This window comes from Chryseobacterium lactis, from assembly GCF_003815875.1.
GTDB classification, from domain to species: domain Bacteria; phylum Bacteroidota; class Bacteroidia; order Flavobacteriales; family Weeksellaceae; genus Chryseobacterium; species Chryseobacterium lactis.
This window is the reverse complement of record NZ_CP033924.1, coordinates 1441556-1499226: the sequence shown is the minus strand read 5'-3', so window position 1 is coordinate 1499226 and position 57671 is coordinate 1441556. Positions and strand designations below refer to the sequence as shown.

At 36.9% G+C, this 57671-nt stretch carries 50 protein-coding genes (2 of these 50 running past the window's edge); 32 read left to right on the top strand and 18 right to left on the bottom strand.

All coding sequences use genetic code 11. The features are described from left to right. Window positions 1–1181: the 5' portion of a Na+/H+ antiporter gene (locus EG342_RS06425; RefSeq protein ID WP_103289327.1), read on the bottom strand. It extends 400 nt beyond the left edge of the window; 1181 of the gene's 1581 nt are visible here — the first part of the coding sequence; its start codon is at window positions 1179–1181; the stop codon falls past the left edge of the window. Between the two features lie 259 nt (window positions 1182–1440). On the opposite strand from EG342_RS06425, the gene EG342_RS06420 reads away from it, so the two are divergent. The 9 genes from EG342_RS06420 to EG342_RS06385 all read left to right on the top strand — a co-directional run bounded on the left by EG342_RS06420 (window position 1441) and on the right by EG342_RS06385 (window position 8069). Next, window positions 1441–1941 carry a M15 family metallopeptidase gene (locus EG342_RS06420; RefSeq protein ID WP_103288919.1) on the top strand — a complete coding sequence of 167 codons (501 nt, stop codon included), beginning with the start codon at window positions 1441–1443 and terminating at the stop codon, window positions 1939–1941. Between the two features lie 194 nt (window positions 1942–2135). Beyond that, window positions 2136–3173 carry a patatin-like phospholipase family protein gene (locus EG342_RS06415; protein WP_103288918.1) on the top strand — a complete coding sequence of 346 codons (1038 nt, stop codon included), beginning with the start codon at window positions 2136–2138 and terminating at the stop codon, window positions 3171–3173. 368 nt (window positions 3174–3541) lie between these two features. Next, window positions 3542–4117: a DUF2589 domain-containing protein gene (locus EG342_RS06410; RefSeq protein WP_103288917.1), complete on the top strand. Its 576-nt coding sequence runs from the start codon at window positions 3542–3544 to the stop codon at window positions 4115–4117. 71 nt (window positions 4118–4188) lie between these two features. Next, window positions 4189–4872 (top strand): hypothetical protein, encoded by a 684-nt coding sequence (locus EG342_RS06405; protein ID WP_103288916.1) that lies wholly within the window; start codon window positions 4189–4191, stop codon window positions 4870–4872. Between the two features lie 3 nt (window positions 4873–4875). After that, window positions 4876–5430, top strand: a complete 555-nt coding sequence (locus EG342_RS06400; protein ID WP_103288915.1) for a hypothetical protein — start codon at window positions 4876–4878, stop codon at window positions 5428–5430. A gap of 194 nt (window positions 5431–5624) precedes the next feature. Further along, the gene (locus EG342_RS25100) at window positions 5625–5795 is read left to right on the top strand and encodes a hypothetical protein (protein WP_164465155.1); all 171 of its coding nucleotides are present in this window, start codon (window positions 5625–5627) and stop codon (window positions 5793–5795) included. A 246-nt stretch (window positions 5796–6041) separates the two neighbouring features. Next, the gene (locus tag EG342_RS06395) at window positions 6042–6962 is read left to right on the top strand and encodes a helix-turn-helix transcriptional regulator (protein WP_103288914.1); all 921 of its coding nucleotides are present in this window, start codon (window positions 6042–6044) and stop codon (window positions 6960–6962) included. A gap of 54 nt (window positions 6963–7016) precedes the next feature. Further along, complete coding sequence (locus EG342_RS06390; RefSeq protein WP_246008744.1) at window positions 7017–7637, top strand: hypothetical protein; 621 nt, start codon at window positions 7017–7019, stop codon at window positions 7635–7637. Then, window positions 7638–8069, top strand: a complete 432-nt coding sequence (locus EG342_RS06385) for a nucleoside deaminase (protein ID WP_103288913.1) — start codon at window positions 7638–7640, stop codon at window positions 8067–8069. A 77-nt stretch (window positions 8070–8146) separates the two neighbouring features. Here the strand turns inward: EG342_RS06385 and EG342_RS06380 are convergent, their stop codons facing one another. From EG342_RS06380 to EG342_RS06365, 4 genes are all read right to left on the bottom strand, one after another. Further along, window positions 8147–8674, bottom strand: coding sequence for a GNAT family N-acetyltransferase (locus EG342_RS06380; RefSeq protein WP_103288912.1), 528 nt, complete (start codon window positions 8672–8674; stop codon window positions 8147–8149). Window positions 8675–8721: 47 nt separating this feature from the next. Next, window positions 8722–9480: a type III pantothenate kinase gene (locus tag EG342_RS06375; RefSeq protein ID WP_103288911.1), complete on the bottom strand. Its 759-nt coding sequence runs from the start codon at window positions 9478–9480 to the stop codon at window positions 8722–8724. 103 nt (window positions 9481–9583) lie between these two features. Then, window positions 9584–11422 carry a M1 family metallopeptidase gene (locus EG342_RS06370; RefSeq protein ID WP_103288910.1) on the bottom strand — a complete coding sequence of 613 codons (1839 nt, stop codon included), beginning with the start codon at window positions 11420–11422 and terminating at the stop codon, window positions 9584–9586. Between the two features lie 174 nt (window positions 11423–11596). Continuing rightward, on the bottom strand, window positions 11597–13288 hold the full coding sequence (locus tag EG342_RS06365; RefSeq protein WP_103288909.1) for a DUF6909 family protein: 1692 nt from the start codon (window positions 13286–13288) through the stop codon (window positions 11597–11599). A gap of 304 nt (window positions 13289–13592) precedes the next feature. Between EG342_RS06365 and EG342_RS06360 the strand changes: the two genes are divergently transcribed. Then, entirely contained in the window at window positions 13593–15788 is a 2196-nt protein-coding gene (locus EG342_RS06360) for a glutamine synthetase III family protein (protein WP_103288908.1), read from the top strand. A gap of 507 nt (window positions 15789–16295) precedes the next feature. Further along, entirely contained in the window at window positions 16296–17006 is a 711-nt protein-coding gene (locus tag EG342_RS06355) for a C40 family peptidase (RefSeq protein WP_103289321.1), read from the top strand. A gap of 196 nt (window positions 17007–17202) precedes the next feature. On the opposite strand, the gene EG342_RS06350 is transcribed toward EG342_RS06355, so the two are convergent. The 6 genes from EG342_RS06350 to EG342_RS06325 all read right to left on the bottom strand — a co-directional run bounded on the left by EG342_RS06350 (window position 17203) and on the right by EG342_RS06325 (window position 23550). Beyond that, complete coding sequence (locus tag EG342_RS06350) at window positions 17203–17784, bottom strand: pentapeptide repeat-containing protein (RefSeq protein ID WP_103288907.1); 582 nt, start codon at window positions 17782–17784, stop codon at window positions 17203–17205. A 90-nt stretch (window positions 17785–17874) separates the two neighbouring features. Next, window positions 17875–19104 carry a rod shape-determining protein RodA gene (gene rodA, locus EG342_RS06345; protein ID WP_103288906.1) on the bottom strand — a complete coding sequence of 410 codons (1230 nt, stop codon included), beginning with the start codon at window positions 19102–19104 and terminating at the stop codon, window positions 17875–17877. Further along, window positions 19101–21146: a peptidoglycan D,D-transpeptidase FtsI family protein gene (locus EG342_RS06340; RefSeq protein ID WP_103288905.1), complete on the bottom strand. Its 2046-nt coding sequence runs from the start codon at window positions 21144–21146 to the stop codon at window positions 19101–19103. The genes rodA and EG342_RS06340 overlap by 4 nt, the downstream gene beginning before the upstream one ends. Next, window positions 21143–21649 carry a hypothetical protein gene (locus tag EG342_RS06335; RefSeq protein ID WP_027371971.1) on the bottom strand — a complete coding sequence of 169 codons (507 nt, stop codon included), beginning with the start codon at window positions 21647–21649 and terminating at the stop codon, window positions 21143–21145. The genes EG342_RS06340 and EG342_RS06335 overlap by 4 nt, the downstream gene beginning before the upstream one ends. Then, window positions 21642–22496: a rod shape-determining protein MreC gene (gene mreC / locus EG342_RS06330; RefSeq protein WP_103288904.1), complete on the bottom strand. Its 855-nt coding sequence runs from the start codon at window positions 22494–22496 to the stop codon at window positions 21642–21644. The genes EG342_RS06335 and mreC overlap by 8 nt, the downstream gene beginning before the upstream one ends. A 28-nt stretch (window positions 22497–22524) precedes the next feature. Beyond that, window positions 22525–23550, bottom strand: a complete 1026-nt coding sequence (locus tag EG342_RS06325; protein ID WP_045491741.1) for a rod shape-determining protein — start codon at window positions 23548–23550, stop codon at window positions 22525–22527. A 408-nt stretch (window positions 23551–23958) separates the two neighbouring features. Here EG342_RS06325 and hemA point away from each other — a divergent pair, with 408 nt between their 5' ends. From hemA to hemE, 4 genes are read left to right on the top strand one after another with little or no spacing between them, the layout of a single operon-like run. Continuing rightward, window positions 23959–25233: a glutamyl-tRNA reductase gene (gene hemA, locus EG342_RS06320; RefSeq protein WP_103288903.1), complete on the top strand. Its 1275-nt coding sequence runs from the start codon at window positions 23959–23961 to the stop codon at window positions 25231–25233. Then, window positions 25220–26128 (top strand): hydroxymethylbilane synthase, encoded by a 909-nt coding sequence (gene hemC / locus EG342_RS06315; RefSeq protein ID WP_103288902.1) that lies wholly within the window; start codon window positions 25220–25222, stop codon window positions 26126–26128. The genes hemA and hemC overlap by 14 nt, the downstream gene beginning before the upstream one ends. Window positions 26129–26183: 55 nt before the next feature. Further along, window positions 26184–26867, top strand: a complete 684-nt coding sequence (locus EG342_RS06310) for a uroporphyrinogen-III synthase (protein ID WP_103288901.1) — start codon at window positions 26184–26186, stop codon at window positions 26865–26867. Between the two features lie 47 nt (window positions 26868–26914). Continuing rightward, on the top strand, window positions 26915–27946 hold the full coding sequence (gene hemE / locus EG342_RS06305; protein WP_103288900.1) for a uroporphyrinogen decarboxylase: 1032 nt from the start codon (window positions 26915–26917) through the stop codon (window positions 27944–27946). Window positions 27947–28236: 290 nt separating this feature from the next. On the opposite strand, the gene EG342_RS06300 is transcribed toward hemE, so the two are convergent. The 5 genes from EG342_RS06300 to EG342_RS06280 all read right to left on the bottom strand — a co-directional run bounded on the left by EG342_RS06300 (window position 28237) and on the right by EG342_RS06280 (window position 34212). Then, window positions 28237–29457 carry an aminotransferase class V-fold PLP-dependent enzyme gene (locus EG342_RS06300; RefSeq protein WP_103288899.1) on the bottom strand — a complete coding sequence of 407 codons (1221 nt, stop codon included), beginning with the start codon at window positions 29455–29457 and terminating at the stop codon, window positions 28237–28239. Window positions 29458–29667: 210 nt separating this feature from the next. After that, a complete protein-coding gene (locus EG342_RS06295; RefSeq protein WP_103288897.1) occupies window positions 29668–30318 on the bottom strand; it encodes a 50S ribosomal protein L25/general stress protein Ctc in 651 nt (216 codons plus the stop codon). 56 nt (window positions 30319–30374) lie between these two features. After that, a complete protein-coding gene (locus tag EG342_RS06290) occupies window positions 30375–31313 on the bottom strand; it encodes a ribose-phosphate pyrophosphokinase (RefSeq protein WP_103288896.1) in 939 nt (312 codons plus the stop codon). Between the two features lie 85 nt (window positions 31314–31398). Further along, the gene (locus EG342_RS06285) at window positions 31399–32961 is read right to left on the bottom strand and encodes an SGNH/GDSL hydrolase family protein (RefSeq protein ID WP_103288895.1); all 1563 of its coding nucleotides are present in this window, start codon (window positions 32959–32961) and stop codon (window positions 31399–31401) included. A gap of 12 nt (window positions 32962–32973) precedes the next feature. Further along, a complete protein-coding gene (locus EG342_RS06280; protein ID WP_103288894.1) occupies window positions 32974–34212 on the bottom strand; it encodes an OmpP1/FadL family transporter in 1239 nt (412 codons plus the stop codon). Between the two features lie 493 nt (window positions 34213–34705). Here EG342_RS06280 and EG342_RS06275 point away from each other — a divergent pair, with 493 nt between their 5' ends. The 6 genes from EG342_RS06275 to EG342_RS06250 all read left to right on the top strand — a co-directional run bounded on the left by EG342_RS06275 (window position 34706) and on the right by EG342_RS06250 (window position 42848). Beyond that, window positions 34706–36091, top strand: coding sequence for a PSP1 domain-containing protein (locus EG342_RS06275; RefSeq protein WP_103288893.1), 1386 nt, complete (start codon window positions 34706–34708; stop codon window positions 36089–36091). Then, window positions 36084–36548: a gliding motility lipoprotein GldH gene (locus EG342_RS06270; protein WP_103288892.1), complete on the top strand. Its 465-nt coding sequence runs from the start codon at window positions 36084–36086 to the stop codon at window positions 36546–36548. Before EG342_RS06275 ends, EG342_RS06270 begins: the two co-directional genes overlap by 8 nt. A 6-nt stretch (window positions 36549–36554) precedes the next feature. Next, complete coding sequence (locus EG342_RS06265; protein ID WP_103288891.1) at window positions 36555–38933, top strand: transglycosylase domain-containing protein; 2379 nt, start codon at window positions 36555–36557, stop codon at window positions 38931–38933. Window positions 38934–39008: 75 nt separating this feature from the next. Beyond that, on the top strand, window positions 39009–40550 hold the full coding sequence (locus tag EG342_RS06260) for a protein adenylyltransferase SelO (protein ID WP_103288890.1): 1542 nt from the start codon (window positions 39009–39011) through the stop codon (window positions 40548–40550). Between the two features lie 83 nt (window positions 40551–40633). Next, entirely contained in the window at window positions 40634–41494 is an 861-nt protein-coding gene (locus EG342_RS06255; protein WP_103288889.1) for a T9SS type A sorting domain-containing protein, read from the top strand. Window positions 41495–41570: 76 nt separating this feature from the next. Further along, on the top strand, window positions 41571–42848 hold the full coding sequence (locus EG342_RS06250; protein WP_246008743.1) for a DUF6080 domain-containing protein: 1278 nt from the start codon (window positions 41571–41573) through the stop codon (window positions 42846–42848). Window positions 42849–42901: 53 nt separating this feature from the next. Here the strand turns inward: EG342_RS06250 and EG342_RS06245 are convergent, their stop codons facing one another. After that, window positions 42902–43459 carry an SPOR domain-containing protein gene (locus EG342_RS06245; protein ID WP_103288888.1) on the bottom strand — a complete coding sequence of 186 codons (558 nt, stop codon included), beginning with the start codon at window positions 43457–43459 and terminating at the stop codon, window positions 42902–42904. Between the two features lie 184 nt (window positions 43460–43643). On the opposite strand from EG342_RS06245, the gene EG342_RS06240 reads away from it, so the two are divergent. Genes EG342_RS06240 through EG342_RS06215 form a run of 6 tightly spaced genes read left to right on the top strand, consistent with a single transcriptional unit; the run spans window position 43644 to window position 52047 of the window. Continuing rightward, entirely contained in the window at window positions 43644–45002 is a 1359-nt protein-coding gene (locus EG342_RS06240) for a c-type cytochrome (RefSeq protein WP_103288887.1), read from the top strand. A 23-nt stretch (window positions 45003–45025) separates the two neighbouring features. After that, the gene (locus EG342_RS06235) at window positions 45026–48088 is read left to right on the top strand and encodes a TAT-variant-translocated molybdopterin oxidoreductase (RefSeq protein ID WP_103288886.1); all 3063 of its coding nucleotides are present in this window, start codon (window positions 45026–45028) and stop codon (window positions 48086–48088) included. A gap of 25 nt (window positions 48089–48113) precedes the next feature. Then, window positions 48114–49511 (top strand): NrfD/PsrC family molybdoenzyme membrane anchor subunit, encoded by a 1398-nt coding sequence (gene nrfD, locus EG342_RS06230; RefSeq protein ID WP_089793739.1) that lies wholly within the window; start codon window positions 48114–48116, stop codon window positions 49509–49511. Next, complete coding sequence (locus EG342_RS06225; RefSeq protein ID WP_047484637.1) at window positions 49498–50019, top strand: DUF3341 domain-containing protein; 522 nt, start codon at window positions 49498–49500, stop codon at window positions 50017–50019. The genes nrfD and EG342_RS06225 overlap by 14 nt, the downstream gene beginning before the upstream one ends. Window position 50020: 1 nt before the next feature. Next, entirely contained in the window at window positions 50021–50707 is a 687-nt protein-coding gene (locus EG342_RS06220) for a c-type cytochrome (RefSeq protein ID WP_103288885.1), read from the top strand. 8 nt (window positions 50708–50715) lie between these two features. Beyond that, window positions 50716–52047 carry a quinol:cytochrome C oxidoreductase gene (locus EG342_RS06215; RefSeq protein WP_103288884.1) on the top strand — a complete coding sequence of 444 codons (1332 nt, stop codon included), beginning with the start codon at window positions 50716–50718 and terminating at the stop codon, window positions 52045–52047. A 226-nt stretch (window positions 52048–52273) separates the two neighbouring features. On the opposite strand, the gene EG342_RS06210 is transcribed toward EG342_RS06215, so the two are convergent. Further along, window positions 52274–53005, bottom strand: a complete 732-nt coding sequence (locus EG342_RS06210; RefSeq protein ID WP_103288883.1) for a ZIP family metal transporter — start codon at window positions 53003–53005, stop codon at window positions 52274–52276. A gap of 388 nt (window positions 53006–53393) precedes the next feature. Here EG342_RS06210 and EG342_RS06205 point away from each other — a divergent pair, with 388 nt between their 5' ends. The 5 genes from EG342_RS06205 to EG342_RS06185 form a co-directional block, all read left to right on the top strand. Next, a complete protein-coding gene (locus EG342_RS06205; protein ID WP_103288882.1) occupies window positions 53394–54599 on the top strand; it encodes a hypothetical protein in 1206 nt (401 codons plus the stop codon). Continuing rightward, complete coding sequence (locus EG342_RS06200) at window positions 54600–55136, top strand: adenine phosphoribosyltransferase (protein WP_103288881.1); 537 nt, start codon at window positions 54600–54602, stop codon at window positions 55134–55136. It abuts the gene before it with no gap. A 207-nt stretch (window positions 55137–55343) separates the two neighbouring features. Continuing rightward, entirely contained in the window at window positions 55344–56051 is a 708-nt protein-coding gene (locus EG342_RS06195; RefSeq protein ID WP_103288880.1) for a YfgM family protein, read from the top strand. A gap of 3 nt (window positions 56052–56054) precedes the next feature. Then, the gene (gene ribH / locus EG342_RS06190; protein WP_103288879.1) at window positions 56055–56573 is read left to right on the top strand and encodes a 6,7-dimethyl-8-ribityllumazine synthase; all 519 of its coding nucleotides are present in this window, start codon (window positions 56055–56057) and stop codon (window positions 56571–56573) included. A gap of 215 nt (window positions 56574–56788) precedes the next feature. Continuing rightward, on the top strand, window positions 56789–57671 hold the beginning of the coding sequence (locus tag EG342_RS06185; protein ID WP_103288878.1) for an LTA synthase family protein. Its footprint extends 1196 nt past the window's final position; the window shows 883 of its 2079 coding nt (coding positions 1–883); it begins with the start codon at window positions 56789–56791; its stop codon lies off the right edge, out of view.

The window sequence follows — 57671 nt, the reverse complement described above, 5'->3', positions numbered from 1 at the left end:
ATCACAACAAAAGTGATGAACAAAATTAGATTTCTGTTCGGAAAAGGAGCACCATGAAGACTGATAGGAATGGCAAGAGCAGCAGCCAGCGATACTACACCTCGCATTCCGGTCCAGCCCAGTATAATAGGCATCATCAGACGTCTCCTGTTCGAAGAAGCCCGGGGAGCCACCCCCGGTCGGAAAATAATAGTGGCGAGCATTGCAGCGTACGAGCTTATAATTCTGGCAGCAATCAGAATACCTGTCACCAAAACTCCATAATTGATGGCGGTGGGCAAAGGAATACCTTCTGAGCGCAATCCGCCAACGATTTCCGGAAGTTCAAGTCCGATAATTAAAAAAACGATTCCATTCAGGATAAATACAAAGCTTTCCCAAACACTATACCCTCGAATCCGGCTCGTACTGCTTAAAAATATCATTCGTTTACTTGACATATACAAGCCTCCGCAAACTACCGCCAGTACTCCAGAACTATGAAACTGTTCTGCCAGCCAGTACATCAGGTAGGGCTCAATCAAAGTTAATGCAATATCTGATGAGGCATCTGTCGGCAGACGTTTGTGCACCTGTACAAAAATCCAGGCCAGTAATAATCCAAGTCCTGCACCACCTATAATCATCCACAAAAAATTCAGTGAAGCTTCCTGCCATACAAATTGCCCTGTTCCCACAGCAATAAGAGCAAAACGGAAAATAATTAAAGAAGAAGCATCGTTGAGTAAGCTTTCGCCTTCAAGAATTGCAGAAGTTGTTTTCGGAATTTTCACAAATTTCATAATAGCACCACTACTTACGGCATCGGGCGGAGAAACAATTCCTCCAAGCAAAAACCCTAAAGCAATGGTAAATCCCGGAATAAAATAATTAGAAACAACTGCTACCGACAAAGCAGTAAAAAATACAACAAGAAATGCAAAGCTGCCGATAATCCGCCACCATTTTTTCATTTCTTTAAAAGAAATAGACCACGAGGCCTCAAATAATAATGGGGGTAAAAAGATAAAAAAGATCAGATCAGGATTTATTTTTACGGCAGGTAAACCGGGTACAAAACTGACCAATAATCCAAAAACAACCAATAAAATCGGATAAGCAATTTTCAGCTTGGTTGCCCACATATTTAACAGGACAATAGCAGCTATCATAGCCAGGAAAAAGGGTAAAATCGTATGCATTATGTTGTGTTTTTTAATTTTCATCCACTACTCTGTTCTGATTATTTTTGAACCATTAAGAGTAATTTATTCTACAAATATACAGGCAATTCCTATTTCTCGTATCGTTTTTATGACCTTATCTGAACTTAATTAATAAAAAATTAAAAATGAAACAACATACTTTCTATTAAAACTTTTTATTGTTAAAAAAATTATTAAAACACGTCAAGTTTAGTCGTTATCATTCTATATTTTTGATTTATAATAGTATAAAATCATGGACAAAGTAACAACAGAAAGAATTCAGAAACTTCATCCGCTGGTAAGGGATGAAGTAAAGCAAATTATCCAAGAATGTGATGAAGCCCTTACCGGCAGAGCCAAAATAAGAATCACACAAGGGTTACGATCTTTTGAAGAACAGGAAAAGCTATATGCTATCGGAAGAATTACTTCAGGGAAAAAAGTAACCAATGCAAAGGCCGGGCAAAGCATCCATAATTATGGCCTTGCTGTGGATATTTGCCTGATGATCGATGGAAAAACAGCAAGCTGGGACACGGCAAAAGATTGGGATAATGACAAGGTCGCCGACTGGTATGAATGTGTGAAAATTTTCGCCAGGCATGGTTGGGACTGGGGCGGCAACTGGAAGACGTTTAAAGACCTTCCTCACTTTGAAAAAAAGGTAATTCCGTCCCGAAAAGGGCTTATAAAAACCAGCTGGAGAATACTCTCGAAACTGCCTAGAGATAAGGAAAATTATGTTATTTTTTAATTCTCTTTTATTTGAAATTAAATAAAATACGACAAGTTCTGTCGCTTCCCCGTCCTATCTTTGCTTTACAAGAAAACAACTAAAAAAGCAATGAAATCTAAAAACAAAACCGCTCTTTTTTAACTTATGAAAATTTCGGTTTTTACAGATTTAAGATTGCATGTGTCCTTTTAAAAAAACAATTAAAATATCACATGAAAAAGACAACCATTCTTTCTTTGGACGGGGGTGGAATAAGAGGAATTATCACCTGCATTATTCTACGCTACATAGAAGAACAGCTCCAGTATTATGATAAACCAAGTGCCAAACTTGGAGATTATTTTGATCTGGTAGCGGGCAGCAGTACCGGCGGTCTGATTGCTTCAATTATTCTATGCCCCGATGAAACCCGAAAAGCAAAATATTCAATCCAGAAAGGATTAGAATTATATGCTGAAAAGGGCGGCGACATCTTCCAGGTTTCTTTTTGGGAAAAACTGGTCAATCCGTTTGGACTGTTGAATGAAAGAATTTCTCAGGATGCTCTTCAGAAAAACCTGAACGACTTTTTTGGAAATTTAGAATTGAAAGAATTAATAAAACCATGTTTAATAACAAGTTATGACATCGAAAACAGAAGAGCAAAGCTTTTCAACTCATGGGAAGCCAACCTCAGCACAGATAATTTCTATGTAAGAGATATCTGCAGAGCCACTTCAGCAGCCCCTACTTATTTTTGTCCTGTGCAGATCAAATCAATGTACGGGCAGATTTTTAGCCTCATTGATGGCGGAATGTTTGCCAATAATCCTGCTCTTTGTGCATACGCAGAAGCCAGAAAAATTCCTTTTGCCGAAGTTTTGAAAAATCACCAGAAGGCCAATCATCCCGGAGTCAATGATATGATCATTATTTCTATCGGAACAGGAATTGAAGCCAGATCTTATTCATTTAAAAAATTAGAAAAAGCAGGAAAAATAGGTTGGGTAAATCCGATTATCGATATTTTAATGTCAGCAAATGCTGAAACAGTAGATTATCAACTTGGTCAGATGTTTCAAACATTAGGTTTAAGAAATCAGAAAAATTATTACCGCCTGAATCCGTCGTTGAAAAATGCATCACCGGCAATGGATAATGTAAGACGCTCTAATATTGAAAACCTGATACAAGCCGGACTGAGCTATATTGATGACAACAGAGAAGTACTGAACCAAATTGTTCAAAAACTCATTAAAAACAAAATATAAGCCCCTGAACTTATAATGACTCAAAATAAGCTATTTAGCTTATAATTTAAAAATCCAAAAGCTTTATACACGTCAAATTCTGTAGTTGTCCGACAATACCTTGATTATTAAAAAAACAGAATAAAATTCAAAAATATATTTAACACGACGAGTTTTGACGCTTCACCCAACTATCTTTGAATTAACAAAATAACCAGGAAAACTATAGCTAAATAAGCTTATTCTTCCCCCAATATTTATTACCGGTTCATTATTAATCTTCAGTTGACCAGATACTGAACAGGATACTTATTCCCTCATATGAATATTAGTTTGCTAGCAACTACTATATATTATTAACCAATTAATAACCTTAAAATTTTACAATTATGGCAAATTTAGTCCAAGAATTAAACAGTTTAGATTTCAGTGTTTACATCGGAGGCCCAATGCAGGCAGCGATAAAAGCTCAACATGAAGCTTCTATGTCACAGGTCAATTTCATTAAAGAAGTTGGTTTTGAAGGAACAGGGCCAGCTACAAAGCTCAGATATGTGGATTTTGTGTACAAAAAAACAGTACCTAACCCTGTTCAGGGCAATGAAACTCCGGTACAGTCACAAGTTACGTTGAGTGTTCCATTGCTTTCTATGTTGACGATTCCGGCTTTAAGAATTGATGAAATGACCATTGACTTTAATGCAAAACTGAATTCCGTAGAAACTCAGAATATTTCCACTGAGTTCCAGGGAAGTGCTTCTTTAAGTGCCAAGTTCTGGAAAGTAAAGTTCAATGCTTCAGCTTCTTACAAGAAAACCAATTCAAGCACATCTACGACAGAAAAAACATATACTTTGGGAGTACATGTAAAAGCTGTAAATGATGAATTGCCTGCCGGTCTGGCGAGAATTATGGATATGCTGGAAGATGCTATTGTAGCTAATTCGGCGCCTGTAACTCCTTAACATCTTTTTTGGATGGTTGCTCCGGCAGCCATCCATTTTAAACAATTTTTATTCACTAAAAAAAAACTATTATGCCAAAATTAAGAGAATATTTGGGAGGCATCGTCTCTGAGATTGCTTCAGCCAGAAAAATGACCGATCTGCAAACTGTACAAATGGCTAAAGAATATGCCCAGGATGATCTGTTGAAACATTTTTCAATTCCCAGAATGAAAGTTGGTACTGTGGATCTTACGATTCCTTTTGCTACAGCGGGAAATTCACCGAAAATGATTTTCAGGGACTTTACTTATGATGAAATTACAAAAGTTGCCAAAACAGATTATGATCCTTCCAATATAAAAGAAGATCAGAGCCTGAAAGCCTTTCTCATCAACCAGGAAGCTATTCATACTGATATTCTCAAAAAGATTAAAGAACAGAATACACCGACATTGACTAATGATCAGATTGAATATTTGGTTCCTCTTTCTAAAAATATTGTAGAATTCTGTAAATCTCTTTCTAACCTAAGCTGGAAGACGACCAATCCCGATGTATTATTTCAGAGTCTTTCCGACAGAATAACTCTGGAAACGAGAAAGATTATTGAAAAAACAGAAGATTATGAGATTATTATCGAGGCCGGCAAATTGATGGAGCTTGATGTAAAATGTTTGGTATTTGCTAAAATGAGTGTCAGTGAAGCAGGAATGGAATGGTCAAGATACGAGGATATCAATGGAAATATCGTAGAAACTTTAATCCCGGAATAGAACATGAAAAAGTCACAATTTATCCTGGTTTCCCAGTTAAAAGAACAGCTTCAGGGCCTTCCTGCAATCGTATCGTCTTTAGAGAAAAAGGATCCTCTTTTTGTTGAAAAAACAATAGTATGGTTAAAAGCTGTAGAAGATATACTGTCTACAAATACCATCAGTGAAGTTTCAGAAATTGCAGGATTCAGAAGTAAAATTCTGGCAGGAAGAATAAGTGATGAAAGAGGTTTTAATGCTAAAAAAAATCAGCTTAAAATCACGGCCGGCCTTCTTTACGATGCTCAGAATTGTGTATTAAATGTGCTCTTACCACATGAAGGAAAAATGAATGAATGCAGAGATATCACTAAACAATTACTGGCTTTAGCAGCACAAACAAATACATTGGTTTATCATCCGGAAGTAAAGTTTGAGGATTTTATTCAACAGATCTGGTGGTTTATTCTTTCTGATCCTAATTTAAATCCCGGAGGAATAAAACTCAAATCAATGTTATCTGAAATGGATATTATAATGCTCATCGCCGATGAGATTGACATCAAAGATTTTTCCTGAAAAAAAATATAAAATTCATTCTAAATTATTTTTTATGCGTCAAGTTTTGTCGCTTTCCAATACTACTTTTGAAAAAGAAACATCATCAAAAAAACTAATAACCAAAACTTAAATAGCCTTTGAATTCATCTTTTACAAATATCGACCAACAAAAAATATATTCAAAAAACACCTTTTCTCTTACCACAAAAAGTATGGAAGCAACCAATCATAAAACAAATGTCATCATTGATGAAATCCCCTACACCATAGAATGGGGAGATATTGAACACGTAGAGATGGATTATGATAATTATCTCAACGACGTTGAAAACTTTTTCAGAGAAGATTGTAAAGAAGATATTCTTGAAGAAGAGACTTTGTAATTACCTTTAAAAACACCGGGTTCCGGAGCTGTCCAAAATATTCACAATCAGCTAATAACCAATTCACCATCTTCATATCCCTTTGAATCACCATTCACAAAATGTTGGACAGCGGAACCTGTTTTGAAAACCATTTCTTTGAAGTGGTTTTTATTTTATAAACAAGAGTAAGATTAATCTTTAAAAAATAAAACACGACACGTTTTGTCGCATTAAGCCCATATATTTGTCTTATAAAATTAAATCATGAAAAAAGATTTTTATCTGACACGATATGCCTTAATTATAAAAAGACTGGAAAGCTCTCCGGCCACCTATTCGCAGCTGGAAGATTATCTTTTAAACTCTTTTGAATTTCAGGATGCAGAGATCAAGAGTTACTCTATCCGCACGTTGCAAAGGGATATCCGTGAGATTTCCAATCTCTTTAATCTTTCTATTCACAATAAAAAAAAGGGCGATAACCGATATTATATTGAAAGTCGTCCGATTATGGAAGTGGATGAATACAATCAGAAATTATTAGAATCTTTCCAGGTAAGTAATGCCCTCAATCTTCACCCTGATTTTTCAGATTTTATTTTTTTTGAAAGCCGCAAACCGACCGGTGTAGAGCATTTTTATGATCTTTTCTTTGCCATTCGTAATAAAAGAGTCGTTTCTTTTGAACATTACAATTACAAGAACAAACTGATGACTTCCCGAAAAGTGCATCCTTTGGCCCTGAAAGAATCCAAAGACAGATGGTACCTTATCGCAATTGATACAAAGGATAAAGCTTTGAAATCATTTGGACTGGACAGAATCAATTATCTGGATGTAAGTAATAATAAGTTCAGAGAAAAATATAATTACAACTTCAGAGAGCATTTTAAAAATGCTTTCGGAGTGATGAATCTTACCGAACAAAAACCGCAAAATATTGTCTTGAAATGCAGCCGCCATCAGGGCGAATATATCAGAAGTTTTCCGCTTCATCAATCACAGAAAGAGACTAAAGAAACGCCGGAAGAGATCTATTTTGAATTCTTTTTACACCCTACTTACGACTTTATGCAGGAAATTCTCTCCTACGGAAAAGAAGTAACCGTATTAGAACCGAAAGGTTTAGTTGATGACATCCGCACCCACCTTCAGGAGTCATTGAACCGTTATCTTGAGAGTTGATTGAGAATGGCCGGATCTCACATTTTTTGAGTATATTTACATAAATATACCCTATTGAAAGCTTTATTTATTTGTCTCTGCTGTATCATTTCTTCATTCTGTTTATCACAGCAGAAAGAAGAATTCAGGCTTGTAAAAACATATTACAACCAGCACAGAAGCATGTTGAATAAAGAATTCAAGAAAAAATTTGATGCGGAATCCAATACCTTCAAAAAAGCTTCCATAAAAGGAGACTTCCTTTTTTTCATGAAAAAAATGGACAGTATTGAAAACAGTGCACTCATCGGAGCGCTATTGAAAGTAAGGAACCTGGAGGATCTTCAGTCTATAAAATTAAATGCATCAAAAAGTACATTTGAATCCCCCTATTTTGTAGAGAGCGCTCCCAATTACCCAGGAGGCATCAATACTTTAAGACAGGAGGTTGCTGATCTTTTGTATGTTGGCGGCGTTAATTCTGAAGCAAAAATGGTAAAGACCAGTGTTGCTTTTGTTGTGGAAAAAGATGGAAGCGTAAGCAATGTACATGCTCAGGGAGATAACTTCACTTTTAACAGACAGGCTGAAATTGCTTTGTATTCTATTTCTGAAAAATTTGTTCCTGCCTTAGCTAAAGGAGATGCCGCAAGATTCCAATTCAAACTTCCTTTAACTTTAACAATGACGGAATAAATGTTTACTGACGAATATTATATGAAAATGGCTCTGCAGGAAGCAGAAGCTGCCCTGGAAAAAGATGAGGTTCCCATTGGATGTGTTGTCGTTTCAAATAACCGGATTATTGCAAGAGCTCACAATCTCACTGAAACCTTAAATGACGTCACTGCTCATGCAGAAATGCAGGCGATCACTTCTGCCGCCAATTTTCTTGGAGGAAAGTATTTGAAGGATTGTACACTTTATGTTACCATGGAACCTTGTGTAATGTGCTCCGGTGCCCTTTCATGGTCCCAGATTTCAAAAGTGGTAATCGGTGCCCGTGATGAACAAAGGGGCTTCATCAACAAACATCTTTCCCTACATCCAAAAACGGAAGTGATCACCGGAATTATGGAAGCTGAATGTTCTTCTATCGTGAAAGATTTTTTTAAAAGCAAAAGATAATCAGAATTAAATAAAAAAACATCCGGAAATATTGATTGTTTCCGGATGTTTAGTTTTATTTCGTTAAACAATTAAAATCAGCTATTAAAAATAGAATACATCACAAGATCAAAGTATTCTCCGTCTTTTTTCACTTCCTGTTTTAAAACAGCTTCTTTTTCCATTCCAATCTTTTCCATGATTTTCCCGGATGCAGGGTTGTGTGGAAGATGAGTTGCAAAAATTTTATTAAAATGTAATTTTTTAAAACCAAACTCAACAATAGCTCTGGCTGCTTCGGTGACATACCCTTTATTCCAGAAAGGAATTCCTATCCAGTATCCCAATTCTGCCTTATCGTCTTCTCTGTCGTGGAGTCCGATAGCTCCGATAATTTGCCCTTCCTTATTTCGGATCCCAAAAGTATATCCGGAGTTTTCTTCGAAGGCCTCCTTAGACATCGTCACCCATGATTTTGCATCATTCTCCGTATAAGGATAAGGAATATTAGATGTAAGATCGGAATAGATCCTATGTTGAAGATACTCCACAATTAAAGGAATATCTTTTTCTTCCAGCTGAGATAAAATAAGTCTTTCTGTTTCTAATATTGGAAATTGTTTCATGATTATGCAAGATTAAGTACGGCTCAAAATAAACTTTAGCCTAAAATTTATAAATCCTTTCCAAGGAAATAAAGTCCTTTCAGGGTATGAAGTCTGTCCATCACATGAATCTTATCCGTCAAAGGTTTATACACATGAGAAACTCCACCGGTAGCGACTACAAAGCAATCATCATTGACCTCATCATTAATGCGGTTCACAAACCCTTCTACCATTCCTAAAAAGCCATATACCATACCACTTTGCATACAGGTTACTGTATCCAGTCCAAGTACTGTTTTCGGTTTTTTAAGTTCAATATCCGGGAGCTGGGCGGTTTGATTAATCAAAGAATTTAGAGAAGTAACAATTCCCGGAGCAATAATAACCCCTAATGTTTCGCCTGTTTCGGCAACACAGCTTGCGGTAAGTGCAGTCCCAAAATCAATAACAATTTTTTTCCGGTTAGGATACAGGTTATGGGCAGCTACAAGATTGGCGTAGATATCTGTTCCCATCTGTTTGGATTTTGCCTGTACAGCTGACGGAGTTGACCTATCAACAATGACAGGAGTAACACCATGAATCTTTTTGATCCCCGAACTCATCACTTTGGTAAGCTGGGGAACCACTGATCCTATGATGACTTTGTCAATTTCCTTAGGTTCTATCTTATAAGTCTGATACAACATCAGCATCTGTACATACAGTTCATCTGCGGTTCTGTAAGGCTTGGTATTGATTACCCACGAAATATCACAATTATCTCCATTAAAAAGACCAAATCTGATATTACTGTTCCCTACGTTTATTACAATTGAATTCATTTATATTTTAACAGGCTATGGTTGAAAAATTTTCCTCCCAAATTTATAAAAAAATAAAAGGAGTACTTTCAAATACTCCTTTTATCTCTATGTTGATCTCTTTTTATTTTACTTCTACAAAGTTATCAGCCATATTTACATCTGCGATTCTCTGGCTGAAATCAATTCCCAGAACTGACAATTGAGATTTTGTATAAGGAACCGTTATGGTATATTCTTTCTGTGTCCACGGCCAGTATAGCATTGTTTTAAAATCACCATACATATCCTTTTGCTTCCATGTATGAGTCATATTCAGAGGGATCTGGTAAGTCACTACTTTTTTATCTGTGGTCATTACACTGAAATCAATCGGCATAGGAACCTGTCCGTTATTGACCAAAGTAATCGTAGTGGATTTTGCATCATATTTCACGTCTTTAATTCCGTAGTCAATGGTTTTGGTAGTATTGATCCAGTAATTGTGGAACCACTTCAAATCCATTCCGGAAACTTTCTGAGCAATATGAAGGAAATCTCTGTCTGAAGGATGTTTCATACTCCACTGATCATAATATTGCTTTAATGTTTCAGCAAGATTCTGCTCACCCATAATATATCCAAGTTGTACCAGATACAACTCTCCTTTCACATAGGAAGCATACGTATATGCAGTTCCGTTATCATGATGATCTCCTAACCAAACGGCAGGTTCTTCAATTCCTTTTTTAACAAAGTTTCTGTAACCTTCCAGTGTTTTAGCAAATGGGTTTGGAAGATCTTCTGGGAATAACTGATACATGGTAAATCCTTCAGCATAGCTTGTAAAACCTTCATCCATCCACGGACGAACGGATTCGTTTGTTGCCAGCATCTGCTGATACCATGAATGAGATCCTTCATGAGCCATTAAGCCCATTAATCCTTTAATATCCTTAGCTTCTCCAAGAATCATGGTACACATTCCGTATTCCATTCCACCATCTCCACCTTGAATAAATGCATACGTCGGGTAAACATATTTACCGAAATGAGAGTTCATAATCTGGAAATATTTCGTGATATAAGATTGTGCTTCACCCCAAGCTTTTGTCTTGTCGTTTTTCTGATAGACAAGGTATACTTTTGGTCCTTCCGGAACATTAAAGCTTTCAACAGAATAATCTCTGTCTGCACTCCATGCAAAATCCAGAATGTTCTTTGCCGTCCATTTCCAGGTTACTTTTTTATCTTTTTCTGCTTTGATCTTCGCTGCAGTGTCATATCCTTTTACTTCGGTTGGATTTTCAAGAATTCCCCCAGCTCCTACTACATAATCTTTGTTGATTTTAATAGTAACATCAAAATCTGAAAACGGTGCGTGAAATTCTCTTCCCAGATAATCAAAGGTTGCCCAGCCATCATAATCATATTCTGCGATTTTCGGGTACCACTGAGTCATCGTCATATCCACTCCTTCCCTGTTGTTTCTTCCACTTCTTCTGATCTGTTCAGGAATAACAGCATCCCAGTCCATAGTAAAAGTCGTCGTTGAATTGGGCTTGATAGGTTCAGCCAGATATACTTTCATAATGGTTTCCTGAACTTCAAATTTCAGGTCTTTGCCATTCTGCTTAATCCAGTGAATATTTTGAGCTCCTTCCTGATCTTTCGGAATAGAAGCTAATCTTGAGATTCCATCTTTTTGCAACCTTCCGTCACCATTTTTGCCCTGAGAAGCCACTCTCTGGTCCATCATGGAATTGGGTTTAAAAGCATTCCAATATAAATGGAAATACACTACATTCAACTCATCGGGTGAGTTATTCGTGTATTCTAAAGTTTGCTTTCCCTGGTAGGTAAATTTTTCAGCATTGACATCAATATCCATCTTGTACTTTGCAGCCTGCTGATAATAAGCTCCTTGCTGAGCCTGAAATTGTGAAATGATAAACGCAAAAATGATTGCAGCCGATTTTCTCATTTAAAATTTTATTTTTTTCTAAAGGTAGGTAATTTAAACAACACCCTAAAATGTGGAGTTATTTAAGGGTTTCTTTCTACTAAAAGCCTTGTCAAGGTTATAAACCTTGACAAGGCTCAAAAAAAACCTCAAGTGCAAAACACCTGAGGCTGATCGTATACTATTACAGTACAATTATTTTTTAGCAGAAGCTTCTTTCTTGCTGCTTCTCAGGATCTTTTCAAGGATTCTTAATGTAATCAGATAAGTAGGTTTTACTCCTGTAAGACCCAGACCTCCTGAAGACAATGTACTTCCGGTTTCCAAAGGATTATCTGAAGCATAATAAGCATACATAACAAACAAGTCCGGTGAAATATGGTGTCTGATTTTAGAAGCAACCTGAATTGCTTTCTGATAATGAGCTCCTTCCATTTCAAGACCGATGGCCTTCCATGAAGTATTCATAAAATAAGACAAAATATCTCTGTTCTGTAATGAAGTTCCCAGAACTGTAATCATTGGTCCTTCAAAAGCTTTTAGTTCATCATCTACGAAATCGTCTAGCTTCAATGCATTTTCAAACGGATAGTTATCTGCAGTTCCTTCAAAGATATGAGAAGTAGGGATCATAATATCTCCTTTTTCTCCTGTAAGGATTCCTGCTTTACCCATAATGGAAACAGATTTCACTTTCATCATATATATTTCTCCCTTATGCTCGAACGGTCTTAATAACTCGTCCATCACCTCAAAGGCTTGTTCACCAAAAGCATAATCAAATACCAGCACCACATCATCTCCGGAGAATTTGCAGTCTGCAAACGGTGTATTTTTCAAATCTGTTTTGCTAAGATCGATGATCTGAACATCAATATTACTTCCGCTTTTGTCAGCAATATGGATCATTCCTTCATCCATGGCATACTTTAATACCTTGTCACGAAGTTCTTTTTTGTTAGAAATTTCTTCATACAATTTATAGTCGACCTCGTTCTGTTGTTTCTTTTTAAGAGCATTATTGGCATACAGCATATTTTTCACGGAATGCATATTGGCAGAAATAACATGTAAAGGACGCATATGAAGATTATTATCAAATAAAACTTCTTTTACTTTATTCGCCCATTTTTCTCCAAAATAATGATGTCCTACTCTTTCCTTTAATATAGCACTGAAATGAATTTCTCTCTCTCTTGCTCCTTTTGCATCTTCAAGACTTACTTTTCCTAAGTTGTAGATGATTTTAAATAAACGGTCAGGATTGTGATCATCTCCAAAAGTATTGTAAGCTCTCAACGTTTCATCAAAAGATCTTCCTATTAAAGACGAAAGATGGATAAGAGCCACCTCTTTTTCTTTTCTGCTGAATTTCTTCTCTCCTTTCACGACCTCTTCAATAATTTTAAAGGCGCGCGTCGGCTTCCAGTTTTCATCCTGAATGAAAGCCAGGTTACGGATTTTATCAGCCTCTATAAATAGGAATGTTAAGTGGGTAAGAATGTCATAAATCTCGGAACGGCCCAAAAGAACCTCAATATTCATCTGGTGTTCGTCTATTCTATAACAGTTTCTTCTTCTTTTCTTAGGAACAATAGGTTCGAAACTTCCTTTATCAAAACCCTCATCTGATGTAAGATGAATAAAAGCACACTCCTCAATCCCTTCCGGAAGTCTGTCTAAAACATACATCAAGCCGTCAAGCTCCAATTTGTTTGGAATATTCATGGTGCCATAAATTTCCGGATTGATGGTTTTTAACAAACTTCTGATACTTTCTCCTGAAACACCCCCTGGCTTGAAAAATCCTCTATAAAATAAATGTCTCATAGAGATATATAGTCTTTCAATAGCCTCTGTGGTTTCTCTTGCTCTAGAATTTGTCATAAAATAAATTTCACACAAATATACGAAATCTTTGCCCATTTTATTTTAACTATCTTTTAATAAGTGGCTTAATCGCATAGGATGGTATGATGTATAATCTAAAATGTATTTACGAGCTCTTACCCCTACAAAACAGGCATCGAACATTCAATAATTAAATATAAATCACAAAACACCCTGTTAAAAAAACACCAAACAATTGTTTAAATAATATAAATTTTCAAAACACCCCTAAAAAAAATGGGGTCAAAATGATTTCGATTCATTTTTTTTGTAAATTTGCCCTATCAAAATTAACCCAATTATGTCAACCTTAAGATTCAAAGCATTAGAAACCCTACCATTTAAGGATTTTAGAAGAGACAACTCTGTTGAAGTCCCTGCAAAATTATCAGAACTATTCTGTACAAATGTTTTCTCAGAGGAAACGATGAGAGAATATTTAACAAAGGAAGCATTCGGTTCTATCATGGATGCCATTAAAAAAGGAACTAAAATCCAAAGACACATTGCAGACCAGGTAGCTGTAGCTATGAAAGACTGGGCAATGAGCAAAGGAGTAACTCACTACACTCACTGGTTCCAGCCTTTAACAGGAACGACTGCAGAAAAGCACGATTCTTTCTTTACACCAATTGAAGGAGGTAGAGCAATTGAAAGATTCAGTGGAAACATGCTGATCCAGCAGGAGCCTGATGCATCTTCTTTCCCGAACGGAGGAATCCGAAATACTTTTGAAGCAAGAGGATATACGGCTTGGGATCCTACATCCCCGGCTTTCATTATGGGAACTACATTATGTATTCCTTCGATCTTCATTTCTTACACAGGAGAAACGTTAGATTACAAAGCACCTCTTTTAAGAGCTTTGAACGCGGTAGACGAAGCTGCAACAAGTGTAATGCAGTATTTTGATAAGAACGTAACAAAGGTAACTCCTACTTTAGGTTGGGAGCAAGAATACTTCCTGGTTGATTCAGCATTGTTTCAATCACGTCCGGATCTAGTATTAACGGGTAAAACGTTATTGGGACACTCTCCGGCAAAAGGACAACAGCTGGATGACCACTATTTTGGTTCTATTCCTACAAGAGTCATGAACTTCATGAAAGAGTTGGAAATTGAATGTATGAAATTGGGAATTCCTGCAACTACAAGACATAATGAAGTAGCTCCAAATCAATTCGAGCTGGCACCGATGTTTGAAGAAGTAAACGTGGCAGTGGATCACAACTCTTTATTGATGGATATCATGGCAAGAGTTGCGCACAAACACCATTTCCATATTTTATTCCATGAAAAACCATTTGCAGGAGTAAACGGAAGTGGAAAGCACAACAACTGGTCTTTAGCTACTGATACAGGGGAAAACTTATTAAGCCCTGGAAAAAATCCAAAGAAAAACTTACAGTTCTTAACATTCTTTGTTAATACCATTAAAGCTGTTCACGAATACGCAGACCTTTTAAGAGCAAGTATTGCTTCTGCAAGCAACGACCACAGACTTGGAGCTAACGAAGCACCACCGGCAATCATTTCTGTATTTATCGGAAGTCAGTTGTTTAGTGTTTTAGAAGAGCTTGAAAAGGTAACCAACGGAAAACTTTCTCCAGAAGAAAAAACAGAATTAAAACTAAATGTAGTTGGAAAAATTCCTGAAATTTTATTAGACAATACTGATAGAAACAGAACTTCTCCATTTGCGTTTACAGGAAATAAATTTGAAATCAGAGCGGTTGGTTCTTCTGCAAACTGTGCAGAGTCTATGACGGTAATGAACACGATTGCTGCCAAGCAGTTGAATGACTTCAAAAAAGAAGTAGACACCCTTATTGAAGGTGGATTGAAGAAAGACGAAGCTATCTTCAACATACTTAGAGAGTACATCAAGCAATCCAAGAGCATTATGTTTGAAGGTGACGGATATTCTGATGACTGGGCTAAAGAAGCTAAAAAAAGAGGATTAAACAATCTTAAAACAACTCCGGAAGCTCTTAAACAGGAAATGGATAAAAAGTTCCTTGATCTATACGAAGAGATGGGAATCTTTAACCACAGAGAAGTTGAAGCAAGAAACGAGATCAAACTTGAAAAATATTCTACGGTTATTGATATTGAAGCAAGAGTTTTAAGTGACATCGCAAGAAACCACATTATCCCTTCTGCTTTAAATTATCAAAACAGATTAATTGAAAACGTAAAAGGCCTTAAAGAAATCTTTGGAGATAAAGAATTCAAACCGTTGGCAAAAGAACAGATGAGTTTGATTACCAATATTTCTGAGAATGTTTCTAAAATTAAATTAGGCGTTGAAGATCTTATCAAAGCAAGAGAATCAGCCAAAAACATATCAAACAGCCAAAAGCAGGCAGAAGAATACTGCAACAAAGTAAAACCATTATTTGATCCTATCAGAGATGCTTCTGATGCATTGGAAATGATGGTAGACGATGAGCTTTGGCCGATGACCAAATACAGAGAAATGTTGTTTACAAAATAACAGCTGTATAGTTCCATATTAGTTTAAATTCCCTGGTTGTTCGGGGAATTTTTTATTTTTAAAACCTAAACATACTGAATTCCTATTGTTAAGATTTTTAAATTCTATCAATCGGAAGATTTTATCACATCCTGTTTTATCCGGAAAAGAGACATATTATTTGAGACACTTGTTAAAACACGCCTGAAAAGCCCATTAATACAGGATTTTTCAGATATATTTTTTGTCTTTTTAACAACCTTGAAAATTAGAGTTTTAAATTACAAAACCTGATTTATAGAAGAAAATCGATATATTTTGTTAAAGAATCTTAATAAAAAAAACCGCACACTTGCCAAAAATAGGCGGTTGCGGTTTATTTTTCTTTAACATACGTAAATAATATGTTAAATAGTGTTAAAATAAGATCCTGACAATAATCATATCAGGGGTCTTTTATTCGGAATCTCTACTTTTGTAATGCTTTTGAAAATAAATATTCCTTTTAACACGGATAATCAAATATATATGAAGAAAAGAGTTTTGTTTTATTTAGTTGCTTTAGTTACTACAGTATCTTTGCAATCGTGTGCTACTAATTATGTAGTTTCAAAACCAGCAACTTACACAAAAGAATACAAAACAGATGCCAAACTAGCCTCTATAGATAACAAAAAAATGGAGATGGATAAGCAAAAACTTATCGACTCTTTCCTTGCTGAAAAAGCAGCATCTATAGCAAATGCTAAGAAAGCGATTAAGAATTCTGAGATTGCAAAAGCAATCAAACATAATAAAACGATTGACGGTATCCTTACAGAAGCTGAAACATACCTGGGAACTCCTTACAGATACGGAGGGACTACAAGAAACGGTATAGATTGTTCAGCTTTCGTTCTTTCTGTATTCGGAGCTGCTGCGGGACTTAGCTTACCAAGAGTAGCTGCTTCTCAGGCTCAGGAAGGTGAAAGAATTGAAAAGGGAAACCTACAGAAAGGAGATTTGATTTTCTTTTCTCATGGAAGAAGAATTTCTCACGTAGGTATTGTAGAAAGTGTTACTGAAGAAGGTGAGGTAAAATTTATTCACGCAGCAACATCAAAAGGAGTAATGATCTCTTCATTAAATGATTCTTATTGGGGACCTAAGTACAGATTCGCAAAAAGAGTAATCAATGAAGAAGGAGACAATTACAATAACTTAGCAGCAGTTACTCCAGCTACACCAGCAAATTTTTAATTTTATAAATAATTGATTTAAATAATGAAGCCATCAGTTTTGATGGCTTTTTTATTTGGCATCCTTTTCCCGATTCAGCTACAGTAGGTTTCAGCTAAAGCCAAAGGAGAATACCTTTATATAAAAAGAGCGAACCAAAGTCCACTCCTATTGAATTTTATATTTCTTATTAGACAAATCTAATGTCTTTTTTCCTTTACGAATCTTTCTCTATATCAATATCCAATTTATACAAGAGGCCATAGACTTCGGAAAGGGAAAACCTGGCCTTTTTAAGCCTATTTAAAGCCGGATCTATGGAATAGTTAACCGAGGTTCTGAAATCCACCTTTTCAAGGCCTGTATTATCAAAGACAGCTCCCGACAAATCACAACCACTCAAGACTGAACCTGATAAATCACAATCTGTAAAATCGACTTCAATAAGTTTAGAGTTTTTAAAAACTGTTTTCTTGATTGTAGTTTGGTAAAAGACAGAATTATTCAGAGAGCAGTCCTCAAATCTGAAAGACATTCCAAACGGATTACCGTCATTAAATTGTAGACCCAGCATTTTACATTCTTTGAAAACCACATTTCGAAAAGCCGTTTTAACAAGTTTTGCCATGCTGAGGTTACAACCGATAAACTCACAATCCACAAAGCTGAATCCTGAGAGACTATAATATTCAAAATTACAGTTTCGAAATGTGCAGTTTTCGTACTCTCCCACCTCTAAAGGGAATTGTACAAAATCGGTGTTTTCAAAATTCTGATCTAAAATATAAGCTTCTTTCATGGAATGATGATTTAGGTAAACAGGATATCTTCTGCAGGATTTGCAGACTAAAAAAGGTAAAACGTTTTTGTGATATTATCTTTGAGACTCTTATACCAGACTATTCTTATCCGAATAATTAAGTTTAAAGAAAATAAAAGTCATCATAGAAAAGGCCAGCAAAGAACTTCCTCCATAACTGAAATAAGGAAGAGGAATCCCTACCGTCGGGAAAAGCCCCATAACCATTCCTAAATTGATGGAAAAGTGCATCAGCAGGATCGAAGCAAAGCAATAACCAAATACGCGATTAAAGGTGGATTTTTGCTTCTCTGCCAGATAGTAAATCCTTCCAATAAAAACCATATAGGCTAAAACCAGAAGCGCACTTCCAACAAAACCCCACTCTTCACCAACCGCACAGAAAATATAGTCAGTCTGCTGCTCCGGTACGAATTTCCCTTGAGTAACTGAACCTTCACGGTATCCTTTACCAAAAATACCACCGGAACCAATGGCTGTTTTAGAATATAATAAATTGTACCCGGAAGTATCTCTAAATGCTTTTTCTCCTTTATAAAGAACCTCAATTCTTTCTCTCTGGTGTTTCGGAAGTTTTTCTAAGATAAAAGGAGATCCGAATGCCAACCCACATAATAAAAGAATAGATCCGGCAATTGATGAGATGGAAATAACATCCCACGACATTCTATGATAATTCATAGCGATCAGAACACCGGCAATCAACACCACTGCTCCTGCAACATAAATCGGAGGCACCGCTAATGCCACAAGAAAGACTGCTGCAAAAATGAAACCCACACCAAATAAGAAACCGCTTAAACCTTCTCTATATAAGGCAATAAAAAAGGCGATAAATACAAGCATTGAACCTACATCGGGAATTGCAAGAACTACCACTGCAGGAATGCCAATGATGGCAAGAGCCGTTAAAAGCGATTTTCTATTTTTCAGATTAAAATCAGGCCCCGAGACATAGTTGGCAAGCATCAGCGCTGTACCTATTTTTGCAAATTCTACAGGCTGCATTGTAAAGCTTCCAAACTTATACCAGTTCTTCTGCCCCAGAATTTCCTTTCCAAATGGGAAAAGCCCTATCAAAAGCAGAACACCACCTATATAAATGATTCCTGCCATATTCTCGAAGAACTTACTTCTTCCTAAAAAGATCACCAATCCAACTACCACAGAGATACAGAAGAACATGAATTGTTTCTCTCCCAACTTCTGGTCAACACTGTAGATATTTGCAATCGCAAAAATGCAAAGCATGAAATACAGTCCAAGGCCCAGCTTATCTATTCCTTCAGTCCATTTCATTGCTTAACAGTTTTTTTAGGAGTGTTATTCTTTTTAGTTTCCTCTTCTATCTTCTTTTGGAGTTTGGCTTTTTGCTGCTTAACAAGCTCCAGACTATCTTTTATTCTTTTTTGCTTAATTGAATCCGGCTTAGGATCTTTATAAAGTCCTTTACGTTTCAAATCTGCGATCCATTGCCTTTTATATTCCGGCATGAAACTGGAGGTGATCATTTTTTTATAAAGATTTTCTCTTTTCAAGTCACCTGTAATATATTTTTCAGCAATTACCGTACAAGCCGGACCTGCCCATGTAGCACCAAATCCTGCGTGCTCCATTACGGCAACCACAACAATTTTCGGCTTATCAGCAGGGGCAATCAATACAAAGATCGAATTATCCTTTCCTTGCGGAACCTGTGCTGTACCTGTTTTTGCTAATTGTGTAAAGTCATTAGATTTCAACCCTCTTGCCGTTCCTCTCAAAACCACAGCTTCCATCCCTTTTAAAACGGGTTCAAAATGTTTCGGATCAACTAAAGTCTGATGTTTAACCTTAAATCTTGGATCAGGATTTGGCTTTCCATCAATTCCTTTTACGATATGAGGGGTATAATACCAGCCTTTATTAGCGATAGCCGCCACATAATTTGCAAGCTGAATAGGGGTTACCAAAACATCTCCCTGTCCCATCCCGTTATAGATAGCTCCGGTTGACATTTCATCCCAATTTTGAAAATCCGTTCTCTTGGAACCACTTGCTTTCATGATCGCTTTAAACCTTTTCTCATAAAAGTCTCCGGAAGGAATTCTCCCTCTTGCTCCTACTGCGAAATCATTATTTAAAAATTCTCCAACTCCGAAGCTGCTCATGATCTTTTTCCACTCATCAACACCTTTTGAGGGATTACCAGGATATTTTTTAATGATAGCAATAAATGCATAGGTAAAGAAACAGTTGCTGGAAACCTGAATAGAAGGAATTAACGGCTCAGCACCACCATGACCTTTAATTCTTTTACCCTTATAGAAAAATCCGCCTCCACAAGGAAAAACAGTCTTTTCATCCATTACTCCCATTTGCATGGCAGCTAAAGCAGTCAACAACTTGAACGTTGATCCCGGAGGATACCCTGCCTGTAAAGAACGATCAAAAGTAGGTTTATTTTCGTAAAGCGTATCTTTTGACAATGCATATAAATTTTTGGATTTATAGGGTCCGGTGAAAAGATTAGGATCAATATCCGGGCCCGTTGCTGCAACCAGCACTTCGCCATTATTAGGATCTATAGCTACAATTGCACCATGTTTATTGACAAGCATTTCCTCAGCCGTTCTCTGAAGATCATAATCAATGGTTAATGTAATATCCTTCCCTGTAACCACATCCTTATCTAAAGATCCGTTTTTATAAGAGCCGATATTTCGGAGCTTGATATCCTTTTGGATATATTTCATTCCCTTTATTCCTCGAAGCTCTTTTTCATAAGATTTTTCAACTCCAGTCTTGCCGATAAAATCTCCCGGCAAATAGTAGATGGAATCTTTTTTAATTTCTTTTTCATTTACTTCACTGGTATACCCTAAAAGGTTTCCGGAAGTAGATACTTCATACTGACGCTGAGGTCTCTGTACAATGTTAAATGCGGGATACTTAAAAATAATCTCCTGTACTCTTGCAATATCTTCCCTGCTCAGATCTTTCAGGAAAGTCATCGGAGTCAGTTTTGAATAATATTTTTCTTTTTTAATAACCTCGATCCTCTTAATAAAATCTGCTTTGTTGATTTTCATCAAGCCACAGAATCCAAGCGTATCAAAATCCGGCCTCATTAAAGCCTGGGTAAAAGAAATCTCGTAAGCAGGCTGGTTTCCTACCATAATCTTTCCATTCCGGTCAAAAATAACACCACGTTGTGGAATTACATATTCAATTTTAATGGAAGTATTCGCCGCATTAAGGGCATAACGATCTGTAAATAATTGCAAATAAGCTAACCTCGCCACAAAAATAAGGGCGATGACAACAAGCACGGAAAAGATTTTTAAATAACGTGTGTTCAAACTTTTTGTTTGATTTTAAATATTAATGCGTAAATAACAATAAATATAAATGAAATTACACTAGTCACCAACACATTAAATAATATTTCAAAAAATCTACTCAACTTAAAGAACTCTATATATTGCACTAAAAGCTGATGCAGGAAAATACTTGAAAATAAAAACAGCAAAAACTGCGCCCATTGAAGGGACTGAAAAGAGAAAAAGTCTGTAGACGTATCTGTAGACGTCCTGAATATCAATGTTCTGAAATAGGCGATCAAGGTAGTTGCAAATGCATTGATTCCCCATGAATAGAGAAATCCATCAATTGATAGTCCTATTAAAAAACTTAAAGCCAGAAACTGGAATTTATTTCTGAAAAAAGGATAAAACATGACAAACACGGGATATAATACCGGAGTATACTTCCCGAAAAGCGTAATCCTGTTCAATACAAATATTTGTAATGCAACAAGAAATATCATGATCAATATATCGGTAAATAAAGTCCTGCTAATCATTTTCCTTTTTTATTACAGTCTGCAATGTATCCTGAATCTTTTGCACTTCTGCTTTTTTAAGATTCTTCACTACAAATACTTTATTCAACGCTCCCATTTTTTCGCTCAGCTCCACTGAGATATCCCAGAAACCTGTTTTATTATCCACGGAATATCCAGCGATAGTCCCAATCATAACCCCTTTAGGGAAGATCGCAGACTTTCCGTCTGTGACTACACTGTCCCCGATTTTTAAAGCAACATACTTCGGAATATCAGCAAGGTGCATGACACGCGAATTATCTCCATTCCAGGTTAATGTTCCAAAATATCCTGAATTTTTCAGTGCCGCATTAATTCTGATTTTGTTGACACTCAACACGGATTGAACTAATGCATAGCTGTCTGTAGAATTGATTACAATCCCCGCAATACCTCTTGGTGCCATAACTCCCATTTGTGGAAATACACCATCTCTACGGCCACGGTTGATTGTAAAATAGTTGTTTCGTCTGTTGATACTGTTAAAAACAATTTCGCCATCAACAAAAGTATAGATCTGACCGCCTCCTATGGTATCATGAACTTTTTTGAAAACAGGGTTTTTAGCGCCTTCTTTTCCGTAAAGTTCTGTCATAAGAGCTTTATTCTGAGCAACAAGATCTTCATTGGTTTGTTTAAGCTTCAGATAAGAAACTCCTTCATCAATATATCCGGAAACCCATGAATTCAAAGCAGCAGTTTGACCTGCAACCCAGGATCTCTGCATGGCGTTTCTGGAGAATATCAGAACCAAAGCAATAATTTGCAGGAATATAAAGAAGACGAAAAGAGTGTTCTTCGAAAATAATCTCAGCAAAAATCCCATTCAGATATATAGTCGTAAAAAGTTAAAATTATTTAATTAAGAAATTGAATTTATCCATATTCTTAAGGGCAATACCGGTTCCGCGAACAACAGCTCTCAACGGATCTTCTGCAACAAATACAGGAAGACCGGTCTTTTTGTGAATTCTGTCTGCAAGACCTCTTAATAGTGCTCCACCACCAGCAAGATAAATACCTGTTTTGTAAATATCAGCTGCCAATTCCGGTGGCGTAAGAGAAAGAGTTTCCATCACGGCATCTTCAATTCTGATAATAGATTTGTCTAATGCACGTGCAATCTCTTTGTATCCAACCATAATTTCTTTAGGCTTACCTGTGATCAGGTCTCTACCTTGTACCGGGATATCCTCGATGTCTACATCAAGATCTTCCACTGCAGAACCTACTTCAATTTTAATTCTTTCAGCGGTTCTTTCCCCAATATAAAGATTATGGTGAGTTCTTAAGTAATAAGCAATATCATTTGTAAATACATCTCCTGCAATTTTTACAGATTTATCACATACAATACCTCCTAAAGCTACCACAGCAATTTCTGTAGTACCTCCGCCTATATCGATGATCATATTTCCTTCAGGCTTCTGTACATCAATACCAACTCCTATTGCAGCTGCCATTGGTTCGTAGATTAGCCTTACTTCTTTTGCGTTTACTTTCTGAGCAGAATCTCTTACCGCTCTTTTTTCAACTTCAGTGATACCAGAAGGAATACAGATTACAATTCGTAATGCAGGTTGAATGAATTTACCTTTGATCCCGGGAATCTTTTTAATAAATTCCTTGATCATGTGTTCAGAAGCGTGGAAATCTGCAATAACACCATCCTTCAAAGGACGGATAGTTTTGATATCCTCGTGAGTTTTACCTTGCATATGCTTAGCCTGCTCCCCTACAGCAATGGGTTTACCCGTAGAACGTTCAATTGCAACAATTGACGGTTGATCTATAACAATTTTATTATTATGGATGATAAGGGTATTAGCCGTTCCCAGGTCTATCGCAATTTCTTGCGTAAACATATCAAATAAACTCATATTTTTCTTCTGATTTTAAGTTTACAAAGATATAAATTTAACACTACTAAAGAAATTTCCCACCAAGATAATTTGGTTAAAATTTTATTAAAATTTATAATTCTTTATTAACTTTTAGTTTAGACAATTAGAGAGTTTGAGTTCAACCAAAATTAATGGGGAACGAAAAGGATAAAAATACCATGAAAATTACCCTGTTTTTTGACTCTAAAAAAAATGTGCAGAAAGTAATAATTGGCAGTAAAGTGTACACAAACCCGTCTTCACCGACATAACATTTTATTTTTAAGTTATTTTAGGATTCATAGACAACCTCTTTCCCGACAACTTCTATAGTTTTTTACGATAATTATCATATACACTATCAGAGGATGGTTAATTAAAAAAAGCGTAAATTTGCGACTGCTTATGTTACAGTACTCCAACATCCATCAAACCTCGAATTTTGCTGTGCTTTCCATCAGCTACGAAAAAGCTGATGTCGAAACGAGAGGAAAATTTGCATTTTTTGACGAAAACATCAAAAATTTTGTTTCCCGGGTCCACCAAGAAGATTTGGGGGATGCCTTTGTAGTTTCCACCTGTAACAGGACAGAAATTTATACCACGACTCCCAATTATCTTTTGATTGCAGAAGAATATTGCAAAACCATCGGAGTACACCTGACAGACTTTCTTCAGTTTGCCAATATACTTACCAAAGAAGAAGCTTTAATTCATCTTTTCAGAGTGGCAGCAGGTCTGGAAAGTCAGATTATCGGGGATTTTGAAATCATCGGGCAGATAAAAAAAGCATATAACCGTTTCAAAAAGGAAAGACAAAATTCTAATCCTTACCTGGAAAGAGCCATTAACGCGGCTATTCAGATTTCGAAAAGAATAAAAAATGAAACAGGGATTTCCAATGGTGCTGCTTCTGTTTCATATGCTGCCGTTCATTATATTCTCAATAGCCAAAAGAAAATTACTGAAAAAAACATCCTTCTTTTAGGGGTTGGTGAAATCGGGCAAAACACTGTTGAAAATCTGGTAAAGCATGTTTACCAGCCGAAAATTAAAATCGCTAACAGAACCCAGGAGAAAGCTGAAAAAATTTCTCAGAAATATAATATTCCTCACGTTGATTATTCTGATTTTGACCAGGAATTAAAAAATACAGATATTCTTATTGTGGCAACGGGAGCCAAGCATCCTATTGTCAACCAGTCACATTTCCCTAATGGAAAAGAAACATTGGTTATTGACCTTTCAATTCCGCATAACGTTGAAAAAAATGTTACCGAAAATGAAAATGTTACCTTAATTGATGTGGATGAGCTTTCAAAACAAATTCAGGAAACCATTCAACAAAGGGAAAAAGAGATCCCAAAAGCTGAAAAGATCATTAAGGAGCTTATGAAAGACTTCATTGAATGGGAAAAAAAGAGAAAGCTGGCACCAAATATTCATCATTTCAAAGCAGTTTTAAAGAACATGGAACGCAACGAAATGCATAATTTTTACAAAAAGAACAAATATATAAACATCACGGACATGGAGCTTTCTGACAAAATGATCCAGAAGATCACCAACCGTTTTGCAAAATATATCATCGACAACCCTTTAAAAGCCGAAGAAATTAGTAAATTAATGCACGAAATATTAGTTGAACAACCAAACAACGAATTCAATGAAAAGCATTAGAATCGGAACAAGAAATTCCGCACTTGCACTTTGGCAGGCTAGAGAGGTTGCGAGGCACCTTCAGAACAACAATTATTTAACAGAGATTGTTCCTATCGTTTCTTCAGGTGATAAAAATCTCAACCAACCTTTATACTCTTTGGGAATCACCGGAGTTTTCACAAGGGATCTTGATATTGCATTATTAAATGACGAGATCGATATCGCTGTGCACTCATTAAAGGATGTTCCTACTCAGTTACCTCAGAATATTGAGATCATTGCATATCTGGAGAGAGATTATCCGCAAGACATTCTGATCAGAAAAGAATCTGCAAGAAACAAAGAGTTCCATGAACTGAAATTAGCTACCAGCAGCTTAAGAAGAAGAGCATTTTGGCTAAGAAATTATCCTGGTGCTGAATTTTCGGATATTCGTGGAAACATCCAAACCCGTCTTCAAAAGCTGGAAGATGGAAATTTTGATGCAACCATCTTATCTTTGGCAGGGATCAAAAGAATGAAAATGGAAATCGACTACGAAATGCTTCCATTAATGATTTGCGCTCCATCACAAGGAGTAATTGCTGTTGCGGGACATTCTGATAAACCTGAGATTAATGAAATTCTACATCAGATCAACCATCAGAAAACTCAAATCTGTGTGGAGATTGAAAGAAATTTCCTAAGTACTTTGGAAGGAGGCTGTACGGCACCTATCGGAGCATTTGCAGAAATCATAGAAAATCAAATCCGTTTCAAAGCAGCACTTTGCTCATTGGACGGTAAAAACTGCATTGCTGTTGATGAAAACTTTGAGTACAACACGACAGAAAATTTCGGGGAAAAATTTGCGAAAATTGTCCTTGAAAACGGGGGGAAAGAATTGATGACGGAAATCAAAAGCCAAATTTAAAAGATTTAGATTGTAAAGTTCTCTACTTTATTTTTCACTTTCATACCGAGCAGACATGAAAATCTTATTTACCAAAAATATAGACCCATCGATTATATCCAAAGAATTAGGAGAGGATATTGTGGTTGATTGTGTTGAGGTAATTAAGACCATACCTATTACCATTAATCCATTTGAGCTTAAAAATTTTTCATTGATTTTTACAAGCGTTAATGGAGTGGCTTCATTTTTTAAAAACCGTTTTAAACCCAACGAAGATTTTACGGCAAAGAATTACAATAAGATCTATTGTGTAGGTGAGAAAACAAAACGAGCCTTAAGGAAACATGGTTTCGGTACGTTTAAGGTATTAAAAAACGCTGAAATGTTGTCCCGGTTTATTATCGGACACTGCCAGCATGAGCAATTTCTTCATTTCTGCGGCAATCTGGCAATCAATGTCCTTGATAAGGATTTGCCTTTACAGAATATCAAATATCAAAAAGTCACCTTATATAATACGGAGGAAATCAATCCTTTAATAGCTGAAAAATATCATGCTGCAGTATTTTTTAGTCCGAGCGGAGTTCGTAGTTTTGCAAAGCGAAATTCTCTGGAGGATATGAAGTTGTTTTCTATTGGTGAAACAACCTCCGGTGAATTGAGAAATTTTACTCAGAAACAAATTTTCACTTCTGAAGAAAATACATTGACTTCTATCTTTGAGCTGATCAGGAGAGAAATGGAGAACAGATTTTAGAATAGATATAATCGGAATTGTGCCGATACTATTAGTTTAAATAGATTATGATAAAAAACGACCTATATTTAAAAGCACTTCGCGGAGAAACCGTTGAAAGACCTCCTGTCTGGATGATGAGGCAGGCTGGAAGATATCTGCCGGAATTCATTGCTTTAAGAGACCAATATGATTTCTTTACAAGATGTCAGACTCCGGAACTTGCCGCTGAAATCACTTTACAGCCGATCCGTAGATTTCCTCTGGATGCTGCGATTTTGTTTTCTGATATTCTTGTAGTTCCTCAGGCAATGGGAATTGATTTCAAGATGAAAGAATCCGTAGGTCCTTGGTTGGATACTCCGATCAGAACAATGGAGCAGGTTCAGAATATTGAAACTCCCGATGTGAATGATACTTTAGGATACGTTTTTGATGCTATTGAACTTACCCTACAGAAACTAGACAATGAAATTCCGTTGATCGGTTTTGCGGGTTCACCATGGACAATTCTTTGCTACTGTGTGGAAGGAAAAGGAAGTAAGGCTTTCGATATTGCAAAGTCATTCTGCTTCCAACAACCTGAAGCTGCTCATTTATTGCTTCAGAAGATTACAGATACTACCATTGCTTATTTAAAAAGAAAAGTAGAAAAAGGCGTTTCTGCAGTACAGATATTTGATTCCTGGGGCGGAATGCTTTCCCCAACTGATTATCAGGAGTTCTCATGGCAGTATATCAATCAGATTGTTGAAGCTTTGAGCCCACTTACTCATGTTGTCGTATTCGGAAAAGGGTGTTGGTTTGCATTGGAAGATATGACGATGTCTAAAGCTTCGGCTCTAGGTGTTGACTGGACGATTAAGCCTGAATTTGCCAGAACATTGACGAATCATACGATGACATTGCAAGGAAACTTTGATCCTGCACGACTTCATTCAACTCCGGAAACGATCAAAAAAATGGTCACTGAGATGATTAACCGTTTTGGAAAAGACAGATACATTGCCAATCTGGGACATGGTATTTTACCTAATGTTCCTGTTGAAAATGCTGAAGCATTTATCAGAGCAGTTGTTGATTGGAAACCAAACCTGTAAAAAACTACAATTAGTAATATTAAAACGTCCCTACCAGAAATTGGCAGGGACGTTTTAATTTGTTGGGTTGGGGTAATTTCTTTTTTTTAATACGGAGCTTTTCGGAGCCTTGTCAAGGTTTAAAACCTTGACAAGGCTGGTTGTCCAGTAAAATGCAGGAGGAGAAATTTGCCTGGAATGTGCAATCGGATATCATCAGGTAATTGTTAACGGAAGATGATGCGTATTGAAGACTAAAAAAGCAGCTAAATTTAGCTGCTTTTAATTTATATAAAGAGTTATATATTTTATTAACTCAACATTCTTTGTGCTTTCTTAACTCCTTCCACCAAAAGATCGATTTCTTCAAAAGTGTTATAAACCGCAAAGCTGGCTCTTACTGTTCCGGCAATATTAAAGAACTCCATAATAGGTTGTGTACAATGATGTCCGGTTCTTACAGCTATTCCCATTTTATCAAGAATCATTCCTACGTCAGAAGAAATCCCTACTCCTTCGAGGTTGAAAGAAACAACACCTGTTCTATGAGCTTTTTCACCATAAACTTTAAGGCCTTCTATCTCTAAAAGTTGTCTTTGAGCATATTCCAACAAAGCATTTTCATGATGTTGAATATTCTGATGGCCTACCCTGTTCATAAAATCAACAGCTGCTCCTAAGGCAATGTTTCCGCCTACGTTAGGTGTTCCCGCTTCGTATTTAAACGGAAGTCCTGCGTAAGTCGTTCTATCAAAAGAACATGTCGCAATCATTTCTCCTCCGCCATGAAATGGTGGTAAGGCTTCTAATACTTCACGTTTTCCATATAAAATACCTGTTCCCATTGGTGCATACATCTTATGGCCGGAGAAAACAAAGAAATCACAATCCATTTTCTGTACATCAATATTGAAATGAGGTGCGGACTGAGCGCCATCAATAACGATATAAGCGTCAGAATTTTTTCTTGTTCTGGCTATAATCTCTTCAATAGGATTTACAATTCCCAATGCATTGGAAACCTGATTAACTGAAACAACTTTTGTTTTTTCGCTTAAAAACTGATCAAGATAATCCAGCTGTAGAATTCCGTTTTCATCGATAGGAATCACGCGGAGTTTAGCTCCCGTTCTTTCACAAAGCAATTGCCATGGAACAATATTAGAATGATGCTCGAGGTATGAAATAATAATTTCATCATCCTTTTGCAACTTTTGCGTTAAGATATAAGCAATAAGGTTAAGCCCTTCCGTTGTTCCTTTTGTAAAGATTACTTCAAAGTCATGTTCAGCATTGATAAATTTCTGAATCTTTCTTCTTGAAAGCTCCATTTCCTCTGTCGCCAACTGACTCAAAGTATGAATTCCTCTGTGAACATTCGCATTAAGTTCGGTATAATATGCGTGACAGACTTCCAAAACCGAATTTGGCTTTTGAGATGTAGCTGCATTATCCAGATAAACCAGGGGTTTACCATTCACTTCTCTGTCCAATATAGAAAACTGGCTTCTTATTTCCTGAATGTCAAACATTTATTTATTTTTTAAATTAAAACGTCCTTATTTAGAACTCTTCAAATTTACGGCTTTTTTTCCGAAAGGACCTACTGGGTTGAGGGGTGATAGTTGTCAGTTGATAGAAATATTCAATGACATAGAACAAGGAAAGCTGATAAAGCAGAACATAACAAAAAAAACCTGCCAATTAATTGACAGGTCTTATATTGTTTAAATAAGCAATTCTTATTCTGCAGATTTCTCTTCTGTTGTTGGTACATCAGGAGATTGAGTAGCCACTTCTGCAGCTTCCTCTTCATCTTCATCATCTTGTGCTGCTGCACCTTTAATTGCATTTCTAGACATTTTAACAGCAACTACTACTGCATTGTCCGGGTGCATGAAAGAATATCCTTCAGTCTTGATTCCTCCTACATAAAGTTTGTTACCAATTTTTAATGGAGTAACATCAACAACTACTTCGTCTGGCAAGTTAGCAGGGATAGCTTTTACTTTCAATTTTCTGAAAGACTGACGTAAAACACCACCAGCTACAACACCTTTTGAACGTCCGATAATTCTTACAGGAACTTCCATAACAACTGGCTTATCGTCAGCTAATTGATAAAAGTCAATGTGAAGAATTTTGTCTGTGATTGGGTGAAACTGAATATCCTGAAGAACAGCTGGAATTGTTTGTCCGTCAACTTCAATAGATACCGTGTGTGCTTCAGGAGTGTACACTAACCCTTTGAAAGCTTTCTCTTCAGCAGAGAAGTTTAAAGGTGCTTCACCTCCATAAACAACACAAGGAACTAATTCAGCATCACGTAAAGCTTTTGTAGACTTTTTGCCCACGCTTTCTCTTTTTGTACCTTGAATTGTAATAGATTTCATTTATAAAAAATTTAAAAAATTGTTCTAATTTAAATTTGCAAACTTCTTAAAATCAATTAAATAACAAATTTGCTACTGATTGATTTGTGCTCATGAACCATGGTCATAACGTCAGCAAATAACGGGGCGCAAGATAGCACTTTTATTTTAGATGACAAATTATTTTTAACAGGAATTGAGTCAGTTACAATAACTTCCAGAATTTTTGAATTCTCAATATTGTCATAAGCCTTTCCTGAAAGCACACCATGAGTAGCCATCGCTCTTACTGTTTTTGCCCCTTTTTCAATTAAGATGTCAGCAGCTTTGCAAAGCGTACCTGCAGTATCGATCATGTCATCGATAAGGATTACATTTTTACCTGTCACATCTCCGATAAGGAACATTTCTTCAACAACGTTTGCCTTTTTTCTTTCCTTGTAAGCAATTACTACTTCTGCCCCTAAGTGACCGGCGTAGTTCTTCGCTCTTTTTGCACCTCCCATATCCGGAGAAGCAATCGTAAGATCTTCAAGCTTTAAAGATCTTATGTAATCAACGAAAATAGAAGAAGCATACAAATGATCTACCGGAATTTCGAAGAATCCCTGAATCTGATCTGCATGAAGATCCATCGTCATTATCCTTGTTGCTCCTGCTGCTGTAAGAAGGTTGGCAACTAGCTTCGCTCCGATAGGAGCTCTTGGCTTGTCTTTTCTGTCTTGTCTTGCAAGTCCAAAATAAGGAATTACCACTGTAATGCTTTTTGCAGAAGCTCTTTTCGCTGCATCAATCATTAAAAGAAGTTCTAAAAGATTGTCTGCAGGAGGGAACGTAGATCCGATTAAGAAAACTCTTCCTCCTCTTACAGATTCGTCTAAAACAGGCTCAAATTCCCCGTCGCTAAACTCCTGAAAGTTGATTTTTCCTAATTCTTTCCCATAATGCTGGGCAATTTTTTCCGCCAAGTCCCTGCTGGTTCTTGTACAAAATAGATAACTTAACTGATCGGCCATTTTTACTTTTTAAAAGATTTTGCAAATTTAAAAAAAAACCACAAGAATTACTCCTGTGGTTTCTAAGTTTTTATTTTATCAATTATTATGGGAACTTAACCCCTGAATATTTGTTCGGATCTACCTGTGGTAGTGTAGATCTGTATTTCATATTAATAGACTTAATAAATTCATTGGCTACAATACCGTATCCACGTCCTGTAAGGTGAACTCCATCCAGAGAGAAAGAACCACCTGTAACAAATTTAGCAGTATATTTCACCCCATCAAATGAGATTCCTGACTGCCCGTTCAGTTCTAACATTTTTTTATTGGCATCCACAAATGCTAATCCATATGAATCAGCAAGTGATTTTATGGAAGCATTGTATGCATCTGTTGCCGTTTTTACATAACCAGCTTCTGTTTTTGTTAGTACATGCTGGTTTTGTAATGGGTAAGAAATACCGTAAATATTTACCGGAGCAGGTGCACCTGGAGCTACAGAATTAATTACAGAACTTGTTGTAAGAAGAATATAGTCTTCAGATGTTGCCTGTCTGGCCTGTCCGAAGATTTGTCCAAATGCTGCTGCCATTTGCGCACCCAAAGATGGAGTCAAGGCAGCTGTAAGCTGAGCTGACAGATCCTGAAGAGCAACATCTTTAATTAAAACAGGATTAGATGCTGTTGCGGAAAGTAAATTAATTCTATCCCCAGCTCCAAAAGCTGTTAATGCTTGCTTTAAAGGACCATACAAACTTGCATTAAGAGTTGCTAAATTAGCTCCTAAAGCTTGAGGGGTCAAAGGGTTATATGGAACTGTTGTAAAGAAAGGAACAGAGGTTACATAAGGAATGTTTGCAATAACTCCTTTTGCCGTTCCTACACTTTTAAGTCCATCCAAAACACCTTTAATAGAACCTGCTACCACCGCAGGATCTGAAATATCGTTTGATTTATACGTAGTCGGATTTGTATTCCCTGTTTGAACAGTAGCTGTAGAATAAGTTGTCACCGTTCCTACTGTTTGAGAGTTTGTACCTCCGTTAGTCGCGTATGACAATACATCATTATTTCCTATCCAAAGTGAGAAAAATGTTGCTTTTTGAGCCATCGCATCTTTCAATACACTGGTTCCAGGTGAAGAGGCAAACCTTACAAAATAAGGATTTGCAGTTCCTGTTAACAGTCCAGCCTGGCTACCATATCCATCTGCAACAAGATGGAATGATTTTGCTCCCGGCACTCCCATATTCTGGTAAGAACCTCCATTTGGTAAGATATCCAATGCCGCTGCCGCACCACTTGGTACTGGAGTCAGTGATCCATTAACTACCTGAAGATTTAATTTTCCGGGAAAACCGGGAAGATTATTAAAACCTCCAACATCATTAGGCATTAAAGGCTGAGTAAAGGCTCCACCACCGGCAAGTCTCATCTGTCCCGCAATCATGCTTGGATAAGATTCATTTTGTCCGCTGCTGTAAAGAGCTCCGTCTCTATATCCTGAAGTCAATGAGTTTCCTAATGAAATATATTTTGTGAAATCCGCGTCACCTTTGGTTACCGGAATATCTTTTACATCCGTATCGAAATCTGTATTACAGCTTGTTACCGTAAAAAGAAGTGCAGAAACAGCAATTGTCGATATTATAATTTTTTTCATAGTCTTTCTGAATTAAAATGGATTATAAGATAAACCTAGACCGAAGTAGAATGCCTGTGCTTTTGCCTGTCCGTAGAACCCAAGAGCAGAATTATTCACGTTTCTGGATTGAGGCAATGCATATCCTCCTGCGATATCAATTCCAAATTGTTTCAACTTAAATCCTACCCCACCTGTAATTACATACGTATCAAATGATGGTGTTTCAGGGATAAAGTTTTCATTAGAATAAGGAGATTCATCGTAATAAGCTCCTAAACGTCCATAAATCATGTTGGTAAACGCATATTGAGTACCCAATCTAAAGGTTTTGGAGTTTTTGAAGTTCTTAGGACTTATAAGAACTGTCGGATCTGACGGACTGTTTCCAATAGGAGCATTCTCGAAATCCAATACAAGCTTGCTGTATCTTTCCCATCCATGATAGTTAAAGTCAGCAGAAACCAGCCATTTCGGAGTAACTTTATAGGTTAAACCAATAGTATATTCTTCAACCAACGGAAGTGTTGCAGAGAACCCATCCTGTCCTGCCCCATTTAATTTCAGCTGTGAATAAATAGACTGTGACGGGAACTGGAAAGTAGCCACCCCGTTTTTAGCCTTCATATCCACTGGTGAACGGTAAGCAATACTTACATCTAATTTCGGATCTGGTCTGAAATAGAAACCGAATCCATATCCGTGACCGCTTGCTTTTTTATCTTTAATATTAACCTGTCCTCCGAATTGTGTTACTGCTTTATCCCAATCCACAATCCCTCTTGCATAGATATAGCTAGCACCGAAAGACACCCAATCTGCAAGTTTCACAGAAACCATCGGCTGGAAATAGAAACTTTTCAGTTCCAGTTTTTGTACCATTTCTTTCCCTTCCCAATTCTCCGGCCACTGGATTGTACTTCCAAAAGGAGTTGTAACACTAAGACCTACAGATAACTTTTCTATTGGTTTATAAGTAATCGCTGCATAGAACGGAGTCCCTAACGGGTTATCTGTTGCTGTACTTTGTAAAGTATTCAAGTTCTGAAAAGTAACTTTATTACTTGCACCAAACCCTCCCGCTACTACACTCAGCTTGGAAGGGATAAATGACATACCCGCCGGGTTAAAGAATGCCACACTCGCATCTTCGGCATGAGCACTAGTATGCGCCATTGCCAATTGTTTTACCCCCTGCAATGAAACTCTGAAGCCCCCTGCGTAAGATAAAACGCCTGCCAATAAAGCAGTTGATACTAATATTTTTTTCATAGACTGTTATTATATAACCCAAATATAAAATTATTTTGAATACACCTGTTAATATTTCCCAATATTTTAAACAATATCTTAAAAGAAAATTATGTTTAAAATAACACTTTATGAAAAATAAAATATAAAACAAAGGTTATTAAACATTTAAATACTCATCAAAACGAGATCTATTTTATTGTTTAATATTAAACAACGGTTTAACTATAGATAATTTCTTACTCCAAAAGTCCATATAATATTTCACAATACAGCGAACTCGAGTGTTAAATTTTTAAATATTGGTTTAATAAAAATTATAAAACACAATACAGGTGATTTTGAAAAAGACAACTCAACGCAACAGACTGATTAACATCTTTTTTTCATGATCTACGTGACTTTTATCATTAAAATTGATCAGTGTTTTAGTAGGAATTCGGGTTATTTAACTATTTTAGAATTGCATAAAGATAAAAATACATAAATTTGCAAGATTATAAATAATAGTAATATGAGTTGTGGATGTAAAACATCCGGCGATTCTGCACATTCTTGCGGCCCTAAAAAAACCGCAAATGGCTGTGAAAATGTAAATACCTGCGGGAATAGTTATAAATTAAGTGTTTTTGACTGGCTTTCTAACATCAACAATCCGGCACCAAACAGGTGTGATTTTGTGGAAGTTAGATTTAAAAATGACAGGAAATCGTTTTTTAAAAATGTAAACAATATTCCTTTACATATTGGTAGCGTAATTACAGTAGAATCAAGTCCGGGACACGATGTAGGCGTAGTAAGCCTTACGGGAGAATTGGTAAAAATTCAGATGAAAAAGAAAAAATTTTCTGAAGAATCTGCCCTAAAAATATACAGACAAGCCAACCAAAAAGACCTTGAGGTGTGGCAGGACGTAAGAAAAAAAGAAGACAGCGTAAAGCTTGAAGCGAGAAAAATCGCTCAGAGATTAGGTCTTGAAATGAAAGTCACCGATGTGGAATACCAAGGTGACGCTTCAAAGATTACATTTTATTATACTGCTGATAATCGTATCGATTTCAGACAGTTGATTAAAGATTATGCCGGAGCTTTCAGAACTAAAATCGATATGAAACAGATCGGTTTCAGACAGGAAGCTGCGAAAGTAGGAGGTATCGGTTCTTGCGGTAGAGAGCTTTGCTGTTCTACATGGCTTACCGACTTCAGATCGGTAAACACCAACGTAGCAAGATACCAGCAATTAAGCATCAATCCCCAAAAACTGGCAGGACAGTGTGGTAAATTAAAATGTTGTCTTAATTATGAACTGGACAGTTACCTGGATGCATTAAGCAATTTCCCATCTTCTTCAACAACTCTTGAAACAGAAAAAGGAAGAGCCTTTTGTATTAAAATAGATGTTTTCAAAAAGAAAATGTGGTTTGCCTATGTAGACAGCTCTGTTGCGTGGTATGATTTCGACATTGATCTGGTTAAAAAGCTAATCTCAAAAAACAAAAGAGGTGAAAAAATCCTTCCTTTGGAAGATCTGAAGCAACCTGACACTCCACTACAAAGTATTGACCTTATTCAGGAAAATAATGTGGATCGTTTTGAAAAGAAAAACAGAGGAAACAGAAACAGGCCAACTCAGAATAAGCCCAATAACAACCAGGGACAAAACCAAGGGCAAAAGAAAAACAGACCGGAAAGGCAAGAAAGACCTGAACGATCTGAGAGACCCGAAAACCCTACTGCAAATTCAGGAAACCAGCCAAGACCACAAAAACAACAGCCACAACAAAAAGCACCTGTTGAAAAAGTAGAAGGCAACGCTGATGCTGAGAAAAAGCCACAGAACAATCCGAACAAGAAAAAATTTAAAAAGAAATATCCTCCAAAAAAAGATAACAATGCGTAAAATTTTAGGATTATTTTCCCTTATCCTTTTCTTTAGTTGCAACTCTTCTTCAGGAGAAGAAGTTATCATGAATTCCGTTGATAATAAATGGAATAAGAAAAGTGAGCAAAAATTTAATCTTGAAATTTCAGATCCGCAGAATCCTAAAAATATTATATTTGTCATTAGAAACAACAACAATTATCCTTACAGCAATATAAGGTTTATTGTCAATTTCACCAATCTTCAGAACAAGAAAAAGGAAACAGATACCTTAAACTATGTTTTGGCAAAACCAAACGGAGAATGGCTTGGTACAGGCTTTGGTGATACGAAGGAAACATTGTTTCAGTATAGATTAAAATATAAGTTTCCGGGAAAAGGAAAATATGAAATCGGCCTGACGCAGGCGATGAGAAATGATAACCTTCCGGGAATTGAGGACGTTGGGGTAAAAATAGAAACGGCTAAACCGTAACCATAAATGGAAGAAAACAAGAAAAATGCAGGAAACAGAGGGAAAACATTTCCTCTGCCTCCCAAAAAAAAGAAGAATACCTCCTGGAAAAAATGGGTTTCATTTATTTGGATTGGACTCATTGCGGTAGTTTTAGGAATTTCAGGGCTTTTCTTTGCTGTTTCTCAGGGTTTCCTTGGGGAAATGCCAGATGTAAAAGAACTTGAAAATCCGGACATCTTTGTCGCTTCAGAGATTATTTCTTCAGATGGGGTCACCTTAGGCAAATTTGAAAAAGAAAAAACACAGCCTATCGTGTATAAGGATCTTCCTCCTTACCTTATTTATGCCCTTCAGGCAAAAGAAGATGAGCGTTTCAAAGAACATTCAGGAATCGACTTATATTCAGTTGCCAGAGCGGTAGCATATGGTGGTGGACGTGGTGGTGGTTCCACCATTACACAACAGCTTGCGAAACTACTTTTCACAGGAAATGCTTCTCAAAACAAATTTGAGCGAGGATTTCAGAAGCTGAAAGAATGGGTAGTGGCTGTAAGTCTTGAAAAAAGATATACCAAAGAAGAGATTATCACTCTTTATTTCAATAAATTCGACTTCCTTTTCAATGCCAATGGTATTGAAATGGCTTCCAGAGTTTACTTTAATAAAAAGACCTCGGAACTTACTTTACCGGAAGCAGCGACTTTTGTTGCCATGCTTGAGAATCCAAGAAAAAACAACCCTTACAGATATCCTGAAAAGGCAAAAGAAAGAAGAAACGTTGTACTGGATCAGATGCAGAAAACAGGATATATCAGTGATGCCAACTATCAAAAGGCAATCAGCACTCCTGTAGAGGTAGATTTCCACCCTATTAAAAGTATTACTGACGGATATTCCGCGTATTATAAGTTTTATTTGAGAAAAGAGATTGATAAATATCTTGAAACTCATGAAAAAGAAACCGGTAAGAAACTTAACCTGTATAAGGATGGTTTAAAAATATATGTGACTCTTGATTCTAAAATGCAGAAGTACGCAGAAGAAGCGATCAAGGAACACTTAACTGATCTTCAGAAAAGATTTGATGCAGAACAAAGAGGCAGAAAGAACAGACCTTTCTACTATCTTACAGACAAGCAAATTAGTGCTGTTATGCTTCAGGCGATGAAGAGAACCGGCCGATACAAGCTGCTTAAAGCAGATGGTATGCCTGAAGATTCCATTATGATGGAATTCAAAAAACCGATCAAAACTTCACGATTTACATGGAGCGGAGAGGAAGAAGTTGAAATGTCACCATGGGATTCTATCAGATATCACAAGCAGATTGCACAGGCAGGCTTAATGTCAATGGTTCCTGGAACCGGTGAGATCAAAGCGTGGGTTGGTGGTATCGACTGGCAACACTTCCAATATGATCATATCAAGCAAGGGAAAAGACAGGTAGGATCTACCTTTAAGCCTTTCGTATATGCTACTGCTATTATGAAATTGGGAATGACTCCTTGTTCGGCAGTTTCCAACGGAACTTATGATCATAACGGATGGCACGTTCCGGGAAGAGGTGGAATGCTTACTTTAAAAGATGCATTGGCACACTCCCAAAACCCGGTTGCCGCAAGACTTATTGAAATGACAGGCGTAGATGCCGTTATTCAGACTGCAAGAGATCTGGGAGTAACGGAAGATATTCCAAGAAACAATACAATCGCCTTAGGTTCATCAGATATTACCATCTATGAAATGTTAGGTGCCTACAGTACTTTTGCCAACTATGGAAACTACAATAAACCGGAAATGATCTGGAGAATTGAAGATGCCAACGGAAGGGTTATTAAAGAAGTAAATGTAGAACCAAAAGAAGTAATGAACCCATTATATGCCTACACCATGATTGAATTGATGAAAGGTGTTGCACAATATGGTACCGCTTCAGGAGAACTGGGAAGAAGAGGAATATCAAAAGCAGTGGAAATTGCAGCTAAAACGGGTACCACACAGAACAACTCCGACGGTTGGTTTATGGGAATTACTCCAAAACTGGCGACAGGAGCCTGGGTTGGATGGGAAGACAGAGCAACTCACTTCTTTGGTACAGGTGAAGGTCAGGGTGCAAGAATGGCATTACCGATCTGGGCTATTTTCATGAAGAAAGTATGGGCAGATAAAACATTAGGAGTTACACCTGATGATAAATTTATCAAACCTTCAGACTGGAAAGACGGATGCTCAAACCTTAAGGGGTTAAGTGGCGGATATGGAGATGACGGAAGCCTTCAAACGATTGACGAGATCAAAAATCCAAGGCCGGCAGATCCTACTCCTAAAAAACCTACAGAAAAGAAAGAGGAAAACATCAATGAAAACCTTCATTCCAACGATGAGGTAGATTTCAATAAATAAATTCTCTTTTAGAAATACATAAGACCTTTCAATAATTTGGAAGGTCTTTTCTTTTATAATTAATACCTTTGAAGGATGAATATCGATCGTATCAGACAGCCCTTTATCAAGAAATTTCCCGGGGATTTCTCCAATAACCCTATGCAAAGGAATACTCCAAAAGTTTTATTGGCAACAACTCAGCCGGCAGGCTTTGATCAACCTCAATTGATTGCCTTTAACGAAAAACTTTCGGAGGAAATAGGACTGGGGAAATTTGATGAAAAAGATCTGGACTTTCTGGTTGGAAGCAATCTTCCGGAAAATATTCAAACCTATGCAACGGCTTATGCAGGCCATCAGTTTGGCAATTGGGCCGGACAACTTGGAGATGGAAGAGCAATTCTGGCAGGAGAAATCACCAATGATTCAGGCAGGAAAACGGAAATCCAATGGAAAGGAGCCGGTGCTACGCCGTATTCCAGACATGCAGATGGAAGAGCTGTTTTGAGATCTTCTGTCCGGGAATACCTGATGAGCGAAGCCATGTACCATCTGAAAGTTCCTACTACAAGAGCATTAAGCCTGACTTTTAGCGGAGAAGAGGTGGTTCGCGATATGATGTATGATGGAAATCCGCAACTGGAAAAAGGAGCAGTCGTTATAAGAACCGCCGAAAGCTTTTTGCGTTTCGGTCATTTTGAGCTGATGTCGGCTCAAAGAGAATATAAAACATTACAGGAGCTCGCCGATTTCACTATTGAAAATTATTATCCGGAAATTACATCATCCGGCATTCAGAGATATAAAGATTTCTTCGGGAACATTTGTACACGTACCGCAAATTTAATGGTCGAGTGGTTCAGAGTTGGATTTGTACATGGGGTCATGAACACCGATAACATGTCAATTTTAGGGCTAACCATTGACTACGGCCCCTATTCAATGATGGATGAGTATGATTTGAATTTTACGCCCAATACCACAGATCTTCCGGGAAGAAGATATGCTTTCGGAAAACAAGGTCAGATTTCCCAGTGGAACCTCTGGCAGCTTGCCAATGCACTTCACCCATTGATTGAGGATGAAAAATTCCTGGAGGATACTTTAAATCATTTTGGAACTTATTTTTGGGAAGCTCATGATACAATGCTTTGCAAGAAATTCGGTTTTGACGAACTAAAAGAGGAAGATGAAGAGTTTTTCACCAACTGGCAGGGCTTAATGCAGGAAGTACAATTTGATTACACCTTGTTTTTTAATCAATTGGAAAAACTAACCTCAGAGACAAACCTGGAAGAACATTTCAAAAATGTGTCTTACCTAGCATGGGATGAAGAAAAACTGAGAAAGCTTGAAGATTTTATAAGAAAATACAGATCTCGTCTGGCATTAAACTCAATTTCCAAAGAAGATTCTTTAGCCCTTATGAAGAAAACAAACCCAAAATTTATCCTTAGAAACTATCTGCTTTATGAGTGTATTGAGGAAATCAATAGCGGAAAAACAGAGATGCTTGAAAAGTTGACTAAGGCTTTAGAGACCCCTTATGAAGAGCTGTTTCCAGAGTTCTCCCGCAAAAGACCATCTGACTATAACGACACTACCGGATGTTCTACACTTTCTTGCAGTTCTTGATAAAGTGCTAATAATTTGAACGTTATATTATTTTTTTAATCATAATATTAAATATTTTCACTACATTTAAGAAAATATTCAATATGAAAAGAACTATACTTTCTTTAGCAATTTTATCTTGCTTGTATGGTAATGCCCAAACATTACTTTCAGAAGATTTTGAGGGAGCTACATTTCCACCTACAGGATGGACAAAATCCAACACCAACCCACTAAGAGCTTGGGATTTCACAAGTGTTGTTTTTGCCGGGACAGGAGCGAGTAACGTAGAACTAAGAACAAGGTTTAAAATAAGCGGAAATAATTCAGCGACTTTAGACTGGCATTCATCAGCTAATGTTGCCAATTTAGTAAGCCCTACATTCAGTCTGGCTGGTGCATCAAGCCCTGTCTTCAATTTCAAAGTAAAATTAGGCTGGGCATATATGATCAGCTTAAATAAAGGAAACCTTATTGCCCAGATCTCCACAGACGGCGGGACAAACTGGACAACTCTTTGGGACGAAGACACAGAACCCGGATTCATTGATGACGGTGATGGCAACGTAGACACTGATCTGTATAATACAGTTTCAGTTCAAAAAAGCTTAAATTCTTATATCGGGCAAACGAATGTAAAAATCAGATTCCAGTACACCGCTACCGATGCTGATGCTGTTTCAATAGATGATGTACAAGTTATTGCCAACGGCACACTTGCAACAACTGAAGTTTCAAAAACAAAAACCAGTGCATCTTTCTATCCGAATCCTACAACAGGAGAAATCAATATTAAAACAGATAAAAAAATAAAATCAACCACAGTGATTGACCTTTCAGGAAAAGCACTTACCGGTAATAATTCCGGGAAAGCAGATATTTCATCACTTCCGAAAGGGACTTATCTGATGAAGGTAGAGTTCTCTGACGGCACTTCTACTACAGAAAAAGTTATCAAACAATAATAACACCGTTATACAATCTTCATTAAACCACCAAAATTGGTGGTTTTTTGTTTTACTTTTGCAAAAAATACGACGCGTGTCTTTTATCAAAACAAAATTCATTCATTTTTTAAGACTGGTTTTCCCATCGTCTTATACCGAACTGGCTATTTTCCTGTTTTTCGTTACCTGTTACGGAATATTGGGATCTTATATTGCTATTCACTACAGGATAATATTTGACAACAGAATTCCATGGGATGCCTACTTCAGCTTTGACAACAAATCTATACTTATGACCGGCGGAAGTTTTGAGAGACATCCACTCTCCTACTATTTTTTTAATTGGGTAAGGGAGTTTTCATTATTCATTTCTGGCGGAAAAATGGATTCTACTTTCAGATTGACATTGGCATGGCTCAGTAATATCATTATCAGCTTAAATATTATTCAGGTTTATAAATATGTAAGGAATATTATCAGGCTTCCTTTCAACTTAAGTTTACTCATTATCCTGTTCTTTGGAGTATTTTCGACCAACATCCTATTATCTTTTACTCCGGAGAACTTTACATATACCCTGTTTTTACTTTCTTTATACAATTATTACGCAGCTATCAAGCTTAAAAAAGAAGAAAAAACGCCGGCTCTAGCACTGTCACTGGCTGCGATTAGTATCGGAGGACTTACGATAACAAATTTTGTAAAGGTTTTTATTCCGGTTCTTTTTGAGAAAAACCTTTTTAAGAACTGGAAAAAGCTGGGAAGTGCAGCTTTGAGAGTAAGTATTGCTGCAATCTGTTACATCTTGCTTTATTTAAACAGAATCGACTTTAAATACGAAACGATCTTTTCAAAAACCAATCAGCAGTATGAAAAGTTTTCCAACGTAGAAACGATGCCCACCTGGGACATGATTCTTTCCTTCTTTTTTGGAGGAAACATCTTATTTCCAAGCTTTATTCTCTCAGATAAACACAACATGCAGGGATTTGCCTTCAAAGGACTGTATATGGATCTGTATTCATCAGTATTTTCTTATCTATTTATAGGCATTATATTAATCCTGATAAGTTGGAGTTATCTTAAAAATTTCAAAAATAAATGGGTACAGGTGATTATGATATCTTTCTTCATTGATATTGTGATCCATTGCATGATGAGATTCGGACTTCATACATCATATATCTACGGCGGGCACTTTGTTTTTGTATATCCACTGATGTTAGGATGGCTTTTCTATGCGTACGCCGGATCCGCTAAAATTTTGTCATTTTTAACCGTAACAGTCAGTATATTATTCGTCTATCTGCTCGCCAATAATTGGTTTAGAATGTCAGAATTCTTCTGGTTTATGGAAACCTATTACCAATAAAAAAGCTGAGAAAAATCTCAGCTTTCTTGTTCTATTATTTGAATAAATTGATCTTATTTCGCTTCAGCACAGAAAATTCTGTACTGTACTGCTACTGCAGATTTGAAGTACTCTCTGATCTTAGAAAGGTCAGAAGCAGCACTTTGCTTCGTAAAATAACTTCCTGCTAAAATCTTGTAATTAGGTCTTAAAGAAGCATCCGTTTCTACTTTCAAATTTGGAAATCTTTTTCTGAAATATGATTTCACCTCATTAGCTTCCTCATTACTTTTTACTGTTGTAATCTGGATTTTATATCCTAAAATTCTAGGATTTTTTTTACAAATTTCAGCATTGGTAAGTTCCCTGCTCGGAACATATATTTTTGGAGGCTTCGCAATTCCTCCCGTAGAAATACCACCATCAATATTTCCATAATCCCGGGAAGGATTATTTGTTACCACTTTAGAACATTTGCCTTCGATTCCTTCAAGAGCCGCATTGATTTTGGAATCCATCGTCATGACAAGCTCCGTTCCCGAAAGGGTATCTTTTTTAACAACCTGCTGTGCTTCAATACTATAAAAACCAAATAATGATAATATCGAAAATATTTTGATCAAATTTCTCATTTAAACTTGTTTGCGCAAATTTATACAAATTAAAAAACTATACCAAACCAGTTATTTAGAATCAATACAAATTAAACGTAAATGATATTTTCCCTTTTGGATATACCGTTAAATTCCTGTTAAAAATATTATTTTTGCGGAATTGATTGAATGTTCAATAATTTACTAACATAAGATAATTTAAATGATTAGTTGGAGAAAGCATTATAAAAAAACGTTGATCGCAATAGGCTTATTGCTATCAACCAGTGCTTCATTTTACGGGCAAGACGGCGATCCTAAAAACGGAGAGAAACTTTTCAAAGCGAATTGTACTGCATGTCACGCGCTGGATAAACAAGTAATAGGACCACCGTTGAAAGGGGTTGTAGAACGAGTAAAGACAGAAGGTGGTGTAGACAAAGATTGGCTTCACAAGTGGATCAAAGACAACAAAGCTCTAAGAGCTTCTGGGGATAAATACGCCAATGAAATTTTCGAAAAGTATAATAAAACTGAAATGTTACAGTTTCCTAATCTTACAGAGAAGGATATTGATGACATTTTAGCTTTCACTACTAATCCTCCGGCTCCGGAAGAGAAAAAACCGGAAGCAACCACTGCAACTGACGCAACGGCGGCAGCACCAGCAGACAAAACGACTACAAACATTGTAATCATTTCCCTTTTAGCGATCGCAGGTTTATTAGTTTGGATCTTACTTAAACTAAGACAGCTTGTAAAACTAGGCCAGTCTGAGGAATTAGCAGGTCTTAACGAAACAAGAGTTCGTTCGTTCAAGGAAATGTACGAGAAGTTCCACTATGTAGGAAAAGGCTTACTAGCTATCCTTGCTATTTTGGCAGCTTACGGAGTATGGAACTGGTTAATGTGGATTGGGGTTTACAAAGGGTACAAACCTGAGCAACCGATCTACTTCTCTCACAAAATCCACGCTGGAGAACAAAAAATTGACTGTCAGTTATGTCACTCTAGTGCTAAATACGGAAAGGTATCTGAGATCCCTTCTATGAACGTTTGTATGAACTGTCACAGAACTATCTCTGAATACAACGCAGATCACTACATGGAGCCAGGAAAAGACAAGGCATTCTATGACGGAGAAATCCAGAAGATCTACGCAGCAACAGGTTGGGATCCTGCAAAACAACAGTATACAGGAAAAACACAACCGGTTGAATGGACAAGAATCCACAACATGCCGGATTTCGTTTACTTCAATCACTCTCAACACGTAATTGCTGGAGAACAAGCGATCATCAATTCTTTCAACAAAAAGAATCCAAACAACAAAATTGATGTTGTATGTAAAGCTTGTCACGGAAAAATTGATACAATGAATGTTGTTCAAATGGCTAACGACTTTACTATGGGATGGTGTATTGAGTGCCACAGAACGACTGAGGTTGATATGAACAACGGTTATAATAAAGAGTACTTCAAGAATCTACATGACAAGTTGAAAAAACAGTATCCACAAGATGGAGGTAAGATCACTGTAGATGCAATTGGAGGTCTTGAGTGTGGTAAATGTCATTATTAATAACTAAAAAATTAGAAGTATAAATGGCTTCAAACAAAATACAATTCAGAAGTATTCATGAACTTAAAGATCCAGCTTTAAATAATAAGCTGGCTCAGAAAGAGTTTCAGGAAGAAATTCCGGTAGAAGATTTCCTTGGAGATGCTGAGAAAAACGGATCAAGTACTTCAAGAAGAGATTTCCTGAAATTATTAGGATTCTCTACAGCAGCAGTTACATTAGCTGCCTGCGAAGCTCCGGTAATCAAAACGATTCCTTATGTGGTAAAACCGCATGATATTATTCCGGGAGTCCCTAATTATTACGCTTCAACTTACTTTGATGGTTTCGACTTTGCTAGTGTTTTAGTAAAAACCCGTGAAGGAAGACCTATCAAAATAGAACCAAACCCGGCTGGTGGTGATTTAGGTAAAACTAATGCAAGAGCTCAGGCAAGTGTACTTTCTCTTTATGATAATGATAAAGTAAAGCAGCCTAAACTAGACGGTAAAGATGAAACTTTCGATAAAGTAGACAGTTTTGTTATTAAAGGTTTGGAAGAAGCTAAAGCGTCAGGCAAAAAGATTGTGGTTTTATCACACTCTTTTGCTTCACCAACTTTCAAAAAGTTATTCGCTGAATTCAAAGCTAAATATCCTACAGCAGAATTGGTAACTTTCGATGCTTATCCTTATGCTGCCGGATTAGATGCAGCTCAGGAAGTATTCGGACAAAGAACATTACCTGTTTATGACCTTAAAGGTTCTGAATTGGTAGTATCTTTCCAGGCTGATTTCTTAGGAGATTATAACGCTTCAAGTTTAGAGTCTTCTTATGCAGCGGCTAGAAAACCGGGAGCAAGCATGTTGAGACACATTCAAGTGGAATCTAACATGTCATTAACTGGTGCTAACGCTGACTCAAGATACAGATTAAAGCCAAGTGCAGTAAACAAAACTTTAGTTGAAGTTTACAATGCAATTGTTGGTGGTGGTACTTCTGATAAGACTGCTACAGAGATTGCAAACGAATTGAAAGCAAAAGGCAGCAAAGCTGTTGTTTTCGCTGACGGTTCTAAAGGAGCACAGGTTTTAGCACACTTAATCAACCAAAAATTAGGTTCAGTAGCTTTCACAGGTAAGGCCAACCTTTTAAAAGAATTCAATGGTGCAAGATACCAGGAATTCTTAGGATGGGTAAACGGAGGACAAGTTGGGGTATTAGTTACCAACAATGTAGATCCTATTTACGCTCATCCAAAAGGAGAAGATTTCAAAAAGTCTTTATCAAAAGTTCCTTACGTAGTTGCTGTTGCTGATAAGAAAAATGAAATGTACAAAGCAGCGAAAGCTGTAATTCCAGTTGCTAACTGGCTAGAGTCTTGGGGAGATATCGAACCACAGACAGGTGTATATTCATTAATGCAGCCTACGATTCAGAAAATCTACAAATCAAGACAGATCGAAGAATCTCTATTGGTATGGAAGAATGGAAAAAATAATGCTTCAAACAACTACTACGATTATTTAAAGGCAAGCTCTGCTTCTCTTTTAGGTGGTACTTCTTTCAACAAAGCATTATATAATGGTATTAATGCTTCTACGAACTCAACAACATTATCTTACGCTGGCGGAAACGCGGCTCAGGCTGTTGCTGAACTAGGAAACTTCAAAGCTTCCGAATTAGAATTAGTATTATACACTACGACTTCTATGGGAGATGGTACTCAGGCAAACAACCCTTGGTTACAAGAGTTACCTGATCCAATCACCAGAATGTCTTGGGATAACTACTTGACAATTTCTCCTAAAGATGCAGAGAAGTTTGCAATAGATAACGATCTTAATGCAAGAATGCAGTTGGATGGTTCTATCGTAAACCTTACTGTAAACGGAGTAACAATAAAAGATGTTCCTGTATTCGTTCAACCAGGTCAGGCAGAAGGATCAGTAGGTCTTGCGCTTGGTTATGGTAAGAAAAACTCAGGAGCAACTGCTGATACAGGAGTAAATGCTTATCCTTTATTCGATGGTTCTAACCTTGTTCTTTCTGGTGTTAAAATCGAGAAAACAGGAGAAGATCACGAATTCGCAGGTATCCAGCTTCAGAATACATTAATGGGTCGTTATGAAATCGCGAAGGAAGTTCCTTTAGCTGAATTCATTAATGTAGCTTTTGATGATGAGCACAAAGGATGGAACAAGCCTTTGGAATACCACACAATCAGTGGAGCTCTTCCAGCAAGAAAAATCGACCTTTGGGACGCATTTGATGATACAGACGGACCTCACTTCAACTTATCTATCGACTTGAACTCTTGTACTGGTTGTGGAGCATGTATTATTGCTTGCCAGGCAGAGAACAACGTTCCTGTTGTAGGTAAAGAAGAGGTAAGAATGTCCAGAGATATGTATTGGTTAAGAATTGACCGTTACTATTCTTCAAGACAAAAGGTAGAAGTATACGAAGGATTAAAAGAAGGAATGGCTGTACCAGAATTATACGGTACTGCATTCAACAAAGAAGGAGGGGCATTAAACCACCCTGCAGATAATCCTGATGTAATCTTCCAACCGGTAATGTGTCAGCACTGTAACCACGCTCCATGTGAAACTGTATGTCCGGTAGCGGCTACTTCACACGGTAAGCAAGGTCAAAACCATATGGCTTACAACAGATGTATCGGTACAAGATATTGTGCAAACAACTGTCCGTACAAAGTAAGACGTTTTAACTGGTTTACTTATAACCTAAATGACAAGTTCGATTACAACATGAACAACGATTTAGGAAGAATGGTACTTAACCCTGACGTAGTTGTAAGAACTAGAGGGGTAATGGAGAAATGTTCAATGTGTATCCAAATGACTCAGAATACTATTCTTGAGGCTAAGAAAGAAGGAAGAAAAGTGAAGGATGGTGAATTCCAGACTGCTTGTTCTAAAGCTTGTTCTACTGGGGCAATGACATTTGGAGACATGAATGATAAAGATTCTTCAATTAGAGAGCAATATGCATCTAACAGAAGATATTATTTACTAGAGGAGATCGGAACAAAGCCAAACGTGTTCTATCACACTAAAGTAAGAAACAGAGTAGAAAAATAAAGTTTAAATAATAAATAGGTAAAAAATGTCAGGACATTACGAAGCTCCGATAAGGGAACCTCTAATTATTGGTCACAAAACTTATCACGATATCACAGAAGATATTGCACGACCTATCGAAGAAAGAGCAGGTAAATTATGGTGGATTTCATTATATGCAGCCTTAGTTCTATTCATCTATGGATTCGGATGTATCGCTTATACTATCGGGACAGGTATTGGAGCATGGGGGCTTAACAGAACTATTAACTGGGGTTGGGATATTACCAACTTCGTATGGTGGGTAGGTATCGGTCACGCCGGGACCCTAATCTCAGCAGTATTATTATTATTTAGACAGAGATGGAGAATGTCTGTAAACAGATCTGCAGAGGCGATGACGATCTTTGCGGTTGTACAGGCAGCAATCTTCCCTGTAATCCACATGGGTAGAGTTTGGGTTGGATACTGGGTATTCCCATTACCAAACCAATTCGGTTCTCTTTGGGGGAACTTCAACTCTCCTCTACTTTGGGACGTATTTGCAATCTCTACGTATTTCTCTGTATCAACTGTATTCTGGTTTATGGGATTAATCCCTGACTTTGCAATGATCAGAGATAGAGCGAAAACTCCTTGGACTAAAAAGATTTATACATTCCTTGCCTTCGGTTGGGGTGGTAAAGCAAAGCACTGGCAAAGATTCGAAGAACTTTCTTTGGTTCTAGCAGGTTTGGCAACTCCACTTGTATTCTCGGTACACACAACCGTATCTTTTGACTTCGCAACTTCAGTAATTAAAGGATGGCACTCTACGATCTATCCTCCTTACTTCGTTGCTGGTGCAATCTTCTCAGGATTCGCAATGGTACAAACGTTATTGTTGGTAGCAAGAAAAGTATGTCACTTAGAAGAGTATATTACAATGTATCATATCGAAATTATGAACATCGTAATCATCTTAACCGGTGGTATGGTAACTGTAGCTTATGCTACTGAATATTTCATCGGATGGTACTCAGGATCTAGATTTGAAGATTTTACATATCTATCTCCAGGTGCTGCAGTAGGACCTTACTGGTGGGCTTTCTGGGCATTGATTACTTGTAACTTGATTATTCCGGCTTCTTTCTGGTTCAAAAGACTAAGAACGAACATTATCTGGACTTTCATCGTTGCATTGATCATCAACATCGGTATGTGGTTTGAGCGTTTCGATATCATCGTTATCAACCTTTCCAGAGACTACTTACCAGGATCTTGGACAATGTTTAAGCCAACGATCATTGATGTGGGTGTATACTTAGGAACAATCGGATTCTTCTCTGTATTATTCTTATTATATGCAAGAACATTCCCTGTAATTGCACAGGCTGAATTAAAATCGATTTTGAAAATCTCAGGTGAAACTTATAAAGCAAAAGAAGGAGATGAGCACCACTAAAATTGTATACGGACTTTATGCTGACGACGACGATTTAATGAACGGCGTTAAAGCATTCAACGATAAAGGAATCAAAATAAACGAAGTTTATACTCCGTTTCCGGTTCACGGGCTAGACAAAGCTTTAGGGTTAAAGAAGACAAGAATTTCTGATGCTGCCTTTCTTTACGCTCTTTATGGTGTTACTATCGGTGCTACGGTAACCTGGTATGTAATGAACCATGACTGGCCACAGAATATTGGTGGTAAACCAGCATTTGACTGGGCACACAATATGCCGGCATTCGTAGTTCCAATGTTTGAATTGATGGTATTCTGTGCAGCTCACATGATGTCTTTAACTTTCTTGGTTAGAAACAAAATGTATCCAGGAGCTCCAGCTCAGAATCCGGACCCAAGAACAACTGATGATAAATTCATGATGGAATTCGTAACTGAAGATGTAGAATCTGTAAAACAGTTGCTAATTGAAACTGGAGTTGAAGAAATAACTGTTAAAGACGCTTAAAATGAAAAAGAATGTATTAAAAATTACAGCAGTTTTAGGTTTAACAACAGTTTTACTTAACTCTTGCGGACCAAAAGAAAATACACCTTTGGTATATTTCCCGGATATGTATTTTCCGGTAGCTTATGATCCATTGATGAAAGCTCAGGATGCGTATTCAGATCATGAAAATGAGATTCCTGCTTTTGTTAAAAATAATGGTGCAACGGGTCTTTCTCCAGTAGAAGGATCAGTAGCTCAAAATAAAGATGGAGTTTTTGAAGAAAGCTTATTACCAAAGAATGTTGACGAGTACAATGCAGGGTATGACGCTTCTAAAAAAATGACAGCTTCTCCTTTAAATCCGGCTAACGCAGCTAAGGATCTTGAAAGAGGAAAAGTATTGTTTGACCACACTTGTGCCGCATGTCACGGAACAGGTGGTGATGGACAAGGACCTATTGTACAAAGTGGAGCATTTTCTGGGGTACCAAATTATGCTGACAGAGAAATTACTGTAGGGTCTGTTCATTATGTATTAACAAACGGTAGAAACGCGATGGGGTCTTATGCTGGACAGCTAAACCCTGGTGATAGATGGAGAGTAGCAATGTATGTGATGAGTGCTTTCAAAAAAGGAGCAGCAGCACCGGCAGCAGCTACAGCGGCGGCACCAGCAACTGAAACGACTACTGAAACTAAAAAATAAGAAAAGAAATGTATAGTTTTTCACCAAAATTAAAATCAACTTCTATAATACTTCTTGTTGTAGGTTTAGTTCTTTTCGGTATTGGTTTCTTTTTGAACAAAGGAATTTCTACTGAGAAAATAGAACAAATGATGGAGGCTGTTCATGCTTCTGGTCATACTGCTCCTACACACTCAAGTGAAATGGTAGGACCTCAGGATCACAATGCTCATTTAGAGCATGCAGCAATGCAGATCCACAATTCGCCTTTAGCATCCATACATTTCGTAGCTGTATTCTTCTTCGGAGTAAGCTGTGCAGTATTATTTTTCTACTGTATTCAACATGCAGCGCATGCGGGATGGCCAATTATCATTACAAGAGTGATGGAGGCTATTGCTTCTTATATTCCTTTTGGAGGTGCTATCCTGGTAATAATCATGTTATTGAATATTTTCCACCAAGGTCACTTGTTCCACTGGATGGATCCGGATTTAACAGATCCAAACTCTGCACATTTCGATGTAATTTTATTTGAAAAGAAAAGATTCTTAAATATTCCTTTCTATGCAATAAGAACTCTTATTTATGTAATAGGTGCTTCATTCTTTGCATGGAAACTGAAAGCTCAGTCTAAGAAAGTAGATGATACAAAATCAAAAGTAGAGTATCAAATGCTTTACAGATGGGCAGTAGGATATATCGCATTCTTCGGATTTGCTTCTGCAGCTTGGGCTTGGGACTGGTTGATGTCTATTGACCCTCACTGGTATTCTACAATGTATATCTGGTATTCAATGGTTAGCTGCCTTTCAAGTGGTATTGCTGTTATCATTTTATTAAGTGTTTATCTTAAGAAAAATGGTTTCTTACCACAGTTCAATGACAACCACTTACACGATTTAGGAGTATTCCTTTTCGCTACAAGTATGCTTTGGACATATACATGGTTCGCTCAGTTTATGCTTTACTGGTATGCCAACGTACCGGAAGAGGTTAACTACTTCTTCGGAAGATTCCAGCACTATGGTACTACGTTCTTACCAATGCTAATCATCAACTTCTTATTACCTTTATTGGTATTAGTAAGTAGCAGCATCAAGAGAAACTATAAAGTAGTAACAACAATGGCTGTTGTAGTTATTTTAGGTCACCTTTTAGATTATTTCAATATGGTAATGCCTGGAACGGTAGGACCTTACTGGAACACTCCTGAAGTATTCCTATTAATAGCAGGAGCTGTTTTATTTGTAGCAGGATTGTTTATGTTTACTGTACTTTCAGCTTTATCAAAACTGAAGTTGATTCCTACAGGAAACCCATTCTTACACGAATCTGAAATTTATGAGTATCCTTTCTAAGGACTTATAACAAGATAAAAAAAAGACTGATTGTAAACCAATCAGTCTTTTTTTATGGATTTAACTGAACTGTAAAACTCTCATACAATCAATTAATTTAAATCGCTATCCTATCTACTTGAAGTAAATAGATCTTATATCCCTCTAAGTTTATCTTTTTGAATAACATTGTTTGGCCCGTCTTTCTATCGGATGACTCTTTATCGCTGAAAACGATGATAAGTCTTTATACCAGCATCCCCAATATCAGAAATATGAGAAACCCAATAAAGAACGATGAAGTATGCCATACCGTTTCTTTTTCTTCATGGGCCTCGGTCAGAAGCTCTTCAACCACAAGGAACAACAGTGCTGATAAAGCGAAAGAGAGAATGATCTCCATAGTGCTTTCAGATGAGTTGCGTAAAAGTACGACTCCCAACATGGCACTTATAAAAAAGAGTATCGCTAATACAATGATTATTATAATGGACTTCTTCTTACTCAGATTATTATTTCCCAACTCAGTCGCCGTTGCCATACCCAAACTCAGAAGCTCTATAGCCAAGGCAAAGGCAAGCAGCATTCCTGCACTTCCCCCCGCCGAAAACCCAATCCCCAATAATATTCCATCGATAAAAATATCAACTCCAATACCTGTGAGTAGGCTGATGGGTAACTTACTTCCGGTAATACCTTCTTCTTCCTTTTTATTCGTCTCTGCAAATCGTTTGATGAACAGCATTGTTATTAAACCCAGAGCAAAACCTATAACCACCTGCACAGGCTTATGCTGTTTAATGACATCGGGAAGAATTTCCACTGCCACAACGGAAAACACCACACCGGCAGCAAAATGAAGAATAAGACTTCTGGCATTACCACCAGGTTTTTTATAAATAGCAATAATTCCACCTATGATCATCATAAATACAGGAATAAGGCTAAATAAAATTGTTTTTTGAAGTAATGATGTCATGACCTTGGATATAAATGTTCACAAATAAAAATAAGCTATATTTTTTAGAATATTTAAATCTAAGAGTTAAAAAAAGGTAATATGACATTCAAAATTATTAATCATTAAAAATTTCAATCAAACATCAACATTTAATTATCACTTTCAATAGCGCATAACCAAATTTCTTGTCAATCATTATAACATTGTAGTAAAATACCAATTCAAAGTAAAACTCAATAAAGAAAACATTCTTTACAAAATAACATTTGAACTCGCTTTTTATGTCCAAAGGATACCGTCAATTTGTGATAATTTCTTCAAGCGTAATTTAAAAGAACAACAAAACAAAAAATAAAAACCCAGTATTAATAAAGGTTTTATTAAATTTGCAGCAAACCAAATAAAAATGAAAAAGTTTTCTTTTCTACTTATTCTCAGCTTGTTGCTTTTCACAGCGTGCAAGAAAGATCATGTAGATGCTACGAATACTAAAACATTGCAGTCAAGTATCAATGATATGACTGCCAGTTTATCAACCATTAAACAGATTAAGTTTAATGAGGCTCTTTACATCCTTAAAACATTTGGCGTGGAAGCTGATGGTGATGTGAATGAGCTAAAAGCTCTTGGAAAACTGATCAACGGGAAAAAGGTACCTGAAATCCTTAGCCTTGCTGACGAAGTTGCACAGAAAAACGGAATAGAATGGGCAAGTACTGACCCGCCTTCACTTGGAGAAATGAATATCTTCGGAGATGATAAAGCCAAAGAAAGCGATCCCAATGATGTAAAAGCAGGTGCATTAAGCATTGTTACAAGACCGACAGGGGACGACGGAAACGGCGCTCCTACAGCCATCCAGATTGTACCACGACTTGTGGATGCCGCTGGAAATCCTGTATCATTTACAGGAGCAGGTCTTGAAGCTACCCTGGAAGTTTTCAGTAATGGAGTAAGACTTTCTACCGCAAAAAACCTGATGCAGGATAACAACTTCAAAGGGTTCAATCTGAAGTTTTCATCTATTCCTGCTGCAAAAGTAATAGATAACAAAATTGATATTACGGTTTCTGTAAAAACTACAGCAAAGACTTTCAAAATGTCAAAAATCGGACTTGATGTCAATGCTGCTGCATTGAAGGTTCCTACAGTTCCTAAAGCTGACACAACCGCAGTACCGCAACAACCAAGTGCTGTAGTGGATCCTAATAATCCGACAACACCTGCTACAACTACAGAACCGGGAGCGACTACGACTCCTGCAACAACACCGGCAGCACCAAAGCAACCAACCGCCGATCCTAAAAATACGGTAAGCAAATTTTTGAATAGTGTAAGCTCTCAAAACTTAAAGGCAGCGTACGAAACATCAAATAATCCAAGTTGGGGAAGCTATGAGTCTTTCTCAAATCCAAACTCCGGTTTCGGGGCCGTAAAAAATGTAAGTGTGAAAAACATTACAACGAGCGCATCAAACCCTAATGGTGCAAGTGTAAACGCAACGTATGATGTGACTGATAAAACAGGAAAAACAACTTCATTGAAAGTAACTTTCGGACTTAAAAACGTAAACGGAGACTGGAAAATTTCCAGCTATAAAATAAACCCATAAATGGCTTCAGCAGAACTGATCAAAAAACTAGAAGATACTATCGAAAATATCCCGGATTTTCCAATTCCTGGAATACAGTTTAAGGATATTTCGCCCATCTTTTTAGACCCGAAACTTTATGAAGATGTAATTGCTGATCTGGCAGCGTTCAGCAAAGGCAAAGTAGATGCAGTGTGTGGAATAGAAAGCCGCGGTTATCTTTTTGGAATTGCAATTGCAGTTGCTTTGGAAGTTCCTTTCATCCTGATAAGAAAAGCAGGAAAACTCCCTCCCCCGGTTATTTCTGAAAGCTATGATCTGGAATACGGAAGTGCCATCATTGAAACTCGTGAGGGGCAGATTAAAAAAGGACAAAGAATTTTGATTCATGATGATCTTTTAGCTACAGGCGGAACTACTGAGGCAGCAGCCAAGTTAGTAGAAAAACAAGGTGCTATTGTTTCCCAGTTCAGCTTTCTGATCGGTTTGAAAGGACTAAATGGTGACGAAAAACTGAAAAAATTCGGTGCAGAAGTCTACCATATTTTAGGATATTAAAATTCAAAATAAACAATATGCTTCGACTCCGCTCAGCATGACAGTTACTATAAAAAATTATAGGTTTATCAATGTCACGCCGACCGGAGTCGAACCGTTTTTACAATCAATACACAAGAATTGATAACATTTAAACAATAATACTGATAAAGTATTTTGTAAATCATTCAGAAACAATTAAATTTGCATTTCAATTTTTAAAAACTTATGGCAAAATTGGGAAAGAATGCTCAGAATGAGCAAGAAGGTAAAGAAACGGTTGAGTTCTTTAAAGACCTTGACAGAGAGGCTTTAAACACTGAGAGATTTCTTGAAAAATATTCAAAACCTCTGGGTATTGTATTTGGAGTTTTAGTGTTAGGCGTTTTAGGATTCTTCGGATACAAGCAATTTGTAGTTGCCCCTAAAAATACTGAAGCTGTAAAAAGTTTCCTTGCTGCTCAAAAAAACCTTGCAGAAGGTAAAGATAAAGAAGCTTTAGGAGGAAAATCAGCAGCAAACCCTGGTTTTGCAGGTACATATAATGAGTATTCAGGAACAAGTGTTGGACAGCTTTCCGCTTATAATGCCGGGTTACTGAAATTCAAAGAAGGAAAATTCCAGGAAGCATATGATCTTTTGGATAAATTTTCTTCTGACAACAAAACCTTGGTAGCCATGAAGTATGGTGCTATGGCAGATGCTAAATCAGGATTAAATAAGAACGATGAAGCTTTAAGTTTACTTGACAAAGCTGCTACTGCTTCTGATGATCCTTATACAACTTACTTCTTCACAAGAAAAGCAGGTGTTGTAGCTTTAGGATTAAAGAAAAACGCAGAGGCTAAAAAATATTTCTCTGCAATTGACGAGAAATATCAAGACTACGACAACGGAATGTCTGATTCTTATATAGAAATGACTAAATATTATTAAAAAATGGCAACAGTTAATCTTTCCGATTACAAGCCACTTCATATATCCAATGCCGAAGATTTTTCTATCGGCATTGTTTTTGCCGAGTGGAATGATTTTGTAACCTATAATCTTCGTGATGCAGCTTTGGAAATTCTTGAAAAAGAAGGAGTAAAGCCTGAAAACATCAAACTTTTTCCGGTTCCGGGAGCGTTTGAATTAAGCTACGCAAGCATGCAGCTTTGCAAAGAAAGAAAATTTGATGCGGTAATCTCTATCGGATGTGTGATCCGTGGCGAAACGCCTCACTTTGATTACGTTTGTTCTGCAGTAGCACAAGGTATTAAAGACTGTAACATCATGACTGATACTCCTACGATCTTCTGCGTATTGACAGATGACAACAAAGAGCAATCTATCGCAAGAAGTGGTGGCGACTTAGGAAATAAAGGAGTAGAAGCAGCCGTAACCGCTCTAAGAATGATTGATTTCAAAAAGAAACTATCTGATAAAAAAGGGAATATTGGTTTCGGACATTCTTAACCATACTCTATCCAACAATATAGAATGGACTATTTTTTAATAGTCCTTTTTTTGTGGACTTCCCAATTAGAATAAATGAGACTTTGGCAAACGAACGTATTTTTTTGTCTTAAAACTTATAAAATCTTACTAATAAACGCTATGTTTTCACTTTTTTATATTAAAAGTTGCCTACAAAAACTATCTTTGTGAAAACTAATATAGATAGTTACTACATGTTTTTAAAAAAAATAAAGCCATTCCTCTATCTTGGAATTTTTTATCTTATTATTTCACTGATAATAAGAGCCGTATTCTTTTTCCATCCGATTACTACTGCTAGTTTTGGATTTTTCGAAGTCGTAAAAGTTCTGTTTGTAGGCCTTTTAAATGATATTTTTGTCTTTATTCTGGCCAGTGCAATACTGGCTCTCTACTTTCTCTTTCTTTCCAATTCGAAATACAAAAAACCTTACGGATACATTATTTTTGGAGCCCTGGCCCTATTTTTCCTTTATATATGGCTTATTCCAAATAATATTTTCAAACAATACGGAGGATCTGTGACGGAAATTGCTCTTACTTTTGTAGGGATAAAGACTCTTTTCTTCGGATTAATGCTTTTCCTCCCTACGCAGCGAATCAAAATCCGTAATGTACTCTATTTCACTACGCTTTTATTATATGTTCTGGTCATTATTTTCAACGGAGTAAGTGAATACTTCTTTTATAATGAATTTGGAGTAAGATATAATTTTATTGCAGTAGATTATCTGATCTATACCAATGAAGTTATCGGAAATATTATGGAAAGCTACCCGGTTATTCCCTTATTTTCCGGTATTATGATTGTTACGTTGACCATTACATGGTTTATTTATAAAAAAACAAAAGACGAGCTTCTCGAGCTTCCCAACTTTAAACAAAAAATGGTTTTACTGGGCTCATTTATCGTACTTTGTGCATTGAGTGCATTAGCAATTCCATCATTAATGCAGATCAAATCTGACAATGTATTTGCTGATGAAATTGAAGCCAACGGACTTCCTAAGTTCTACTGGGCCTTCACTCATAATGAACTCGATTATTTCCAGTTTTACTCTCAGATTAATCAACAAC

What these genes read in the sequence shown, in the direction of transcription:
- EG342_RS06395 (WP_103288914.1), top strand. Translation starts at nt 6,042, where the DNA reads ATGAAAAAAGATTTTTATCTGACACGATATGCCTTAATTATAAAAAGA.
- EG342_RS06335 (WP_027371971.1), bottom strand. Translation starts at nt 21,649, where the DNA reads ATGATTAGCAGGACTTTATTTACCGATATATTGATCATGATATTTCTT.
- hemE (WP_103288900.1), top strand. Translation starts at nt 26,915, where the DNA reads ATGATAAAAAACGACCTATATTTAAAAGCACTTCGCGGAGAAACCGTT.
- hemA (WP_103288903.1), top strand. Translation starts at nt 23,959, where the DNA reads ATGTTACAGTACTCCAACATCCATCAAACCTCGAATTTTGCTGTGCTT.
- EG342_RS06325 (WP_045491741.1), bottom strand. Translation starts at nt 23,550, where the DNA reads ATGAGTTTATTTGATATGTTTACGCAAGAAATTGCGATAGACCTGGGA.
- EG342_RS06355 (WP_103289321.1), top strand. Translation starts at nt 16,296, where the DNA reads ATGAAGAAAAGAGTTTTGTTTTATTTAGTTGCTTTAGTTACTACAGTA.
- EG342_RS06300 (WP_103288899.1), bottom strand. Translation starts at nt 29,457, where the DNA reads ATGTTTGACATTCAGGAAATAAGAAGCCAGTTTTCTATATTGGACAGA.
- EG342_RS06240 (WP_103288887.1), top strand. Translation starts at nt 43,644, where the DNA reads ATGATTAGTTGGAGAAAGCATTATAAAAAAACGTTGATCGCAATAGGC.
- EG342_RS06410 (WP_103288917.1), top strand. Translation starts at nt 3,542, where the DNA reads ATGGCAAATTTAGTCCAAGAATTAAACAGTTTAGATTTCAGTGTTTAC.
- EG342_RS06205 (WP_103288882.1), top strand. Translation starts at nt 53,394, where the DNA reads ATGAAAAAGTTTTCTTTTCTACTTATTCTCAGCTTGTTGCTTTTCACA.
- EG342_RS06360 (WP_103288908.1), top strand. Translation starts at nt 13,593, where the DNA reads ATGTCAACCTTAAGATTCAAAGCATTAGAAACCCTACCATTTAAGGAT.
- EG342_RS06350 (WP_103288907.1), bottom strand. Translation starts at nt 17,784, where the DNA reads ATGAAAGAAGCTTATATTTTAGATCAGAATTTTGAAAACACCGATTTT.
- EG342_RS06385 (WP_103288913.1), top strand. Translation starts at nt 7,638, where the DNA reads ATGTTTACTGACGAATATTATATGAAAATGGCTCTGCAGGAAGCAGAA.
- EG342_RS06220 (WP_103288885.1), top strand. Translation starts at nt 50,021, where the DNA reads ATGAAAAAGAATGTATTAAAAATTACAGCAGTTTTAGGTTTAACAACA.
- EG342_RS06270 (WP_103288892.1), top strand. Translation starts at nt 36,084, where the DNA reads ATGCGTAAAATTTTAGGATTATTTTCCCTTATCCTTTTCTTTAGTTGC.
- EG342_RS06415 (WP_103288918.1), top strand. Translation starts at nt 2,136, where the DNA reads ATGAAAAAGACAACCATTCTTTCTTTGGACGGGGGTGGAATAAGAGGA.
- EG342_RS06400 (WP_103288915.1), top strand. Translation starts at nt 4,876, where the DNA reads ATGAAAAAGTCACAATTTATCCTGGTTTCCCAGTTAAAAGAACAGCTT.
- EG342_RS06405 (WP_103288916.1), top strand. Translation starts at nt 4,189, where the DNA reads ATGCCAAAATTAAGAGAATATTTGGGAGGCATCGTCTCTGAGATTGCT.
- EG342_RS06275 (WP_103288893.1), top strand. Translation starts at nt 34,706, where the DNA reads ATGAGTTGTGGATGTAAAACATCCGGCGATTCTGCACATTCTTGCGGC.
- EG342_RS06195 (WP_103288880.1), top strand. Translation starts at nt 55,344, where the DNA reads ATGGCAAAATTGGGAAAGAATGCTCAGAATGAGCAAGAAGGTAAAGAA.
- EG342_RS06200 (WP_103288881.1), top strand. Translation starts at nt 54,600, where the DNA reads ATGGCTTCAGCAGAACTGATCAAAAAACTAGAAGATACTATCGAAAAT.
- EG342_RS06235 (WP_103288886.1), top strand. Translation starts at nt 45,026, where the DNA reads ATGGCTTCAAACAAAATACAATTCAGAAGTATTCATGAACTTAAAGAT.
- EG342_RS06290 (WP_103288896.1), bottom strand. Translation starts at nt 31,313, where the DNA reads ATGGCCGATCAGTTAAGTTATCTATTTTGTACAAGAACCAGCAGGGAC.
- EG342_RS06285 (WP_103288895.1), bottom strand. Translation starts at nt 32,961, where the DNA reads ATGAAAAAAATTATAATATCGACAATTGCTGTTTCTGCACTTCTTTTT.
- rodA (WP_103288906.1), bottom strand. Translation starts at nt 19,104, where the DNA reads ATGAAATGGACTGAAGGAATAGATAAGCTGGGCCTTGGACTGTATTTC.
- nrfD (WP_089793739.1), top strand. Translation starts at nt 48,114, where the DNA reads ATGTCAGGACATTACGAAGCTCCGATAAGGGAACCTCTAATTATTGGT.
- ribH (WP_103288879.1), top strand. Translation starts at nt 56,055, where the DNA reads ATGGCAACAGTTAATCTTTCCGATTACAAGCCACTTCATATATCCAAT.
- EG342_RS06295 (WP_103288897.1), bottom strand. Translation starts at nt 30,318, where the DNA reads ATGAAATCTATTACAATTCAAGGTACAAAAAGAGAAAGCGTGGGCAAA.
- EG342_RS06210 (WP_103288883.1), bottom strand. Translation starts at nt 53,005, where the DNA reads ATGACATCATTACTTCAAAAAACAATTTTATTTAGCCTTATTCCTGTA.
- mreC (WP_103288904.1), bottom strand. Translation starts at nt 22,496, where the DNA reads ATGGGATTTTTGCTGAGATTATTTTCGAAGAACACTCTTTTCGTCTTC.
- EG342_RS25100 (WP_164465155.1), top strand. Translation starts at nt 5,625, where the DNA reads ATGGAAGCAACCAATCATAAAACAAATGTCATCATTGATGAAATCCCC.
- EG342_RS06370 (WP_103288910.1), bottom strand. Translation starts at nt 11,422, where the DNA reads ATGAGAAAATCGGCTGCAATCATTTTTGCGTTTATCATTTCACAATTT.
- EG342_RS06255 (WP_103288889.1), top strand. Translation starts at nt 40,634, where the DNA reads ATGAAAAGAACTATACTTTCTTTAGCAATTTTATCTTGCTTGTATGGT.
- EG342_RS06260 (WP_103288890.1), top strand. Translation starts at nt 39,009, where the DNA reads ATGAATATCGATCGTATCAGACAGCCCTTTATCAAGAAATTTCCCGGG.
- EG342_RS06420 (WP_103288919.1), top strand. Translation starts at nt 1,441, where the DNA reads ATGGACAAAGTAACAACAGAAAGAATTCAGAAACTTCATCCGCTGGTA.
- EG342_RS06280 (WP_103288894.1), bottom strand. Translation starts at nt 34,212, where the DNA reads ATGAAAAAAATATTAGTATCAACTGCTTTATTGGCAGGCGTTTTATCT.
- EG342_RS06265 (WP_103288891.1), top strand. Translation starts at nt 36,555, where the DNA reads ATGGAAGAAAACAAGAAAAATGCAGGAAACAGAGGGAAAACATTTCCT.
- EG342_RS06310 (WP_103288901.1), top strand. Translation starts at nt 26,184, where the DNA reads ATGAAAATCTTATTTACCAAAAATATAGACCCATCGATTATATCCAAA.
- EG342_RS06380 (WP_103288912.1), bottom strand. Translation starts at nt 8,674, where the DNA reads ATGAAACAATTTCCAATATTAGAAACAGAAAGACTTATTTTATCTCAG.
- EG342_RS06245 (WP_103288888.1), bottom strand. Translation starts at nt 43,459, where the DNA reads ATGAGAAATTTGATCAAAATATTTTCGATATTATCATTATTTGGTTTT.
- EG342_RS06225 (WP_047484637.1), top strand. Translation starts at nt 49,498, where the DNA reads ATGAGCACCACTAAAATTGTATACGGACTTTATGCTGACGACGACGAT.
- EG342_RS06215 (WP_103288884.1), top strand. Translation starts at nt 50,716, where the DNA reads ATGTATAGTTTTTCACCAAAATTAAAATCAACTTCTATAATACTTCTT.
- EG342_RS06375 (WP_103288911.1), bottom strand. Translation starts at nt 9,480, where the DNA reads ATGAATTCAATTGTAATAAACGTAGGGAACAGTAATATCAGATTTGGT.
- hemC (WP_103288902.1), top strand. Translation starts at nt 25,220, where the DNA reads ATGAAAAGCATTAGAATCGGAACAAGAAATTCCGCACTTGCACTTTGG.
- EG342_RS06365 (WP_103288909.1), bottom strand. Translation starts at nt 13,288, where the DNA reads ATGACAAATTCTAGAGCAAGAGAAACCACAGAGGCTATTGAAAGACTA.